The organism is Chryseobacterium sp. OV279, assembly GCF_900128945.1.
GTDB lineage: Bacteria > Bacteroidota > Bacteroidia > Flavobacteriales > Weeksellaceae > Chryseobacterium.
In genome coordinates, this window is sequence record NZ_FQUD01000002.1 from 57,672 (window position 1) to 115,342 (window position 57,671).

The window sequence follows — 57,671 nt, forward strand, 5'->3', positions numbered from 1 at the left end:
TCCAGTGTTTTCAGGAACCGGAGGTCATTATGGGTTTTATCCTGATAATCATTTTCGAAAAAACGCTGCAGCGTAACATGCGATATCGTATTTCCTATTTCAAATTTTTTTCCGCCTTTCAGTTCTTCAGCGTCAGATAATTCATCTTTTATAATTTCGGAAAGAATAATATAATGGCTTCTTTTCCATTCACTCACATTCCCCAAAACAGAATTCCTTACTTTCGAATGTTTTTCAACTTCTTCCCGTATCGAATTATATATCGTTTTCAATTTCCCTTGGTTTTAAATGAGTTTATCAAAAACACTGCCAAAATGTTAAAGCTTTTTTAAGATTTGTCCTGTTTTTGTTAATAATATCTACGTTTTTCCCACGAAGATGATGCATGGAGAAAACGCAGTATTTAGATTTTTATTGTTTAAACCGTTCATAGGCAGCTCTTTCCAGCATTTCCCTGTCATCCGGGTGTGCGATGCTGATCAGTTCCTGAGCTCTCTGACGGAGATTTTTACCATATAGATACGCGGTACCATATTCTGTCACGACATAGTGAATGTGTCCTCTTGTGGTCACCACTCCGGCGCCCTGTTTAAGAAAAGGAACTATTCTTGAGATGCCTTTTTTAGTTCTTGATGTGATCGCAATGATCGGTTTTCCGTCTTCGCTCAATGCAGCGCCTCTCATAAAGTCCATCTGACCACCGATTCCACTGTACTGCAAGGTTCCGATAGAATCTGCACAAACCTGTCCTGTAAGGTCAATTTCAATGGCTGAATTAATAGCGACCATCTTTTTGTTCCTCATGATATTGATCGGGAAGTTTACATCGCTTACATCTTTAAAATCAAAAACAGTATTATCATCTACATAGTCATAGAGTTTTCTGGTCCCGAAGCAGAAACTTGTGATGGTTTTATTATCATGGTAGCCTTTGTACTTATTGTTAATAACATCACTTTGAATCAGATCAATCACTCCATCACTCAACATTTCGGTGTGTACACCGAGGTCCTTGTGATTCGTTAAGCATTTCAAAACAGCATCAGGAATCGTTCCGATGCCCATTTGAAGCGTGGATCTGTCATCGATCAGTTCAGCTACATTTTTACCAACAAGCATTTCTACTTCACCAACTTTTGAACCATAGTCTACGGTTGGAAGTTCCTCTTCATGCCAGACTAACTTGTGTATTCTGCTGATATGGATCATTCCGTCTCCGTGGGTTCTCGGCATCAGAGGATTGACAATAGCTACAATAAGTTTTGCGGTATCTACGGCTGCTCTTGCGATGTCTACAGAGGTTCCCAACGTACAGAAACCGTGTTTGTCCGGTGGAGAAACGGTCACTAAAGCCACATCCAGCGGCAGTATATTTTTTCTGAATAGAATAGGGATCTCGCTTAAGAAAACGGGTACAAAATCTCCACGCTCTGAATTCACAGCATCCCTCACAGGAGTGGATACGAATAGAGAATTGACAAAGAAACTATTCTTGTATTCAGGTTTGGCAATTTCCACATTTCCCTGCTGGGTTATGGAAACCATTTCTACGTTTTCCAGACGGTGAGACTGTCTTGCCAGCTCGTCAATAAGATGATTCGGAGTACATGCACTCCCGTGAAAAAATACGCGGTTTCCGCTTTTTACAGTGTATATAGCTTCTTCTGCACTAATATAATTGTACATAATGAAATTTTTTTATGAATGATTTTTTTATTCCTGAGAACGGTCTTCCATGGTTTTGTCTGATTCTTCCAGCCATGAAGTTTTGTATGAAGGATCTTCCACTTTCAAAGCTTCTTCCGTAATTTTCAACGGACGGAACGGATCTACCATTACCGCATATTCTTCAGTGAATTTTTTACCGATACTTCTTTCCATAGCACCCGGGTGAGGTCCGTGAACGATGCCTCCTGGGTGTAAAGTAAAGTCCATAAGGTCGATGTGATTACGGCTCATGAAATCTCCTTCCGTGTAGAACAGAACCTCATCAGAATCAATGTTGGAGTGGTTGTAAGGAGCCGGAATAGCCATTGGGTGGTAGTCGTACATTCTTGCACAGAACGAGCACACTACGAAATTATGACCTTCAAAATTCTGATGTACCGGTGGCGGTTGGTGAATTCTTCCGGTGATCGGCTCAAAGTTTTTGATATTGAATTTATAAGGATAAAAATACCCATCCCATCCTACGACATCAAACGGATGTGTGGCGTAGATGAAATCTGTGATCTGGTTTTCTTTTTTTACTTTAATCAAAAATTCTCCTTTTTCATCTTTCGGCTCCTTGAAAACGGGTGCGATCATATCTCTTTCGCAGAATGGAGAATGTTCAAGAAGCTGTCCGAACTCGTTTCTGTAACGTTTCGGAGTATAGATAGGCGAGTGGCTTTCAAGGACAAAAAATACGGTGTCCTCTGAGTTCACTTCCACCTGATAAATGGTTCCTCTCGGAATAATAAGATAATCACCTGTAACAAATTCCAGGTCTCCTACAAAAGTTTTCAGAATTCCGGTTCCGTTGTGTACGTATAAAAGTTCGTCACATTCAGCATTTTTGTAGAAATAATCCATCGACTTTCTGGGTTTCGCCAGTCCCATTTTCAGGTCATTGTTCATCAGAAGGATCTTTCTGCTGTCCATGAAATCATCTTCCGGCGTTACATTCATTCCCTTAAACATTCTCGGAGCAATATTCTTTTCTACCGCAATTTTTGGTGTCACATCTTTCGGTTCCCCGATAGATTTGATCTGTGTAGGGCGGTGAGTATGATAAAGCAGCGATGAAATTCCGTGAAAACCTTCCGTTCCGAAAAGCTGTTCATAGTAAAATTTATCTTCCGGTGATTTGAAAATCGTATGTCTTTTTTGTGGGATGTTTCCCGCCTGATGATATCTCATAGTACTTTTATATCTAGTTTCTCAAATTTAATCATTTTTCGTGAATTGATTCTAACAACATTTGTCATGGTGTTTTGTAATTCAAAAATAATTGTTAGATTTGTCTAACAATTTTAATTTCATGAAGCGAATACTATTTTCTATTACTCTTTTATCCTCTTACTGTTTTTCTCAGGAGACCGACAGCCTGAGTTTACAATCCAAAATAAAACAGGACTCATCTGCCGTTTCAAAACCGAAAATCAAGATGAGTACTATTGATGATGTGGTCTTAACCGGAACGATAAAACCTTTCAGCAGGTCAAAAAGTCCTGTAGCGGTAGAGGTTTACAGCCAGAAATTTTTCCAAAAGAATCCTACACCAAGCATTTTTGAAGCGATTGCTATGGTGAATGGCGTAAAACCTCAGCTTAACTGTTCGGTATGCAACACGGGAGATATCCATATCAACGGCCTGGAAGGTCCTTATACGATGATCCTGATCGATGGAATGCCTATTGTAAGCTCACTTTCTACGGTGTACGGACTTAGCGGAATTCCTAACAGTCTTGTCGACAGAATTGAAGTGGTAAAAGGTCCGGCTTCTTCTATTTACGGATCTGAAGCGATGGGTGGAGTGATCAATATTATTACCAAAAATGCACTGACCGCACCGAAACTGAGCGTTGACATGATGACCAGCACCTGGAGTGAAAATAATCTTGATGTTTCAACGAAATTTAATATTGGGAAGAATGCAGCCTCTCTGTTAAGCTTAAATTATTTCAGTTTTAAGGAAAAGATAGACCAGAATAAAGACAATTTCACAGATTCAGCTTTGCAGAGCAGAGTTTCAGTTTTTAATAAGTGGAATTTTCAGCGAAAGGAAAACCGTCAGGCAAGTTTTGCTTTGAGGTACTTGTATGAAGACCGTTTTGGTGGAGAAATGCAGTGGGACAGATCTCACCGTGGCAGTGGTGATGTGTACGGTGAAAGTATTTATACCAACAGGGCAGAAGTTTTCGGGCTTTATCAATGGCCTTTGAAAGAATATATCGTTACCCAGTTCTCTTATAATTACCATGATCAGAATTCTTTTTATGGAAGCAATCCGTATGATGCCCTTCAGAAAGTAGCGTTTGCACAGACGTATTGGAGTAAAAAGCTTGGGAAGCATGACCTGACCGGAGGTGTGACTTTCAAAAGAACATTCTATGATGACAATACACCGGGAACTTTATCTTCAGACGGAATCACCAATGCACCGATGAAATCGCCGATCTGGGGAGCTTTTGTTCAGGATCAGTGGGAAATCAGTGATCAGCATACTTTACTGGTAGGTTACCGTTTTGATTATGACAAAATCCATCATGAAGTGCATTCACCGAGGTTTGCATGGAAATTTTCTCCGAATCCTTATCATACATTAAGGTTCAATTTCGGAACAGGATTCAGAGTGGTGAACCTGTTTACGGAAGATCACGCTGCACTGACCGGTTCCAGAGAAGTTCTAATTAAATCGGATTTAAAACCTGAAAAATCTGTCAACGGAAATTTAAACTACATCTGGAAAATTCCTGTGGGAAGCCGGATGATTCAGTTGGATGCTTCAGCCTTTTACACGTATTTCAGCAATAAGATTGTAGGAGATTTTGATACCGATCCGGATAAAATTATTTACGATAACCTTCATGGATACGGAATTTCCAGGGGAGCTTCGATGAATGTGGATTTCAGTTTCAGCTTTCCTTTGAGTGTCAATTTAGGAGTGACCTATCTCGACGTTTATCAGAAATTTGATGATAACAATAAAAAATCCCAGCAGCTACACGCCCCGAAATGGAGTGGAACCTACAATCTTTCGTACAAGTTCGCCAATGATTTGACTGTAGATTTCACAGGCCAATTCTACGGACCTATGAGGCTTCCTGTACTTCCGAATGACTACCGCCCGGAATACTCGCCGTTCTATTCTTTAGCGAATATTCAGGTTTCAAAAAGTTTCAAATCCGGTTTTGAGGTGTATTGCGGAATTAAAAACCTGTTCAATTTTACACCGAAAGATCCTTTGATGAGACCGTTTGACCCGTTTGATAAATATGCAGCCGATCCGATAAGCAACCCGAACCATTATACTTTTGACACCGCTTATGGCTACGCGCCGATGCAGAGAATCAGAGGTTTTCTGGGGGTAAAATATACTTTGAAATGAAAACTTTTATTTTATTTTTAATGTTAGTGCCCTGTTTTTATCTGTCTCAGATGAAGACAGGCACTTTTTCTGATCTTGAAACATCGATGAAAAAAGATCCGAAACCTGTTATCATCCATATGTACACAGACTGGTGCTCGGTCTGTAAAATGGAAAAGCATGCCTTAAATAAAGACCAGGCAACGGTTGATCTGATCAATGAGCATTTTTACATGGTCAATTTTGAAGCTGAAAAAACAAAAGAAAAAATAAAATTCCAGGGCCGTGAATTTGGGTATCTATCCAATGGAAACGCAGGAATTCACGAATTGGCGCTGGCTTTATCTAAAAATAAAAATCAGCCTGTTTATCCTTTGTGGATTGTCCTTGATAAGAATCAGAAACTGGTGTATTATCATGAAGGGCTATTGACCCCTGAAACCATGAAGCAGAAACTTCTGGAGATTTCTGCTTTGTAGTTTTTTGTTGGTGATCACAAAATTTTTATTCTAAGTTGGAAGAACGCAAAGGCGCAAGTTTTTTTTAAATTCGAATGTTTTAAGGCGCAAGGATTTTATCTTCGATAAAATTGAGTGCTGTTTATTTCACACCGAATTCCTAGCTGAAAATCTTTGATTTTCTTGCGCCTAAAAAATGTAGTAAATAAAGCCTTGCATTTTTGCGCCTTTGCGTTTATCCAACTCATAAAGTTTTATATTCCCGCAGATTGCACAGATGACACAGATTTTTAATTATTGTGAAATATTTAAACTGTGGAGCAATCTTTAAATCTTTAAATTCTTCAATTTTTAAATCTAAATTTCCGCATCAATCAAAACGGCGAGCTGAATACAAGGCTCCTCCGATCTGTTGCTCCACGCATGATTGGTCCCTCTCTGAATAACGATGTCTCCCGGTTTGAGAAGCGTTTCGCCTTCTTCCATGATTAAATAAAGTTCTCCCGAAAGGATAATAATATAATCCAGCGTTGGGGTTTGATGCATCATTGGATGGGGTTCTCCGGCTTTGATTTCAACACCGAGGTCTTTATCCGGTGGAATGACTACATAACGGAAATAGGTTCCGTTTTTGGGAGTCTGTGGAAATCCGGTGTTGGAGATTCGGGTTTCAAGATCCAATCCTGCCGGCATTTTCTGAGTGTTCCAGATATCTGAAATAATGAGTCCTGGAAGGTGTTCCACTGCATTTTCACTTTGCTGATCTTCTATAATGACTGATTTTCCGTCTTTGATTCCTGTTACGACGCGTCTGGGTATTGTGTTCATATATTAATGTTTCATGATCAGTTTATGACCTTGGGTCTGATTGTTTTTAAGAATGGTATGAGCTTTTAAAACCGTATCCAGAGAAAGATCTCCTACTGTTTTATAATTAGGAGCACTGATTTTTCCATTTTCAATAAGCGTTGAAATCTTCTCTAAATTTCCTTTGTAATACTGATAGTCTTTGTTCATACTGTAGGAATAGTTGGAAATATTCATGATCACGGTTCCTTTATTGAAAAGGGTTTCGTGGGCATCTTTCGAGATTAATGCGGTTACATCCACATAAGTACCGTTGATTTTCAAAACATCCGCCGTGATTTCAGACATATAGTTTCCCACAAGATCAATCCCGAAATCGAAAAGCTGACCATTATTGGCTTTTAAAAGACTGGCGGCAAGGTTTTCATCTTTATAATTGATGATCTGATGATTTTTAAGACCCAATCCGAGGAGTATTTGTCTATTTTCTTCACTGCCAACGGTCGCTGTAATGTTTTGGAATTGATTTGCTACTAAAAATTTAATAACAAAAGAACCGACTCCGCCTGTCGCACCTGTTACTAAGACGGTGTCATTTTCGTTTAGTTTTAAACGGTTGACGGTCTGTAAACCTGTAAGTCCAGCTGAAGGAATCGCCGCCGCCTGTTCGAAAGAAATACTTTTAGGTTTAAAGGCAACAATAGCTTCAGGAACTGCAATGAATTCAGCATAAGAACCATTACTTCCCATAGAGCCGCTTCCGCAGAATACTTCGTCTCCAATGTTGAACTGATAGACATCTGCTCCTTTTTCAACAACAATTCCCGACATTTCCCGGCCTAAAACGGGTGATTTAAGCAGTTTCCGTTCCAGCTCATTTTCGATCATCTGATAATCGATAGGATTAAAACCGCTGGCTTTAATTTGGATTAAAACCTCATGACTTTTCGGTGTAGGTTTTTCTATCTCAGCTTCTCCGAGCTGGAAATTTTCATTTAATATAATGGCTTTCATAAGAGTAATTTGATAGACAAATGTAAAAAGAGAATAGTTTATATTTGCTACCAGTTAACTATTGGTAACTAGTTACCTTAATGAAACTATTATGGCAAAAATCATAGAAAACGGAATAGAAAGAGAGGCCAACTGCACCGAAGAATTATTTGCAATGCGCGACAGTCTGGATGTTTTAGGAGGAAAATGGAAACTGATGATTATCCGGTATCTGACCAACAGAACCGATCAGCAGATTCATTTCAAAAAGTTGCAGCGGGGTATCACCGGAATCTCTGCCAAAATGCTCAGCAAAGAATTGAAAGAATTGGAAGTAAATCTTCTCATCACAAGAACCATTCAGGACACAAAACCTATCACGGTGGCTTATGCGGTCACAGAATATGGAAAATCAGTTTTCCCGGTGACGGAAACTCTGGTGAACTGGGGAATTATTCATCGGGAGAAGATCAAAGAGTCGATGAGTTGAATTGATTTAAAGATTTGGGGTCTACGACTATTTTTCAAAGAAGAGATCTGTGTCATCAGCGTGATCTGCGCGGAATTATTTGTCATTGCGAACCTTTAGGTGAAGCAATCTCAAATCTGTCTTTTTTCTGAGATTGCTTCGTCGCTATGCTCCTCGCAATGACTGTAAGTATTCAATTTTATCGGAGATAAAATCCTTGCGCCTTAAAACATTCGAATTAAAAAAAATCTTGCGCCATTGCGTTTTTACAACTTAGAAAAAATCATACGTCTCTTTACGATCCCCTACAATATATCTAAAAAATTATCTCTGTATAAGCTGAAAACAATGATTCACAACTACGGCAATGATCGCCAGTATTGCCGGTAATGCCTGTACGAAAAATATTCTTTTGGTCGCTGTAACAGTTCCATAAATTCCGGCAATCGCCACACAGCTCAGGAAAAATAAAGAGACGTTGGTTTGCCATTTCGGATCTTCAATCAGCAATGACCAGATCAGTCCTGCAGCAAGAAAACCATTATACAAGCCCTGATTGGCAGCCAGTCCTTTTGTCGGTTTAAACATTTCAGCCGGCAGTGCCGCTTTAAATACTTCCTTTCCTTTGGTTTCCCACGCGAACATTTCCATCCACAGGATATAAATATGTTCCAGCGCAACGATGGCGATGAGAATTTTAGCAACGAGTTCCATGATTTACGATTTTGTAATTGTAAAACTAAAAAAATAAAGTTAAGTTTGGGTATTCAATTGCAAAGATGGATACTTTCAAAGCGCATTTAAATAAATTTGTTACAGTCACCGATGAAGAATACGCTTCTATATTTTCTTTTTTTCAGGAAATAGAAGTGAAAAAAAAGCAGAGCCTGATGCTTAGTGGTGAGATCTGCAGATCGATGTATTTTGTTTCTGTGGGCTGTCTGAGAAAGTTTTTTGTGAATGAGAAAGGGGCAGAACAAACTACCGAGTTCGCTATAGAAAACTGGTGGATCACGGATACTTTCGCGTATGAAAGGCAAATGAAATCAGATTTCTGTATTCAGGCGGTAGAGCGTTCTACGGTTCTGGTTATTGATCTTCAGCAGCAGGAACTTTTACTACAGAAACATCCGATTATGGAAAGGTATTTCAGAATGATTTATCAAAGGGCTTATGCTGCTTCTGAGAGAAGAATCCGCTATCTATATGAAATGTCAAGAGAAGAACTGTACGTGCATTTCAGTACTTTGTATCCATGGTTTATTCAGAGGATTCCTCAATATCTGATCGCTTCTTTTTTAAATCTTACCCCGGAATATCTCAGTGAAATCAGGGCGAAATTACGTTCTTAAACCAGTTTAAGATTTTTACCAATTATAAGTCGGAGATTTGTCATGTTATTAAAAGCCAATATCATGACAGACAAAAACATTCAGTTTCCACAATTATTTTTAAGACTTGCCATTTCTGTAACCATGCTTTCCGCAGTGGCAGACCGGTTCGGTTTCTGGGGCAAAAATTCAGCCTGGGGAAACTGGGAGAACTTTGAAACTTACACCCGAAAACTTACTTTTTTTCTTCCCGAAGGTTTAAGTACGTTTTCAGCTTATACCGCGACATTTTTTGAAATACTTTTTCCACTGATGCTTCTTATAGGCTGGAAAACCAGGATTGGAGCTTACGGAGCGGGATTTCTTCTGTTGGTCTTTGCTTTGTCCATGACCATGGCATTAGGTGTTAAAGCTCCTTTGGATTACTCGGTCTGGGTAGGAAGTGCCGCAGCATTTTTACTGGCTGTTCAGCCAAAGTATTCTTTTAGTATAGATCATTTAACCAACAAAAATAAATAATATTATGAGCGCAAGATTAAATATTGCCACAGTAGATTCAGCTGCTTACAAAGCAATGATGGGATTGGAAGGATACCTTCAGACGATTTCATTAAACCACATTCAAAAGGAACTAATTAAAATCAGAGCTTCACAGATCAACAAATGTGCTTTCTGCCTTGATATGCACACTAAAGATGCTCTTAAATACGGAGAAACCACGCAGAGAATTTTCATTCTTGAAGGATGGAGAGAGGCCAAAGACTTTTTCACGGAAGAAGAACAGGTGCTTTTAGCGATGACGGAAGAAATTACTCTGATCAGCCAGAACGGACTTTCTGAAGAGACTTTCCAAAAGGCCAAACAGTATTTTGATGATGCAAAGATTGCACAAATCATTATGGCGATTGTCACCATCAATGCATGGAACAGAATTGCTGTAAGTACCCACTTACCTGTTGCCAAATAGTTTTCCGTTTAGAGTTATTGACTAAAAAAGAGCGCTTCAGTTGATGAAGTGCTCTTTTTTTATAAAAATTAGAAGAAATAAGTTTAATAAATAGCGACGGGATTAATATTCACTTGGGTAGATCCTACATATAAAGGTTGTCCCAGAACAAATAAAAACTCCCATACTTTATCTTTCACCAATGGACGGCTGTCGATCAGTTCCAGATTGTAAATTCCTTTTTTTGCCAGCATAAACTGATTGATTGGGAATTCTTCTTTAGATTTTGGGTTGGGATACACTTCTGAAGCCCAGGTATCTCCTCCGAAAGCGACGATTCCCTGCTCAGCAAGCCATTGCGCTGCCTCCATACCGATCCCCGGTTCTGTTTCTAAAAACTTTTGGTTGTCTTTACCAATCAGTTCCAACCATCCGGTATTGAAGAGTACAATATCTCCTTTTCTGAGGGTAATGTTCTGTTTCTTTAAAACGGCTTTAATATCTGCTGTTGTAAATTCTGTACCACCCGGAACGATAGCTTTTCCGTAATGAGCGGTCATATCTAAAACCACACCGCGGGTCACGAAAGGAGGGACTTTTTCTATGCCTAATTTCTTGACACCTTCTACCGTTACAAAATCAACTGCTTTATTTCCGTTATAGTAGATATTATCAATTCCGATGTGTCCGATGCCGTTAAGCTGAGTTCCAACGCCTGTCCATCCATTCACAAGTTCATCATTGAAGGTGAATTTATTGGGACCGATGCTCTTTCCGCCCTGTTCACCGGGTTGGATATTATACAGATTAAAACTTCTGTGTCTGAAAGCCGGCAGATTTTTGTCAATAGCAACTGCTAAAGGAAGTGTTTTCCCCTGCTTTACTAATCCTACGGCCTGTTTTACTACTTCTGCAGTTAATAGATTGGCGGCTCCTATTTCATCTTTAGCTCCATAAACAGATGGATACCAGGATTTATCATTGGGGTTAATACTGAGGTTTTGAGCTTTTATGTCGATGTTGCTGATGGCCAATAGAATGACCAACCCGAACATTCTGATCAGATTCTTTTTCATTTTTTTTATTGTATAGGGTGTAAAAGAGAGAAAATCAGTAAACCGTCCCAAAGAGAAAGTTTACTGATGATACAAGATTAAATTTCGCTTAGCGCTGTATTGATGAAATTCAATTCATCCTGAGAAAGATTTATTTCCATTGCCTTGGCATTATCAATGGCTTGCTGTGCATTTCTGGCTCCTGCCAAAACTACGGTAATAGCCGGCTGCAAGGTGGTCCATCTTAATACCAATTGTGAAAGGGAAGCCCCTTTTTCCTGAGCAATAGGTTCTATTTTGTCTAAGAAAGTTTTTACTTTACTTAAATCAAACTGTGAAAAATAACTGTTTCTGTGGTCATTGTCCTTTAATTTATCCTCCTTGAAATATTTACCGGTCAAAAGACCTCTTTCCATCGGACTGTAGACGATGATTCCTGAATTGTGTTCCAGAGCATACGGGACAAGATCGCTTTCAATAGCACGGTTCAGCATGCTGTATGAAACCTGATTGCTCGCCAAATGCAGTGTTCTGTTGGCTTCCTGCATTTGTGGAACGGTATAATTACTGACTCCGGCTGCAAGCACTTTTCCCTGCTGGATCAGAAGTTCCATGGCCTCCATGGTTTCGCAGATGGGTGTGGTGCCGTCCGGCCAGTGAAGCTGTAAAAGATCGATATAATCTGTTCCCAGTCTCTTTAAGCTTTCTTCCACTTCTTTGATGACATTGGCCTTTGAAGCATATTTGTAAACCGGAAGCGTTTTGCCTTCATCTTCTGCATCGAAGAAAAATTCACCTTTCCCGTTATTGCTGCCGTCCCATACCAAACCGAATTTGGTTAATAACTGAATTTTAGAACGGTCTTTTCCTTTAATGGCTTCCCCGATCATTTCCTCACTGAGTCCGAAACCGTAAAAAGGTGCCGTATCAATGGAAGTTACGCCGTGATCCAAAGAAGCATGAATTGAATTGATGGAATCCTGTTTTTCATTGCCGCCCCACATATTTCCTCCGATAGCAAAGGCTCCGTGAGTAATTGCAGACAGTTCCAGTTCCGTATTTCCTAATTTTCTGTATTCCATTTTTTTTGATTATTTATTTAAATTTTAAACTGCAAAGTATTTTGTTGGTGATCGCGAAGGCGCAAGTTTTTTTTCTAATTCGAATGCTTTAAGGCCAGGATTTTACCTGCGATAAAATTGAATACCGCTGTCATTGCGAGGAGCACAGCGACGAAGCAATCTCATCGTGGCCCTTGCTAAAAATCTTTGATTTTTTTTAAAACTTATTTAATCTTCCTGTTCACAAAGGATTTCAACTTCAAACAAATTAAGTGTTGAAAAAACTTTTGCAACTTTTGTGGTTTAAAAAAAGATTATTGATTAAGTTCTTTTGTGGTTATTTTTTGACCACGGATTTCACAGATTTTCACAGATGTTTATGTATATTATTGAGAATCAAAATCTCTGATTTTTAAAGAACTTATGTGATCTTGTAGTTCACAAAGGATTTCAACTTCAAATAACTTAAGTGTTGAAAAAACTTTTGTGTCTTTTGTGGTTTAAAAAAAGATTATTGATTAAGTTCTTTTGTGGTTATTTTTTGACCACGGATTTCACAGATTTTCACAGATGTTTGTGTATATTATTGAGAATCAAAATCTCCGATTTTTAAAGAACTTATGTGATCTTCTTATTCACAAAGTATTTTAACTTCAAACAACTTAAGTGTTAAAATACTTTTGTGACTTTTGTGGTTTAAAAAACTGATTATTGATTAAGTTCCTTTAAAATCGCCTCACCTACACTTTTTGCAGACTGAGGATTTTGTCCTGTAATCACTCTCTGGTCTGTCACCACATGGTTTTCCCAAAGCCCTGATTTTTCAAATTCTGCGCCTCTTTCTTTCAGTTTATCTTCCAGAAGAAAAGGAACGACATTGGTTAATTTGACTTCAGCTTCTTCCTCATTGGTGAAAGCATTGATCTTTTTGCCGTCTACCAGATACTTTCCGTTGTTCAGTTTGATATTGACCAAACCAGAAGGACCGTGACATACTGCTGCTACAATGCCGCCATTCTCATAAATTTTTGATGCAATACCGGCTAATTCTGTATTGTCAGCGAAATCCCACATCGCACCGTGACCTCCTGCGTAGAAGATAGCACTGTAATTGTCCGGTTTTACCTGAGAAGGCTGTAAAGAATGATCGATTTTATTTTTGTATTCTTTGTTTTCCCAGAACTCTTTGTTGACAGAATCTTTTAAATCAAATCCGTCTACCGGTGGCGTTCCACCTTTTGGGCTTACAAAATCAATTTCATATCCTGCTTTGTGCAGAACTTCCCATGGATGAGAAACTTCGCCCAGATAATATCCGGTATCTTCTCCCGTGTCCCCTTTTTTATCATGACTGGTCACGACGAATAAAATTTTCTTTTTCATACGTTGAGTTTTTTGATGTTGTGCCTGAACAAATCCTATTGTCAATAGGGTTACCAATAAAAATGCTAATTTTTTCATCTTAAAGAATATGGGTAGTATAAATTTGTGGTTTTTCCTGTAATTTTTCATCTACTATTGCTCCGAAAGCGTGAATGTATGGCTGCTGGTTATGCTGTGCCAGTCCTTCATCGCTTTTCCAGATTTCGTAGAATATAAACTGGTTTTTATCTTCGATTCCCTGGTGAAGGCTGTACAGTTCGCACGCGTCTTCTTTTCGGGTTTCTTTGACCATATTCTGAAGAACGTCCAGAACTTCAGTACGGTGTTCTTCTTTTGCTTTGATTATTGCTGTTAGATATATTTTCATAACTAAATAAATTGTTCAATAGATTGATATTGCGGCTTCCAGCCCAGTTCTGTTCTTGCTTTGTCCGCATTACACAGGCTGTTGGATGCAAATCCAAAATATCCGCCTGCCGGACCAAAAGTATTCACGGCTTCCTGTATACTCAGAGATTGCGCGGGTTGTAAATTATACTGTCTGCTGATATTTTCTGCCAGATTTCTGATCGTTGAAGATCCGTTTTCTGCATAATAAAGAGCGCCTGATTTTGCCTTTTCCAATGCGAGTACATACAAATCTGCCAGGTCTTCAATATGGAGATTTGACCATATGTTTTCACCTTTTCCAAAATAGGTTCCAAACCCTTTTTCTTTGGAGAAACTGATCAAAGCCGGAAGCTGTATGCTGTCCTTTTTCAGTCCCAGACCTTCTCCGTAAACCATTGTGGGTACAATCACAATACTTCTTATATCTTTTTTAGCAGACTGAAGAACATAGTTGTTGATCAATACCCTTGAAGCCATTTCCAGTCTTGGATGTAAAGGAATGTCTTCAGTATAAACAAAATCACTTTTTTCCCCATTTTCTTTTCCTCCAAAAATGGCAGAACCTGAAGTGAAAATAAATGTTTTGCCGGTCCCTTCCAGTGTATTGATAATGCTGTCCGCGGCATAGGCGTCATCAGCAGAATCTGCCGTGTGGATAATGGCATCAGCCTGGGAAATTGCAGCTTCCAAAACGGCTTCATCGTGGATATTCCCTATAATGGGTTCAATTCCCAATTGCTTCAGCTTTTCTGCCGAATCTTCATTACGGACAAGTCCTGATACACTGTAGTTTTTGTCTAATAACTTTCTGGCAACAGTACCACCGATATAACCGGTAATTCCTGTAATAAATATCCTTTTCATGTTAAGCTAACTGTGGTTTTAATTCCTGTGCAAAAACCTGTTCAAGGTGCTCTCTGTAAAGCTTCATGTCACGTTCTATATTGGCATTTTTCTCTACATCATGGAAGTGAAAACTTTCCATTTTTTCTAAGGAAACGAAGGCATTCATTCTATGGAAGCCAAATAAAGGTCCATTATCTACACTTGTTTCGTTGAAGAATTCTCCGGGAAGCGTAAAAGCTGTTTCAGGAGCATTCCAGCTGGTCGTCGCCATATATTTTCTTCCGCCAAGCATTCCTCCTGTTCCGTAATTGATTTCCGGGTTTTCAGCATTTCTTCCGTCACTCATGTAAATTCCTTTGGCATGTCCGGCGGTGAAAACATCATCAATATATTTTTTAAGACCGTTGGGAAGCTGGAACCACCAGATTGGAGTATGGTAGATGATAAAATCTGCCCATACAAATTTCTTTACCTCTTCATCCTTGTCGAAACCTTCTGAAACCTGAGTAGTCTTTACTTCTATATTTCCGAATTTCTCCAGTACTTCCAAAGTATTCTGAGCAATGGTATCGTTATATTTTCCTCCGGAATGTCCGAAATTCTGTCCTCCGTTAATGATCAATACTTTTTTCATTTTTTTATGATTGTTTAAATTTTATGATGCAAAGTTAGTTCGGGGTGTTGTATAATAAAAATAGCATGAATTATATCTAAGTATTAGAATACTGATAGTTTAAATTTTGTCATTCATGTGAAATGTCATACAGCTTATTGATTCCATTGTCCCGCGTGTCCAGTAAATTTGTTAGGATTAATAGAATGGATATGATACAGATTGCAGTTTTTAGTGATGTGCACGGAAATCTTCCTGCGTTGAATGCGGTGTTGGAGGATATAGAGAAAAGAGGAATTCAGCAGAAATTCTGTCTGGGAGATCTGGTAGATTTTGCTCCGTGGGGAAATGAAGTCACTGAAAAGATAAAGCATCTCAACATTCCCTGCCTGATGGGGAATCATGATGAAAGAATTGCTTTCAATATTCCCGTAGTTCCTTTATCAAAACATTCGAAGGAAGAAACAGAGGCCAGATTCATTGCTATTGATCACTCCAAACAGCATATTACGAAAGAGAATAAACAGTTTTTATCAACACTTCCTTTTCATTTAAAATTAAACTATAAAGTAGGGAAGACGCATTGGAATATTCAGCTTGTGCATTCAAGTCTGTCCAGCAATGATACGTATTTGTATGAATCTGAGAATGATGAGGTTTTTGCAGCTATGCTTAAGGAATCTCAATCCGATACCGTTGTCATGGGGCATACTCATTTGTCGTTTAAAAAATCTTTTGAAAATAATAAATGGGCCATAAACTGTGGTTCTGTAGGCCGTTCCAAGGAAGAGAACCGTTTAGCTTCTTACTTGGTTTTAACGATGAGCGAAGAACAAATTATTCCGGAAATTATACAGATCGCTTACCCGCTTGAAGAAACCGTCCGCGCCATAGAAGAGAGCGGAATTCCGAATTATTATGCTGATTTTTTAAGAAATGAAAAAGCTTTGGTGCTTTAAAATATTTTCCAAATTAAATTCAAATTATTGATTTTTAGCATTTTGTAAATAGTCGAACGTTGTTTTATAGAAAGCCGAACTCATTTTATCCGTTAAAATCAGTTCGACTTTTTTTATCCGGACCTTTCTGAAAATTTTCTGATTCATCTTTGCATCAGATTATTAAAATTTAGAAATCATGAAAAAAACAGCCCTGCTTATTCTTTTATTGTTATCAGTATTTTGTTTGGCACAAGCCGTAAAAGTTGACACTATCCTCACCCCCGAAATTGGAGGAATAAAACAAGCCATCGAAATTAAAACCGATGATTCCACTAAGCCGATACTTCTGTTTTTATCAGGAGGCCCGGGAAGTTCAATGATGAAAAATGCGGATTCTTTTACTCATATTTTAAAAAATAAATTCACCATTGTTCAGTGGGATCAGAGAGATGCCGGAAAAACACTGGCATTAAACCCTTCTCCGGTTCAGCCATCCGTTGAGCTCATGGGGAAAGACACCTATGAAGTGATCAATTTTCTTAGAAAGCAGCTCAAGCGGGAAAAAGTATACCTGCTGGGAAGTTCATGGGGAAATGCTTTAGGTTTTTACATTGTCAGAAATCATCCTGAACTTCTGCATGCTTATTTTGCAGTCAATCCTGTGATCAGTCAGCTGGCCAGTGAAAAGGAACTGCTTACGATTCTGAAAAATCATTTTAAAGAAGATCCTGTTGCCAGCAAAGAATTGGCGAGCGTGCATATTCCGTTTACGATAGATGAAGATCTGTTTTATCTTAGAAAATGGCTTTTTTATAAAGACGGTAAAAAGAATGTCACCAGTGATGATTTCAAAAAAGGTTTTCTTCAGTGGTCCAAAACATGGTCGCCAGCCTGGAATGAAGTCATGAAAATAGATTTACCGAAGACTTTAAAGAAAGTGAACTGTCCGATCTATTTTTTCGTCGGGAAAAACGATATCCAAACGTCTACCGCCATTACAAAAAAATATTTTGAGCAGGTAAAAGCACCTAAGAAAGATCTGTTTTTATTTGAAAACTCAGGACATCAGATCCATAAGGACGAGCCGGAACTGTTTCAAAATAGAATCATGAAAACAATTAGCGTATTAAATTCAAATTAAAGCGTAGAAACCATGAAAAAAACGATTCTTTTTACTGTATCATTTCTCTCAGTATTTTGTTTAGGACAAAAGTCAATCAAAGAAACCGTCAATCTGAAATCAATAGTTGATCATGCCGTGAATAAGATGGTTGAAAAACCAGTGATCAACGATGTCTCGATCGGAATTGTTTACCAGGGACAGGAATACATAGGGCATTATGGTGAATTGGAAAAAGGAAAATCCAACCTGCCGAATAATGAAACCATCTATGAGATCGGTTCCCTGAGTAAAACTTTAACCGGAACATTAGTAGCGAAAGCTGTTTTGGATAAAAAATTAAAGCTTGAAGACCCTGTTCAGAAATATTTATCTGAAGATTATCCTAACCTGGTTTTCAATGGTCATCCCGTTCTTATAAAGGATTTGGTGACTCACACAAGTGGCTTGCCTAAAATGCTGCCTTTGGAAGTGAATGCGGTACTGAATGATTTCACGAATGAAAAAGCACCTGAGAATACCAATAACATCTTGAAAAACTATAAACAAAAAGATTTTTTAAGAGACCTGCACACTGTAAAACTGGATGCAGTACCGGGACATAAATTTTCATATTCAAATGCCGGTATTGAACTTTTAAGTGCTGTTTTAGAAAAAGCCTATCATAAAAATTTTGAAGTTTTATTGAAAGAATATTTTGCTGATAACCTTCAAATGAAGCATACGAAGATTAATTTATCAAAAAAAGAAGAAGCCCATCTGGCCGTAGGATATCATTGTGATTATAATGCCATAGCTCCTCATTTAATGCCATCACTTTGGGGATCATCAGGTAACGTAAAAACAACGCTTCCGGACATGACGGAATACATAAAGTATCAGTTAAAAAATACTCCTGAAATAGCAGAATCGCATAAGCCTTTGGTTAAAATTGATGATACGTTCAGTTCAGGATATGCGTGGAGAGTCATTACGGATGAAAAATTGGGAACTTTGTATAAGCATCATGGCGGTGTTTTTCGTGCACAGTGCTTTATCTACATCATACCAAAATATAATCTTGGCGTTTTTATTATAACCAATCAAAGTGGCGTAAATACAGCAAAAGATATGCAGAGTGTACTCGATGAAATATTGGCAGGTTTATCATTATAATAATTATTGCATAACTTTGTATCAGAATATTAATGATTAAAGTTATGGTCAATCTAGAATGGTACCGCACTTTTAAAGCGATATACAAAACCGGAACACTCACGGGTGCTGCAGATTCCCTGTTTATTTCGCAGCCCGGAGTAAGTCTTCATTTAAGCTCACTGGAAGCTTATGTAGGCTATAAATTATTTGACAGAACCGGAAGGAAAATGATTCCTACCGAAAGAGGAAAAGTTTTATTCAATGCCGTTTCTGAGCCGATTGGCAGGCTGGAAGATGTGGAGAAGAATTTTCAGAAATCCACGGAAAAACTGACGCCGACGATCAGTGTGGGCATGTGCTTTGAAACATTTCAGACCACTCTGGAGCAGTATGTTTCTACGTTACCTTTTAACCTCATTATCAGTTTCGGACAGTATCCGGAAATGCTGGACCAGCTCGATAAGGGGATTTTGGATCTTATTATTACCCCAAAAAAAGGAGTTTCTCCCAATATTGAGCATGAAGCATTTTCTTCCGAACAGATTATTCTGGTAGGTGGAAAAAATGTAGATACGGAAAGTTTTCAGGAAGTCGTTCATACGAAAGGAACCGAACATATCGAGGAATGGCTGAAGCAGGAAAAATGGTACGGAACAACGGGAGATATGGAACATCTTTTTCAGTTCTGGATTATGAATTTTGGTCATAAACCCAACTTTCGTCCGAATTATATTGTTCCGAATTTAAACTCAATCATCCGTTGTCTGAAAGGCGGAACCGGACTGGCGGTGGTTCCCGATTTTCTATGTAAAAATGAAATAGAAAACGGAGATCTTAAACTGATCTGGGAAGGTGAGAAAAAATTGGAAAACACTTTGTATTTTGGTTGTAGGAAGAAAACCAATTATCAATCAGAGATTGATCATATCAAAGGATTATTCAGAAAGGTCATGAGCAAGAAGGATCATGTCGCGCAGCTGTAATCCGTTTTCATAAATAGGGAGTGGGTAATTTTCTAGAAAAAAGTTTTTACGCACTCCCATTTTTATAAAACCGTTCTTTTCATAGAATTTAATCTGCTGAAATCCTGTATCTGAGGTGCCTACGACTAAAGTGGTATAGTTGCTTTCTTTCGCAATTACTTTAGCCCGATCCATAAGAATACCGCCGATTCCCTGGCTTCTGTGGCTTTCAATAACGGCCATATTTTTAATTTCCAGTTCTGTGATGCTGTTTTGATACAAGGCCATCACAGCAACATCCTGAAGACCATCATCTAAAAGATAAATGTCAGAATCAAAAATGTACTGATCAATAGCATCAACTGTTTCATCCGCAAGCAGCAAAAGCTCATACGGAATACCTGAAACCGAATCTATTTTTCTAAGTGTAAATTTTTCCATTCTAAAGACTCATATGGATAATAGGATAATCTTTTCCTGAACCGTCTTTTTCCGATCTCCCGATCTGTTTGAAACCCATTTTCTCATAAAATCGTATGGCTTGGGGATTCTGTTCATTGACATCAACTTTAGTCAAACCCGTTGTCTTTTTCATAAACTCGTACAGCTTTTTGCCGTATCCTTTTCCCCGCATCTCATTATGGATAAAAAGCATTTCCAGATTGCCTTCTGCTACGGAAGCAAAACCTTCTGCCTGATCATTTTCTACCAGTAAATAAACTTGCAGATGAGGAAGATAATCTCTCGGAATAACTTCTTTAAAATAATTGAAATCCTCTTCAGCAAGGAAATCGTGGGTCGCGAGTACAGCAGATTCCCAGATCTCCATAATTCTTGGATAATCTTCTGCCTGTGCTAATCTGATTGAATGTGACATTGTTTGGATTTGCTGCAAAAATAGGGAAAATTAGATGTTAGAGGTTAGAAATTAGAAGTTAGAAATTGGGAACTCCGTTGAGGAGAGTTGATTTTGAAGAACAAGAATACAGAACAGTTAAAAACAAAAAATATCTGTTAACAGTCTCCCAATACTTTAAAAACAGTAAAAATGGTAAGTAAGAATCCCGATTTTTTGTCGCAAATTTGTTAGGCTATACATTAATATTAAAATTGAAATTTAAAAATTATGCAAAACAAAACATATACAGGGCAGCCTGTAGTGACCTTAAATAACGGGGTGGATATTCCGGCCTTAGGCTTTGGAGTTTGGCAGATGGAGAATCTGGAAGAATGTGAAAGAGCGGTAGTAAAAGCGATACAGACTGGATACAGAATGATCGATACGGCAGCCATTTACCAGAATGAAACGGCAGTAGGAAAGGCGGTGAAAGACAGCGGTGTGAGCAGAGATGACCTGTTTATCACTTCAAAAGTGTGGGTGCAGGATCATGGCTACGAACAGGCAAAAAAAGCGTTTCAAAGAACACTGGACAGACTTCAGATGGATTATCTGGACCTGTATCTGATCCACTGGCCTTACGGAGATTTCATCGGAACATGGAAAGCTTTGGAGGAATTATACAGTGAAGGGAAAATCAAAGCGATCGGGGTATGTAATTTTACGGTTGAAAAACTAGAGGAATTAAAAGCCAATTCAACAGTTGCTCCGGTGATCAACCAAATTGAACTTCACCCGGTTTTCCAGCAGAAAGAACTTCAGGTGTACAACAGAGAAAATAACATCATCACACAGCCGTGGAGCCCGCTTGGAAACGGAAATGCAGATCTTCTGAATAGCGCTGAATTAAAAGCAATCGCTGAGAAATACAATAAAACGGTGGCTCAGGTGATTTTAAGATGGCACCTTCAGGAAGGATTTGTGGTTATTCCAAAATCGGTGACACCATCCAGAATTGAAGAAAACTTTAATGTTTTTGATTTCGAACTGAGTGCAGATGAAATAAATACGGTTCGTTCTTTAGATACCGGAAAAAGACTGTTCTTCGATCCTAAAGATCCTGAATGGGAGGAAAAAATGCTAAATGTTGTAGCAGATATTTAAGCGCATAACTCAAAATTAATTGTCCCGCAGATCAAATGGATTATACAGATTTTAATAGAATCATGTGGCGTCAGTTTAATCTGCGGGATATTTTTTAATTTTAACTAAAAACTATGACGGCAACCCAATTCATAGAAAAGCTATCAACATTCAGAAATGAGAAAGAAATTGATAAGGTTCAAAAATTTTTCAAAGGAAATGATGGCGTTACAAAACATTTCGGGGTAAAATTTGGGGATGTTTTCACAACGGCTAAAGAATTTTCTTCGATGTCACTGGAGGAAATCAATATACTTTTGGATAATGATTTTTATGAAGTGAGAATGGGTGCGGTGAGCATCATGGATTTCCAGGCCGGAAATAAAAAAACGTCTGAAGAAAGGAAAAAAGAGCTTTTTGATCTGTATTTAAATCGCCACGACCGCTTGAATAACTGGGATTTCGTAGACCGGGCAGCGCGGAATATCATCGGTGAATATCTGATGGACAAACCTAGAACTATTCTCTACAAGCTGGCTGAATCTGAAAATCCATGGGAAAGAAGAACAGCGATAGTAAGCACTCACGCCTTTATTAGGAAAAATGATACTGAAGATACCTTTAAAATCGCTGAAATCCTTGTTCATGATCCTCATGAACTGGTCAATAAAGCAGTCGGAAGCTGGATCAGGGAAGCCGGAAAGAAAAATCCCAAAAGATTACTCAATTTTCTTAATCAATATGCAGAAACAATGCCCGCCGCTACATTTTCTTATGCTATAGAAAAGCTTGATCCGGAAACGAAAAAGCATTATAAAGAGCTCAGGAAAATGATAAGATAAACATCCTGTTTTTGTATTTATTTTTTATCAAAGAGATAAAATACTTGACTGATATCATGCTCATTTAAAGAAGGATTTCGTGAGTTTTTCGTAAATTTTAAATAAAATAATTCTTATGTTCTGGCCAGACACCATCAATAAAAGATTCAATATAAAATACCCTGTCATTCAGGCTCCGATGTTTGGAGTCAGTACTCCACAGATGACTGCCGCTGCTGCAAAAGCCGGAGCTCTTGGGTCGCTGGCATTGGCTGATCTTTCCCCTGAGAAATCTATTGAACTCATCAGGGAAACAAAAAAACTGACCGATCAACCTTTTGCTGCCAATATTTTTGTGCATAACATTCCAGAAATTACGGACAGTCTGAAAGAAAGATTTATCAAAGCCAAACAATTCATTACACAGCTGGCGAAGGAAAATAACATCGAGGTTACACTTCCTGATCTTGAAGATATTAAAGTAAAAAGCTACCATGAACAGGTAGATGCCATTATTGGGGAAGGCTGTAAAATACTAAGTTTTACTTTCGGAAATCTGGATGATCAAAGCATACAGAAACTGAAAGAAAATGGAGTGGTTCTTATCGGAACCTGTACTTCGTTGGAAGAAGCCTTAATTCTGGAGAAATCGGGCATTGATATGATCTGCGTCCAGGGAATTGAAGCCGGAGGACACAGAGGAACTTTCGATGCTGAGCATATCCCGATGATTGGAGGAATGTCCCTGTTTTCTGAGGTTTATGATCATGTAAAAGTCCCACTGATCTATGCCGGAGGAATTTACAACGGGAAGACTTTAAGAGCTGCCAGAGAGCTTGGAGCACAGGGATTTCAGGTAGGAAGTGTCCTGCTGGCATCGGAGGAGAGCAGTTTACAGCCGTTTGAAAAAGAACGGCTCAAAAATGCCATAGAAAAAGATATTATACTGACGAGAAGCTTTTCAGGGCGGTATGCAAGAGGAATTAAAAATAAGTTCATTGAAACACTGGAAAATTCAGATTACATTATGCCTTATCCTTATCAGAATAAATTGACGAATGAATTGCGCAGGGTTTCAAAAACTTTACACAATTCTGATTTTGTAGGTATCTGGGCAGGGCAGTCTATTCATAATTACAGCGGTCTTTCTACTGAAGAAATTTTGAAAAATCTTACCGAAGCAGCAGAAAAAGAATTCTGAATCGGGTAGACTGACATAAAATAAAAAATAAAATCCCTTCATCTGCATGAAAGGATTTTTTATTTATAGAGAAATTCAATAATATTTATTCATTATCAAATTATCATATCAACTCATCGTCACATCTACTTACTCAGATCCAAACCTCCGAAGTTCCCTGAACTCATCATCAGGAAAACACCGTCTGTTTTGTCCAGAGTTTCCCAATACGCATGAAGATCTTCAGCATTGGTGAATACCCTCAGTTTGTCATTTTTGAATTTTTCCTTAATGAATTCCGGAGAAATAGGCTCCATTCTTTTGATCTTTAAAGCATCTTCGGAATAGAAAACTATGGCTTCATCCAAACCATCCATTGCGTGGTCGTACTGTTCAAGAAAAACAGGATTTAAGCTGGAATACGTATGCAGTTCAAGGAAACCGTATTTCTTATCCTTTTTAAACTGCTCCTGGAATGCCTTTACCGTTGCTTTTACTTTGCTTGGTGCGTGGGCAAAATCTTTATATAAAGTTCCCTTGTCTTCTCTTTCTACTTTTTCAAGACGTTTTGATGCTCCTTTAAAGCTCATGATCGCTTCGTAGAAATCTTCATCCATGATTCCCAGCTGACGGCAGATATGTCTTGCTCCTTCCATATTCAGAAGGTTGTGAGCTCCAAAAACAGAAAGAGGAACATCGCCCATTTCAGTCTTTAAATAAACTTTTCCGTTGCTGATCTCATATTCAGGCGTTTTGTAAGGAATTTTTCTGAAATAGTTTTCAGCGGCTTCCACTACTTTTACAACTTCTGCATCTTCTTCATTGTACACCAAAACCCCGCCGGCAGTAATACTCGCCACGAATTTTCTAAACTGTTCAATATAATCGTCAAACGTTTTGAATACATTAATGTGATCCCACGCAATACCGCTCATTAAAGCAATATTCGGCTGGTACAGAAGGAATTTTGAACGCAGATCGATAGGAGAGGAAAGGTATTCATCGCCTTCCAGTACCATAAAGTCGTTGTCCTGCGTCAGTTTTACCATACAGTCGAAACCTTCCAGCTGCGCGCCCACCATAAAATCTACATCTTTCTGGTGGAAATTCAGGACGTGAAGGATCATCGACGTAATCGTTGTTTTTCCGTGGGATCCGGCGATTACGACCCTTGTTTTGTTTTTAGACTGTTCGTAAAGAAATTCAGGATAGGAGTAAATCTTTAAACCCAGTTCTTTCGCTCTTGCCAGCTCAGGATTGTCCTGATGGGCATGCATTCCAAGGATAACTGCATCTATGTCTGCCGTGATCTTTTCCGGGAACCAGCCCATTTCCGTAGGCAAAATTCCTTTATGGTCAAGTCTGGATTTTGAAGGCTCAAAAATAGCATCATCCGAACCTGTCACCTGATATCCTTTGTCTTTTAACGCAATAGCAAGATTATGCATGGCGCTTCCGCCGATGGCAATGAAGTGGGTTTTCAATTGTATTTACTGTTTTTTTACGTTGTTATTAATGATCTCCTGGAAAGCGTTCAGAATATTGTTCCAGTTCGTTGTAAAGTTCGGCATGATCATGCTTGCATCCGTTTTGCTGCCTTCATTCTGGCCCTTCTTGATGTTGATGGAAGTGCTTACATTGTCATACAGTTTTTTTCTGTCTTCCTGTATTCTTCTGAAATTATTCTGGGAAAGCACCTGATCCAGTTTCTTCAGATCTTCATCTGAAATTTTGAAATCCTGTTTTTGCTTTTTTCCTTGGCCTTCAAAAGAATAATGGGCACTGTTACCTTTGATCAGCAGATTTTCATACACGGGAGCAAGCCCTCCGCTTTTGGAATAGCTGATATCAAAATCCGAATATACTTTCTGACTGTTACACGAAACTAATACTATGACCGCGAATAAGATCCCTAATATTTTGTTCATAATTTTTTACTTACTTTAATTATTTGAATCCTTTTGTTCTAATTTTTTAGCTTTAAGTTCTTCATCATAATTGTGGAGTACATTGAAATCTTCTGTCTGCTCAATGGCAGTCATGATCTTCAATAAAATTTCAGGCGCTTTTTCATTGTCGTAATCAATGTCTAGAGGTGCTTTGAATTCCATGGTAGGTTTTACGCCTGTTACCTTTACACGGAGGCCTTTCTTGTCAAATGCCCTTCTGAAACCGTTGATCTTGATAGGGATCACGATCGGGCGCTGATTTTTAACCAGTTTGGCCGTTCCTCTTCGTCCCTGTGCAAAAGCAGATGTAGTACCCTGAGGGAAAGTAGCTACCCAGCCGTTGTCCAGAGCTTTCATAATATTATCAACTTCGGTAAGATCTACCATTCTGTTGACGTTTTTACCCTCTGCTCTCCAGGTTCTTTTTACTGTTACAGCACCGGCGATCTTGAAGATCTTCGGAAGAATCCCTTTATTCATGGTTTCTTCTGCTGCTACATAGTAAAAATCGATCTTTGGGTTAAGCAGATAGATCGGGTTTTTAATCGTATCCAGATAACCGTTGTTTACAGCACAGAATGCATGATACATTGCTGCTACATCTGCAAAGTAGGTCTGATGGTTACATACAAAAAGCACGTTGGAATCCGGAAGATCCACAAGGTGTTCCGTACCGGTTATCTTCAGTTTATTAAAGCCGTTGAACCTTCTGTAGGATACAATTCCTAAAATAAAAATGATAAACCTTTTTAAAAAATAAGGTGTTCCGAATGCATCGGTGAAAATATTTTTCTTCGCCATCTCTCAATTAAACACGGTAGTGCAAAGTTACATTTTTTTCAGCAACTGGCTAAACTCGCTCAATATCATTGCTGTAGCACCCCAGATAATATATCCGTTGAAATTAATGACTGGAACTTCATGCCCGGCAGCACCCGGAAGCGCCATTATTTCCGGATTATCCGGAAGACTTAAGAAAGAAGTGATAGGAAATTCTATAGTTTCTACCGCCTCACTCTGCTGAAGAACGAAAAGCGGATTCTTTTTAGTGTACGAAATATAGGGATAGACGTAAAAATTACTTGGCGGGATGTAGATCGGGGACATTTCCCTGATCACTCTGATGTAATGCTTGTCTATACCGATCTCTTCGGAAGTTTCACGGACTGCGGTTTCAGCAAAGTCTCTGTCCATTTCCTCGCGTTTTCCGCCAGGTAAGGAGATTTGTCCGCTGTGTCTGTCATGTTCGTTGATGGTTCTTTGGATCAGGGGGAAATACCACTCATTGTCTTTGAGGTATAATACAATATTTACCGCTGCAAATTTTGGGTTTTTAGCCAGTATTTCATCGTAGGTAAATACCGGGCGGGAAGGCAGTGAAAATACCCCGTGAGCATGTATTCCGGGCAGTTCTACATTCGTAATTTTTCTCAATAAATCTTTTCCAAAACTTTCCATAGCTCAAATTTAGCAATATATACTGAAGAAAAGAATAGGCGTTAACATTAATTAACCATTCAGAAAGATTTAAATTTTAAAAATTCAAAGATTTAAAAATTCAGGGTTGAGAAAATGATTATTTTTTTTATTTCATAAAATTAGAGTTATTTTATATATTGATGTGGAAATCACGGTGATAGCGTACCGTATTTTTACGTAACTGAAACACGTTACGAGGAGAAAACGGTAAACAGTTACAACCGGAACGGTAAACAGTGATTTTTAAAATTTACACTTTAGCAGTGGTTTCTCGCTTGGGTTAAGCGTATACCTTTGTCATACTATTAACCAATTAATTTTACCAAAATGAAAAACTTTATCACAGGTGTATGTACACTAATGGCCATGAGTTTCAGCTTCGCACAATCAAACATTGATCTTACTGCCCAGATTGGAAACTTGAACGTTGCTACTGTTAGCCAGACAGGGCTTTTAAACATCAACTCTTTAACACAGGATGGAAACCGTAATACGGCAGATATCGATCAGGTAGGTGTTCTGAATATTAATACGGCTGAAAGTATCGGAAACAGAAACTCAATAGACGTAGACCAAGCCGGGATAGGTAATACCAATGATGTAAGCCAGACAGGAAACAGAAACTCTGCAACAACCTGGCAGTTGGGAGCATTAAACTCCACAGAACAGACTCAGATCGGAAGAAGAAATGAAACCTCTTCTTTACAGCTGGGAGTAGGAAACGCAGTAGTACAATATCAGGATGGAAGAAGAAATGATGCTTCTGCTATTCAGTTAGGTAACGGAAATGATGCTTATCAGATTCAGCTTGGAAGAAGAAATGATGCAAGCGGTCTTCAGGTAGGTAACGATAATCTTTTAGTGCAATATCAGGATGGTAATGATAACAGTGCAACACACGATCAGGGAGGTAACAACAATATTGCTGCTTCAGTTCAGGTAGGTGATGACAACACTGCTTTAGGTGTTCAGATTGGAAACGCTAACCAATTGTACCAAGTTCAGTTAGGAGATTCCAATACAGCGATTGATGTTCAGATGGGTAACAATAACTTTACCTGGGTAGCTCAAAGTGGAGATTCTCATATTCATGTAGGAACTCAGATGGGTAACGGAAACTCAATGATCGTTAACCAATCCAACTAGTTCATGTACTGTAATCAAGCATAAAAGGAGAGGCTGCGGTTTTCTCCTTTTTTAAGCTTTTAATGATAAACATACCCGGAAACCGTGATTTTATATTTGTACCTGCTGGGTGTGTTTTTCCAAATACTCTATTCATGTACCTTTATTAAAAATTAAGACCATGTTGAAACTCGGGTGGGGTGCCTTTACACTTTTCGCAGGACTGTTTGTGCAGGCACAGCAGGTAGACTGGGATAAGCTCAACAGCAGTACGGTTCTTGATCTTATGGCAAGACAGCAGACAGAACAGGGGCTTTACGGCTCCAGCGTTCTCCAGATAGGAGATAACAATAGCGCGGAACTTTCTCTTAATGCTAAAACTAATATTGCCATTCAGCAACTGGGAGACTTCAATACACTTTTTTTCATTAATTCATTTACAAATCAAGAAACCAAAACTGCCGTTACCGCTCAGGGAAATAACAATATTATTGATATTACCGGAAGCAACAGCATCTCAGACGGAATGCAGATCAGTGTAAAAGGTGACAACAAAACCATTTTCATGAGAAATTATTAAAACACACATGATGAAATTTTTATATTCCTTAAATCTGTGCACTTTATTTATCTTCCTGTCTGCGACGGTTGATGGGCAGGAAGATAAAAAAGTGAACGCAAGGATTGAAAAAAGCATCCTCGAAAATCAGATTAATCTCAAAGCCGTTGTTACCAATAATACTGCCGTATACAAAGAGCTGAATTATCTTTTGATTTCCATTAAAAAAGGAAATGCCGGCAATCTCTCCAATAATCAGCAAAGTGGTAAATTTTCGATCAATCCCAATGAAGTAAAAGTTTTATCTGAGATCAATGTGAATCTTGAACCGAAAGATGCGCTGAAAGCTTTCCTCTACGTAAAAGATGAGGAAACCCAGAAAATGATCGCGAAAGACAGTCTTGAAATCAATACCGATCTGTTCAAAAAGAAAACAGCCAAGGTAGAAGAAGATGCCGTCTTTGAATTGAAAGGGCTCACCATTGACGAAACCAAAACAAAGGTCGGGAAAGACTTTTATGATCTTTTTTATATGCAGTACAGCCAGATTCCTGATAAAAGCAGTGGTGCAGTGACCATTTCCGAACTTCCTCTCCGCGGGACCAGTGGCCAGATCAACATCCAGATTGATGACAAAGTGATTTACAGTTTTATGACCAACCCAAGCGAAGATTACCTGAAAGAACAGCTGGCAGCCAGCTTGAAATATATCAAAGAATTTAATGCAAAGAAAAACCTCATTAAAAATGAATTCATCTACTAAAAACGTCCGCCATGAAAACTTTTATCATTATTTTGACCTTTATTGCGGGTATTTTCTCCGGAAAATCTCAGCAGCTCGTTTATAAGCCCATCAATCCGGCATTCGGAGGAGATACGTTTAATTATCAGTGGCTTTTAAGTTCAGCAAATGCCCAAAATCAGTTTGATGAAAAAGATGATTACAGCAGTTTGCTCGATAACGTTAATTCTCTAGACAGTTTCAGCCAGAGCCTCAACAGGCAGGTGCTGAGCGAGCTGTCCAGAAAATTGTTTGAAGATCAGTTCGGGGAGGGCAGCCTGAAGCCCGGGAATTATCTTTTCGGTTCGCTTTATCTGCAGATTACCACTACAGCCCAGGGACTTTTGATCAATATTTTGGATACCAGTTCAGGTGATCAGTCCGAGATCGTCATTCCAAAATAAAAAATAACTAAAAACCAGACTTACCATGAGAACTTACACTTACACCAGAATTTTTTTCTGTACGTTCCTGCTGTGCATAATGCAGGCCTGCAGTTCGATACTGGGTCTTCCTTCCGATCCTGAAAGATCCACTATGGGAGAGCTTACTCCCTCTACCGCGGAATTGAAAAACCTTCCGCTTCCCAAAGAAAAAATCGTCATCGGCGTCTACAAATTCAGAGACCAGACCGGCCAGTATAAACCGTCTGAAAACGGAAACAACTGGAGTACGGCTGTTCCGCAGGGAACTACCACCATTCTGATCAAAGCACTGGAAGACAGCCGGTGGTTTATCCCCATTGAAAGGGAAAATATCGCCAATCTTTTAAACGAAAGACAGATCATCCGGTCCACCAGACAGGAATACAATAAAGAAGCTGATAAAAACAGCCAATCCCTTCCGCCACTTCTTTACGCAGGAATTCTTCTCGAAGGCGGCGTGATCTCTTATGACAGCAATGTCATGACCGGAGGCCTCGGTGCGAGATACTTCGGAATAGGCGCTTCTACACAATACCGCCAGGACAGAATCACCATTTATCTGCGCGCTGTTTCCACGCTGAACGGTGAAATTCTAAAAACCGTTTATATTTCCAAAACCATTCTTTCTACCAGCGTCAACGGAAGCTTTTTCAGATATATTGATACGGAAAGACTTTTGGAAGCTGAAATAGGGCTTACTCAAAATGAACCGGTGCAGCTTGCTGTAACCGAAGCCATCGAAAAAGCGGTAAGATCCTTAATCGTCGAAGGGATCAGGGATAAGATATGGGGAAAAGCATCTGAGAATTTAACTGGTTATCAGTCTTTAATCAATGGTTATAACAAAGAACAGGAAGAGAATGTAGGCAGAACGGTTGGTAATAAGTTTCCGGAAAATTACAGACAGAAAATGTCCGTTTTTGCGAATGTGGAAGCTCAGAAAATCAAAGATGACTACGTAAATCCTAAAATGAATGCAGGTGGAAAACTGGGAATGAAATACTTTGTAAGTCCCAATTTCAATATTGAAACCAGCGTTGGTTATTTCACTTTAGAGAATAAAAATATTATTAAAAGAAGCTATATAGTTCCCGAGCTTAATCTGGAGTTTCTTTTGTTCCCAAAATACAGATTCAGTCCTTATGTTTATGGCGGCGCGGGAGCTATGTTTTCAAAATACAAACCTCAGTACAAGGGGCAGATTGGCGGCGGACTGGAATATATGATCGGGAATAATACCGCAATCCGGGCCTCCTCGCAGTATGATATCGGTTTTAAAGATAACTGGGAAGGTTTGGTCAATGGAAAAAGAAAAGACCAGGCACTCCGCTTTGCACTTGGAATCAATTTTTACCTTGGAAACAAATAAAAACATGAACTATGAAAACTTTAATCAAAATACTCAGCATATTCATCCTTACTTTTTGTCTGTTTTCATGCAGCGAAGATCTTGTAGACCAGGCTCAGACAGGAATATTGAAAGGAAAAGTTGTAAAAAGAGGGACCAATGTGCCTATTCCCAATGTGAAAATTTTTACAGCACCCACTACACAGACGGTTTTCAGCGGGACAGACGGTACATTCGAAATTGCTGCCATGCCGCTTGGAAATTATTCTGTGAAAGCAGAACTGTCCGGCTATATTACCACTTTTCAGGGTGTTAATATGCAAACCCAAAACCAGGTAGTCACCGTGGTTTTTGAAATGGACGATGATGAATCACTTAATTCTCCTCCTTCCGCACCGCAGCTGCTAAGTCCGGTAGACAATGCGGTGAACCAGCCTTTGAACGTCGAACTGACGTGGACTGCTACAGATCCTGATACGGCTGATGTTTTAAAATATAGTTTAACAATTAAAAATAACCTCGATACTCATGTGATTCAGGTTAATGATTTGACGGTGAAGCATTATTCGCTTTCAAATTTGAAGTTTGGTGTTAGTTACTTCTGGCAGGTGTCTGTTTCGGACGGCATTCACCCGCCAGTTTTAAGTTCCGTCAGTAAATTTACCACCAATACGGTTCCGGCCAACCGTTACCATTATGTACAGAAACAGAACGGTAATTTCGTCATCATGTCTACGGACGGACAGGGAAACAGTTTTCAACTGACCAATTCGTCTTACAACAGCTGGAGGCCGAGAAAAAATAACAATGCAGGACTGATTGCATTTCTGCGGACCGAAGGCGGAAGTACCCATATTTACACGGTAAACCCAGACGGATCCAATCCTTTTAAAGTGACCACAGTACCAGCAGCTGGTTTTAATAATTATGAAATGGATTTTGCATGGAGCACCAATGGCCAGGAAATTCTCTATTCCAATTTTAATAAATTATACAGAATCAATAAAGACGGAAGCGGCCTTACACTGGTATACACAACGCCGGACGGCAGCATGATCTCCGAATGTGACTGGAGCTACGACGGCAGCAGAGTCGCCGTAAAAACGAATGATTTTAATGGTTACAATACAAAAATCTACATCATTGATATGACAGGAAATGTTTTGAAAACTATTCTGACAGGATCAGCAGGAGCCTCAGGGGGACTCAATTTCTCGGTAGATGGACAAATGCTTGTATACACAAGAGATCTGTCAGGATACCTGGATGGCAGCGGCAATTACCGCCAGCTCGATTCCCATATTTTCATCTATAATATAACGACTGACACCGTATATGACATTTCTGCTGAAAGCGAAAAACCACTAGGAACCAACGATCTTGATCCAAGGTTCTCTCCAAACAATGCCCAGATTATCTTTATGAACACCTCCAACGACAATATCTCTCAGAAAAATGTAATGGCTATTGATCTCAACAGTACCATGACCGATCTTTCGAGAGCGTCTCTCTTCAGTAACGGGGAAATGCCGGATTATGAGTAGTTTGAGTTTGAGAGTTTGAGTGTTTTAGAGTAAGAGAGTTGCTGGTTGACAGTTGACTGTTACTCGTAATTTAAATATTATACTTTAATAGTTTTAAGCTTGATATATCTGGGAATACTGAATGAAGGGCAGGTATCTGGTGGCTGAGGTTCCCGAAGCCACCAGTACTATAATACCAATGTCTGGAATCTGATGTCTGGAATCTGGTATCTAAAGATTTTCTGATTCACTATTCACTTACGAAGCAAAATTCACCATTGCCTTCGTTTCAGCTCCAAAAAAAATCCAAACCTTCGGTTTGGATTTTTTTTGGAGCTGAAACGAAATGGTTTTCATCAATCAATAATGTGGTTTTCTAAGGCATATTTTACAATTCCTACGGAATTTTTTGCGTTTAATTTGAGGAGAATTCTTTTGCGGTGGGTTTCTACAGTATTGATACTGATAAAAAGTTTTTCAGAAATATCTTTGCTGCTGAAGCCGTCGCAAATCAGTTTAAGGATCTCCATTTCTCTGCGTGTGAGAGGTTCTTTGATGTGAGGATTGGGTTTTCCTTCCTCACTGCTGATAAAGTTGATCATTCTTTCTTTTGCGTTGTCACAAATGTAGATCTCATTCAAGAGCAGCGCATTGATGGATTTCAGGAATTCATCGTATCTGCTGTTTTTGTCAAGATAGCTCTTTATTCCTTTGTTAAAAAGCTTCCGGATGTCAATCATATCATAACTATTGCCTATGACAATAATCTTGATTTTTTTGTCTTTTGAGGTAATGTCTTCTACTAGTCTGAAAATATCGGTAAGCATCAGCATATTGGAGCTTATGACGAGGATTTCAGGAGGATCTTCTTTTAATTGTTCAAATAAGGGTTCATAAGAATTACAAATGTCAATCGTGTTAAAAATTTTGCTCTGTGAGAGCAGTTTTGATAAACCTTCTGTATATAGCAATGGCTCATCAAAAATGGTTAATCTCGGTTTCATCATGGTTAGTTTTGTTTATATAAAAATATAAAAAAAACTTTACATTTTACATAAAAATAACAATTAATTGTAATTTTTTATACAATAAATGATTGTAAAATTGAAATTTTATTGATTATTTGATAAATAATTCTCCTGTTGTGGAGTTTTGGATATGAATTTTAGAGTTATTATAGTTAAGATGTTGTATTAGTGGATGTTTTGGTGGTATTTAATCTAAAATAAAAATTATTTAACTAACACGGTAGGGATATGTTTCACCGGAAAATTCACCGAACGGGCAATAAAACAAAACTGACCTGCTTTATGATGCAGCTCTTTCGCTTTTTCAATCATGGATTCTTCCGTAATAGTGATCGTAGGGTGTAAGGTAACTGATGTGAAATTTCCACTGCCATCAGCTGTTTCAGTCATAATTCCGGTAGCTTCGTCCGTGTAATCGGTGACAATAATACCTTCTTCAGAACAGAAATGCAGATACCAGAGCATATGACAGGACGAAAGGGAAGAAAGAAACATATCTTCCGGATTGTGTTTGGTTTTATCTCCACGGAAGGCGGGATCAGAAGAGCCATCAATAACGGCTTTATTTTCAATATGGATGGTATGGCTCCTTTCGTAGTTTCTGTAGCTGCTGGTGCCTGTTCCTTTGTTTCCTGTCCATTGAATGGTTGCTTTGTAGTGGTGTTCTTTGCTCATTCTTTAATTTTTTGTTTAAGTTGAAAAATAAAAAAGGTATTTACTAAAATTAAGTAAATACCTTTTCATATGGTTAAAAAGAGTTTATAAATTAAAATTAATTCTTTATAAGTTTTTTTGTAGTTGTTGTTCCGTTTTCGAATGTGATTTTTGCGAGGTAAGTTCCTTTTAATAATTCTGAAAGATTGGTATTGTTATCTTTTAAAATTTTCACAATTTTTCCATTAATAGAATAAATTTCTATTTTACTTACTTTTTCTTTTGTGCTGAAAACTAAGTTTTGTTTAACAGGATTCTCAAATGAAATAGAGGAGATATTTGTTTTTGTATCATTTGAAACAGATAATGTAGAAGTATTCAACGTAAATTTTAAAATATTATTTGCGCCTTTTGTAGTAATAATACTATTGTCGTTAATAATCATTTCACCAATAAAATTTGGTGTTCCTGTTGTTTCAGAATAATAATTAAAGATAGGATCAACAGCTCCGGTTGATGTAATTTTAGAAATAAAAAATGTTTCACCCATCGATCCGGTTAATCCGGAAATATAATAATTCCCATTTTTTTCGGTAATTATGGACGATAATGCCATTACGTTGAAAGGGAAGGAATTGCTATCAAACACAAAAGTATTATCGTGATCTCCGTTGGGTTTTATTCTAAAGATTTCATTATTTATATTTGAACATACAATATTGTTATTACTATCCATAAAAGCAGAACCAGCACCTCCCGGATCTGATGTAAAAGCTAAAATACCATTATTTCCGAAACTCGTAAGAGCTTGTCCGTTATTGTCATATTTTTCTAAAGCACCATACGTATATGCGTTTGTATTATTGTGATTGCTGATAAAGCTAATAATGTTGGATTGATTATCTAAGAATATAAAATTTCCAGGAGTATTGAAAGAACCATTATTTCCAAAAGTGGTGTCAATACTTCCGTTGCTGTTTAATCGGTAAATGCTTTTATAATGAATATATGGTCCAGCATCGGATGTTGCTTGTCCGTAAACTATTATTTTATCATTTTGAAGATAAAAGCCATAACCTACACTGTTGAAATCTGTTCCGATGTTTTCAATTTTAGCAATTCCATTTATTCCAAATGTTGTATCGAGTAGTCCGTTTGGAAGTAATCTCACAATAGCAGATCCATTAGTATAAAAACACATGACGAGAATTTTACCGTCTGTTTGTTTTTTTAGCTCACTTTGTACGGCACTGAAATAATTACTAATTATTGTCTCTCCGTTATTTCCGAAAGAAGTATCAACTGTTCCGTTAGCATTAAGTTTAGATATAGCACATTCAGGGCCTGCCAGCGAGGGATTGTCTTTTGCGTAAGTAAAATAAATGCTGTTATCTGAATTTTGAACAATTCTTGTCTCATAGTAATTAGCACTTGTGAGAGTATATTTTCCGTTTGAAGCAAAAGAATTGTCGTATGATAGAATTTGCCCAAAAGCAGCCTGTGCCGCAAGAAGCAGTACAAGAAATAATTTTTTTGTCATTGTGTACGTGTGTTTTAAGATTGCAAATATAACAAAAAACCTCCAGCATAGAGCCGGAGGTTTAAATTTTGTCTTAATTAGAAAATTCTATCAATTCTTCTTTCTTCGAATTGTAAATTTTATATTCTAAATATTTAAAAGAATCTCTTGGGATGATGGTTACCCATTTTTTGTATTTAATGAACCATTTCATCTGGATACTTTTGATGCCTTTGGTAAGGTAGGCTTCCACGAAAGGGTGTACATGCAGGAAAATCTTTCCTTTCTCTTTCTGCAGGATGCTTCTGAGAGTTTCACCCATTCTTTCCACGATTACGATCGGAGCTGTGATTTCTCCGTCTTTGTTCGGGTTTTCTTCTTTGGTTTCAATCTGTTTTTCCGGGCGGTTTCTTTGTCTGGTGATCTGAATCAGTCCAAACTTGCTCGGAGGAAGAATTTTGTGGCGGGCTTTGTCGCGCTTCATTTCTTCTTTCAGGTGTTCGTAGAGATCCCTTCTGTGGTCGGGATTCTGCATATCGATGAAGTCGATTACAATGATGCCTCCCATATCCCGGAGACGAAGCTGTCTGGCGATTTCGGTGGCTGCCATTTTGTTCACTTTCAGAGCGTGTTCTTTGTTTACGGCGGTTCCGGTAGTGATATTGTTTCCGGAGTTGACGTCAACGACGTGAAGAGCTTCTGTGTGTTCAATAACGAGATAGGCACCTTTTGAACTTGGAATATTAACGTGTTTACCAAAACTCTGTTTGAGCTGTTTTTCAACGTTGTAATATTCGAGAAGAGGAATGTGGGAATTGTAAAACTGAACAATATTCTTTTTTTCAGGGGCTATGACCTCTACATAGTTGGTCATTTCGTCTACCATTTGCTCATCGTCACAGATGATGCTTACGAAATCCTGGTTGAAATTGTCCCTTAAAATAGCTGAAGCTTTGTCTTCTTCGCTTAAAACTCTGGCCGGAACCTTACTTTTCTGAATGTTTTTGAATGTAGTTTCCCATTTCTGGATCAGCTGATTCATATCATTGTGAAGGTCTGCTACTTTTTTTCCTTCCGCTACTGTTCTTATGATGACGCCAAAACCTTCTGGTTTGATGCTGTCGATAAGGGTTTTCAGTCTTTCTTTTTCCTCAGTGGTTCTGATTTTTTTGGAAATGGAAACTTTGTTGTCGAAAGGGATCAGGACCAGAAAACGGCCTGTCAAAGAAACCTGGGTAGAGATCCTGGGACCTTTTGTAGAAATGGGTTCTTTGGTGATCTGAAGCAGAACGAGATCGTCTTTGGCAATGACTTTATCTACGGTTCCGTTTTTGTCTATTTCGGGTTGTATCTCGAAATTTTTTAAGCTTGAAGTGCTCTGTTTTTTAGAAATAGTGTCTTTTAAAAACTTTCTGTAGGTAAGATACTGTGGTCCCAGATCCTGATAATGCAGGAAAGCATCCTTATCGTACCCGATATTTACGAATGCTGCATTCAGGTTAGGGGCCAGTTTTTTTACTCTTCCTACAAACAGATCTCCAACTATAAATTCGCTTTTGTCCTCTTGCTCATGAAGTTCACATAGTCTTCCGTCTTCCAGCAGTGCAATCTTTGTAAGATCATCTTCATGCGAAACTATTAGTTCTTTCTTCATTTTGTTATAAGATAAAAATTATTAAGATTATAGGGAACTGGCGTATTTTTTAGCAAATAAATAATATTAAATATAAGAATTTTGAATGAAAATGCTCTATCTTTTTAAAAATATCTGCAAAAGCCCATGTTTGCCCCGGAATCTTATAGTTGCAAACAAAAATATAGTCGGTGAAGTTTAAATAATTAAAAACACCAACTATATTATTATATTGTAAATCTCGAGAAAAAGAGATTATTTTTTCTTATGTCTGTTCGCTCTTCTTCTTTTCTTTCTCTTGTGAGTTGCAACCTTGTGTCTTTTTCTTTTCTTTCCGCTTGGCATAATTTTAATTTTTTAGTAACTAGTTAATATTCAGTTAATGTTTTATTTTACTGCGACTTTAGTTTTTACTTTCTCTACAAAAGATTTTGAAGGTTTGAAAGCAGGAATGTTATGAGCAGGAATCTCAATTGCAGTGTTCTTAGAAATATTTCTTCCTGTTTTAGCAGCTCTTGTTTTAATGATAAAAGATCCAAAACCTCTCAGATAAACGTTATCCCCATTATACATAGAAGTCCTGATCTCCTGCATAAAAGCTTCTACAACTTTCTGTGTTTCATTCTTTTCTGTTCCCAACTTATTTGAGATGGTGTTTACCAATTCTGCCTTTGTCATTTCCTTTTTTAATTTTAAATTTTAGGTGTGCAAATTTAGTTAAAAAAATTGAATACTAGCAAATTAGTGGCAAAATATTTTTGTTTAAAGAGTTGGAGTTTTCTTGTTTACCCCATATTAATATTACATTAAATCTCTCTACATGCTGGAATTGTAGTAGCCGTTTTCTACGCAGAACCTGATGAGATGCAGTTTTGTTTTAAGTCCCAGTTTTTCCGTCAACCTGTTGATATACGTGTCGATGGTACGTGTACTGAGGTTCAGTTTTTCTGCAATTTCTTTGTTGCTGTAACCTTCGTAGCAGAATTTCATCAGCTGGATTTCGGTAGGATTGAGCTCTTCCTGGCCCTTTTTCTGCCTTTCCATATAGTTTTGCACAGCAAGTGGCTGCTGCTCCCACTCCTTGGAATATTTCTCATAATCGAAGCTATCTGAAGCAATGCTGCCTTTGATGAGATCTTTGATGATTGTGCTCTTTTTTTCGCAGTAATAAACGTTGGGGATTTTCGAAAGGATTTCGGCCATATCTTCCTGATAGGTACTGGAATAAGTAACGATAGGCGTTTCCGTATTGTTTTTGCGGATGTATTTAATGGCTTCTATACCGCTTAAGACGGGCATAAACAGTTCTATGATAAACACGTCTTCCTGTCTCCTGTAAATCCTGTTCACAAGCTCATGGCCGTTGTTACAGTCATTCAGAAGCATATAGAAGGGATTTTCCATGAGCGTTTTAATCATGATCTTCTTAAAGTAGAAGTCACTGTCAGCTATAGAAAACCTTACTGTGTTTGATAATAATTTACTCACTTTTAATATCGATTTGGTATAAGATATTTAAAATTCAGAGGCCTAATTTAGGAAAAACTTATGAAAGTGGAAATTAAACTTAGGTTAATTAGGGTTTTCCCGAAAACCACATGGGGAAAATACGTATTGTACATAAAATTTTTTTTTTATATTTTCACAGGCCAAACAAATCGCAAATATATGTCTTCTAACAGGGAAAAAAAATTAAACAAATCTGACGTCAGGGTAGGCATTTGGAAGTTTATTCTATCTTTCGCCATTCTGTCGGTAGTATCTTTTCTGTGTTTATTTCTCTTTTTTAAAAGCTACAGCATACAACGAGAAGGAATCACCAGAGAAGCAGAGGCTTATAAAGAACTGATGCGCCGTGGTGACGTTCTTAGAGATCATGTAGAAAATATCTATGAGAAAATGAATCAGCTTAATCAAGGGCAGGTAAAAAGTGAAGCCTTCCTTAAAACCAGCATTATGGATGATGTGGCGGACGCAAGAAATGCTATGGGCAAAGACAGTGCCGATAATTTTAAACATTATGCGGTTCTGATGAAGCAGATAGGACCAATGCTGAGTTTAAAGAGCAATATTCTTGAAGTTGAATACAATAAAAAGATGATTGTCAGAGATCTTGATGATTGTTCACAGAAAATGAAAAATGCCAATAAGGAACTTAAAAAGGATCCTACAAGACATTTTACAGGGCCTAAAGGAAGATAATTAAGAAAAAAAGAAAACTTATGCAGGGACATATTACATTATCCAAAAAAGAAAGGCATTATCAGTTTCTTTATTTAATACTGATGCTTTTAGCCGCTATCATATTCCTTGGGGTCATCTTTTTAAAAGGATTTGAATCCCCATTTTCAGACGAAGATGTCAGAGGAATTGAGAGTATTGAACAGAAAAAAGCGTTCGAAAGCCAACAGAAGCTCTTACAGCCTCTGATGGACAGTGCCTATATAAGAATCAGCAGAATCAGAGATAAATCTCCGGAGCCTTTTGTGGAAGATAATATCATCAGTGATATCAATGGTCTTGCTAGTTATTTTCGTGGTAATGATGTTGTAGATATCCGTAAGGATGCCTATCCGCAAATCGCGAAATTCTACAAAATGTATTTTGACGACAAAAAGATTATTTCTACAACCACAGAAGATGTAAAAAGATTTGAAAAGGAGGTTGAAGATTGCAGAATTGGTTTTAAAAATAAGCAGAGCTATATTAATGAAAGAGAAAATGCCAGAAGGGAAAGAACTCAATAATCAAAGAAATAAGCATTAAAGGAATAAAACACATCACAATCACTTAACTATGAATTATTTTCAAAAAAACAAAAAGAACATTATCATCGGTGTTATCGCAACGCTGCTCATCGCGGCCCTCGTTGCGTTATGGCTGCAGAAAAAAGTCATCCATTCTGCCGATGATATTGTAGGAATCGTAAACCCCACCTCACTATCAGTAGGAGACACCCTGTTATTTGAGGACAAAACCCAGTTTGCTAAAACCAAAAGGTGGAATTTTGGAGACGGTACAACCTCTGACAAAAGCACAGGGATCCACTTTTACAACAAACCGGGGTATTATCTGATAAGTCTGATCATCGATAACAAGTATACCAAAACCTTCCCGGTAATGGTATCCTCAAGGCCGCAGAAGGTAAAAGATTCGATAAAGAACATTACGCTGATCGAAGCTCAGTCAGAAGCCAGACAATATGAAAATGTACAGTTCCGTGCTGTTTCAGATGCAACACGTTTTGCATGGAAATTCGGAGAAACAGGAGATACAGATTCTAAAGAAAAGCTGGCCTTCTATTCCTACAAAAAACCTGGGGAATACCGTGTGACATTGTTCACAGAGGAAAGCGAGGAGCCTATTTATCACACCATCAGAATCATTCCTGCCTATAATTCTTTAGAAGAGGAGGAGGTACCTGTAGAAGATTCTTATAAATTGATTGACGACGATTTCAAATACCACCTGCAGCAGATTGCCAACGGGAACAGTTTTAATGTGCATTACAACTACCTGTTGAATAAGTATCTGTGTAACAATGAAAATACAGTGGTAAAAGTAAGCGACAGTAAAGCCAATAATTTCTACATGTACTGTGCGGGACTTCAGTTTGATAAAAACGTAGTAATCCAGAGTGTAAAAGTAAACTTTGACGACAGGCAGAGCTGTGTAACAAAAGTTGACATCAACCAAAGCAAATAATAGGATCCGGATTTCCGGACACACCAATCATTAAAATAAAATAGGATGAAAAATAAATTTCCTCTAGCAGCATATTACATAGGATTATCGGTATTAATAACGAGCTGTCAGGTGAAGCTGCCGTCTAAAAGAACGCCAGAGCCATCAAAATACGGACAGGTAGACAATTCTCCGGTAGTGAACGGATACCCGAAAAAAGCCACTCCCTGGATCGTGATCTCAGACCGGTCAAGAAATACGGCCTATCTCGATAAAAGCGACGAAAAGTCATACAAAGAAGTGAAGTTCCTTGAGCCTTTAATGGTTCTTAAAAATAGAGACGGAATGGTGAAAGTAGCGGAATATATTCCGGATGCTTTAATGAAAAAAATTTCGTCTAAATCTATTAAAACCTACGGGTGGATTCCGGAATCTGAACTTCTTTTATGGAACAGTTCTTTAAAAAGTGAAAAGACGGGATATCCGGTAAGGGTAGCCGTAGTTCCGAATAACAGTGAAGTCATCCGAAGCGCAGAAAGATATTACAAAAATGACTCTATCATGGTGTTCAACTCACCAAGTCTTATAGAGGCTGCCAATGTCAAAATTCCAAACGGCCAGATGGTGTACGTCTACAAACAGGCGGAAAATAATAAACGTTTTCTGGTAGGTAAAAAACCTTCCATTGATATGGACAGTATCAGCACCAGTCTTTACGGGTGGGTAGATTCCAATGTGATCTCTGCTTGGGGTGAACGTTCTGCAATAAAAGTGAAAAATGACACAAAAGTTACCGAGTCTTCTTTAGGAATCCATGAAGGATATCCAGGGGCAGCAGATTCAGAAAGCAGAACAGCTATTCTTCTTACGGATACCCACAAGAGAACACCTCTCGAGAACATCTATCCTGTAAGCCTTGCTTTGAATGAGGCTCCCACACCGGATTCCAAAACAAAATATTTTACCAACATCTTAGACTACAGCAAAAACTATATTTTCAATGTTCTGGGTGAGGAAATTTATTTTGACCGTTACAGGGAAATTACGGAAAGAAATAAAAATATCAACATCGTTTTCGCCCTGGATGTAAGTGCTCCCAATACACCTTATGCCCCTATCGTAAAATCTTTGCTTCAGGATTTGCAGCTTAGATTCGAAAAGCCGTCTTATTTCAATGACGTCAAATATGGTGTTGTATTGTATAAAAATAATCCATGCGGAGAAAATGTTCTGGTTTCCAATTTAAACAGGGATTACAGTAAAATCACCACATTTATTACCGACAGAACCAATGAAATGAACTGTGCGAGCAATAGCGGATACCAGCCGGTAGGAGAAGCGCTTACTGCCGCAGGAAACCTTCTTTCAAACGTTCCGGACGAAACCAATATTGTAGTTACTGTAGGGACCTCTGCCAACCAGAGTGGAAATATGTATAGCGTAATCAGTTCCCTTACACAGGCACAGGCCAGACTGATCATGTTCCAAACCAGTGCAAGATCAGCCGATACGTACAATGATTTTGTATTGATGGCTGAAAATGTAGTGACCAACACCGCAAAAAACATTGCTGAACTTAAAAAACAGAAGATCATCAACCAAAACGATGTTCTTACTAAAAATAACTTTAGCCTTATAGAAGGTGACGCAGGATTCTTCTCCCTTGATTATCCAAAACAGAGTATGTCTCAGGGATTTGTAATTTTCCCTAAAAAAGGTGACGTTGCAACACCTGGTTACCTGAAAAAATCAGTAGACAGTCTTATTGCACAGGTTACTCTGGACAATCAAACGATTGACAAATCGCTTAATGAATATTTCCATTCTTCAGTAGGAGCGGGAAGAACAGATGTAGACCTGAAATACAAATATCTGTTCCCTGGTCTTACCAATCCGGTTCCTGCAGGAATTGCAGCGCAGCTGATCAACTACGGAAATCCATTCCTGGTAAAAGGATATATCCCTAAAGAGTTGAAAGAGGTTAAACCGAATATTGAGAAAGGGATTCTTATTTCTGAAACAGAGTATGACAACCTGAAGAATTTCTACACAGAAGTTCATCTTAAGACGCAACCTGAAAGAGCAGACTTTAACCAGGCTACAGCAATTAAAGAGTATATCAGGATTCTTAAAAAGTATAATCCTACTTTAACATTCCTTGATAAATCTGAACTGTATGAGAAACCAATGTCTTATGCAGTAGGATTAAGTACAGGGTTTGATAATTCTGAAGAAGAGCTGATGTCAAAATACAAGCTTAAAGGCTGGAAGAAATCGAAAATCGTTTTAAAAGAAACGGTAAGAAAGTATTTCAAGGATTATAAATTACTGGCAGAGAGAATGCTTTCCCACAGAAACAATCCTGCAGTGAAAATCCAGCAGAACGGACAAACATTCTATTGGCTAAATGAATACTTTATGCCAACCACTCAGATTATTGAAGAGCCGGAATACACAAAGCATTAATCAATCACTAATTTGATGATATCAAAAGCAGGAGTTTTTACTTCTGCTTTTTTTTGTTTGTGAGAAGATAGAGTCAAGATTTAAGAACCGGAAACCAAGATTTTAGATATCAGACACCAGATTTCAGACATTAGACTTTTAAAGATTGAAATTGAGGGGGGAAGTGTTAATGCTGAATTTTTGCTTCGCAAGTGAATCGTGAATTTAAGAAACAAGAGCCAAGAATCAAGATTTTAGACATCAGATTTCAGATATGTTTCGGGATGCGAGTTCCGGGTTCCGAGATTCGAACCAGCAACTAACAACTAACAACTCTCTTACTCTCAAACCCTCAAACTCGAACCTAATAACTACCAAAAAATCTTAAACACTAAAGATTTTTGATCCTTCAACCCGGTATCTCCAAACCTCGCATCTCGTCTTCCCAAATCCTACCTATTTCTCAATGAAGTGTAAAATGTCTTTGTTTTCATTGAAAAACAGATACTTGTAAAGTCCCTTCCCATAATATTTTTGAAAGATTATTAAATCCATAGTCGTAGAATTACTACAAGAAATCGTAGAACTACTACAAAATATGAGATTTCTATTCAAATCCTTTTGGAATAGAAATAAGGGTTCTATATTTGTTAAACAATCACACCACATCACAAAATATTAATAACGGTTAAAATTTACCTAACATGGCGGGAAATTCAAGAGGAATCTTAAAATTCAATGGCGGAGAAGGGCAGAAATTATTGAAACTGAATTACAGTGTATCCAGATCTACAGACGTTTCAGGACGTGTGGCATCAGATCCTTCCAATGCACAGATTAAAATTACAGTTGAAGCTACTGAAAAATCTGACATTCTGGAAAGTTTGCTGAACGGAAAGTATAAACCTACCACTGGAGAAGTAACCTTTAACAAATCTCATGAAGAAGGAACACTGATCACTCTGAACTGGAAAAACGGTTATGTAGTCCAGCATCAGGTAAGTTTCGATGCCATAGACGAAAACAGCATGCTGATCAGTTTCGTTGTAAGTGCAGAAACTATTGACTACGGCAACTCCGAATTTAACGGATTATGGCCATCTAATTAAGACACACTATTACACATCAACATTCATAGAAAAAGACTGTCCCTTAAAAGGCAGTCTTTTTTGCCTAAAGAACTTTATCTGATGTATTTAAATTGAAAGCAAAGATTGTTTTGGTAGGTGTCCAAACAATAGAAACAGATAATCCCAAGGTAATCCCGTATAGAAAAATGGTAAGCTGAAATAAAAACACAACCAAAAAAACTTATTACATCTCTAATCAAAGAATTAACTATCTTTAAGCCTACATTCATTTTGTATAAAAAAGATATATTTGTACAAATGTATCTTTTGACAGATAACACCAAATCATCTGATAAAAACTAAAAAGAACACAGACATATTAATATTAGAAAAATTATAAATGGGAGTACTAGTAACCAACGAGACAGTAAAGCAGCTATTTCATATTGCTCAGTCGATAGCGAAGGAAAATTATAATGCAACCTACGGCGGGCCACATATTTTACAGGCCTTAATGCATAAAGATATCGGCCTTAATGAATTCCTGAAAAGTATTGATAAAGATCCCGGCTATTTTTATGAGTGGGCAGATGTCCGCATTGAAGACTATCCAAAAACAGCCCATCTTCCGGATGAGGTACGTGCGGATGAAGCTGTAGATACCCTTACTGAAGAAGCAGACGATATCCGTCTGAAACTGGGACTGGATGAGATTACCCCGATCTGTATCCTTACCGCTATTGTAAAACCTCAGGTGGTCTTTTCGCTGCAGCAGCTGAAATCACTTCCGCTGAGAGAACATGAAATTTTCAATTTATATAGAAAAGATACCCCTTTCGCTGTATCCGAAGATGGTGATTTTGCTTCACTTTTCTCTAACGGATCAGATTTCACAGATTCATCGTTTCCTTCCATTAAAAGCTATTGTGTAGACAGAACGGCACAGGCCAGAAAAGGAGATCTTGAAAATATTATAGGAAGAGATAAGGAGCTTAGGATGCTTGTGGAAATCCTTTGCAGAAGAAGCAAACCGAATGTCATCATCATCGGTGAACCGGGTGTCGGAAAAACAGCCCTGGTGGAAGGTTTTGCTACCGAAATCACCAAAGGAAATGTTCCTGAAATGCTTAAAAATGCAACCCTTCTTGAACTGGACACAGGAGCATTATTAGCCGGAACTTCTTACAAAGGTGAAATTGAAGACCGTTTGAAAAAAGTCATCAATGAATGCAAGAAAATTGAAAAAGCAGTTCTTTTCATTGACGAAATTCATACCCTTTTAGATCCGAAAGGAAGCATCGGAAACGTAGCCAATCTTCTTAAGCCTGAACTGGCGAGAGGCGAGATTACCGTAATCGGAGCTACCACACAGGAAGAATACAGAAAAATCATCGAGCCGGAACAGGCTTTCAACCGTCGTTTCGAGGTCTTAACCGTGAATGAACCGGATGAGCAGACTTGTGTAAAAATGATTGATGTTCTTCTTGATGGCTATAAAAAACACCACGGCATCGAAGTGGAAAAAACTTCTATTCCTGAATGTGTACGTTTAGCAAAAAGATATGCAAAAGGTAAAAAACTGCCGGATGCAGCCATTGACTTGTTAGACAGAACCATGGCCGCGATCAAAATGCTGGATGAACTTTCAGAAAAAGAACTCGCAAGCTGGAAAGAAACCTATGAAACCATTTTAAAAGAAGAATTTACCGATACTAAGGATCAGGCTAATGAACTGATCTGGAACTATAATCTGCTGAGAGATAAAATAAGTCCGATTCTTTGGGGATCATTAAGCGAGCAGCCGGTTATTGACAATTCCATGCCGGTGGACCAGATCCATAAAATCATTGATGATACTTACGTAGAGCTTTTACAGCATGCCGCTAAAAAAAGAGAAAAAGTAGACCGTCTGGAACTGGCAGCAGTGATGGCGGCAAAAACCAATATTCCAATCGGGAAAATCCAGGCTCAGGAAAAAGAAAAGCTTCTGAACATGGAATCTATGCTATTGAACAGAGTTGTAGGGCAGGATCATGCCTTAAAAATTCTTTCAGATGCCATTGTTGAAAACCGAAGCGGATTGAACAAACCGGGACAGCCTATCGGGTCATTCTTCCTTCTGGGACCTACCGGAACCGGGAAAACCGAGCTGGCAAAATCTATGGCAGAGCTTCTTTTCAATGATGAGAAAGCGATGGTTCGTTTTGATATGTCCGAATTCAAAGAAGAACATTCCGCTGCATTATTGTACGGAGCGCCTCCGGGATATGTAGGATATGAAGAAGGAGGAATGTTGGTGAATAAAATCAGACAGCAGCCGTATACCGTTGTTTTATTTGATGAAATTGAAAAAGCCCACCATTCTGTTTTTGATGTATTCTTACAGATCATGGATGAAGGAAAAGTACATGATAAACTGGGCAAAGAAGGAGACTTCAGTAATGCCATTATATTATTTACTTCAAATATCGGAAGCGAAGAAATCGTAAAACAGTTTGAAGAAGGAAAAGTTCCGGAATCATCTTCACTGATGCAGATCATGTCCAATTCCGGTAGATTCAGACCAGAATTTTTAGCGAGGATTACAGAGATTATTCCTTTTGCACCGATCACGGAATCTATTGCAGAAAGAATCTTCAATATCCAGCTTAAATCCCTTCATACTTCACTTACGAGATTGGGAATGGCCTTGAAAATTTCAGACGAGGCTGTGAAAAATCTTGCCTTAGGAGGATTCAGCAGCAAGTACGGAGCAAGACAGATTTCCGGTGTGATCCGCGCTCAGCTGGCAAGACCGATTTCTAAAATGATCGTAAGAGAAGAAGTGAAATCCGGCCAGACCATCCATGTAGACTGGAATAATGAAGAAGATAAGTTGAGCTGGAAAGTAGAAGATTAACCATAAAACATGGAAAGCTGGTGGGTTGATGAACTGATCAGCTTTCTTTATGATAACCATTAAGGAATTAAAATGAAAACTGTATTCAAAAATATCATTACAGGACTGATGCTCGCAGGGACTTTTGTCATGGTGAACGGACAGTTTCTCGCCGCCTCCGATACTTCGGAAGCCAGCGTGAGAAAATACAAGAACATCATCAATGGCAATAAAGAAGTCGTTGAGTTCATCGAACATGCATTGGTAGAAAAGGGTGTACCGAAACACTTGAGGAATCTGGCTTTAATAGAATCCCATTTTAACAGAAATATTACCTCAGGAGCCGGAGCAGTGGGAATGTGGCAGTTTATGACCGCGCACGCCAACCAGTACGGCCTTACAGAACAGGAACGCACCGATGTATATAAAAGCACTAAAACCGCCGCAATTTCCCTGGCGAATCTTTATAAAAAATACGGAGACTGGATTACCGTTGTAGCCGCTTACAACTGTGGTGAAGGAAATATTGCCAAAGCTATGCAGGCTGCGAACTCTACTCAGTATCATGTTTTTTCCCAATATCTTCCGGGAGAAACCATCAATCATGTAAAAAAATACCTGAATGCGTGCTATGCAACCGGTGAATTGGAAAGTGTTTTAAACAATTATAATTCTTCACGACTGAATAAAGTTTTCTTTACAGAAGCGGGAGGAAATAGAAATAACGGGGTGTCTCTTCAGGAAACCGAAATCAATGCAGGATTTAATCTGGATGTGATTGCCCGTGAACTGAATGTACAACTGAATGAAATCCTTGCCTGGAATCCGGGAATTGTGGAAGAACTTCAGAAAAAAGGGGAAAGTCAGCTTTTTCTTCCTACCGATCTTATGCCGGATTTTCTGCTGAAAAAAAATAAAATTCTTTTCCGTTCCATAAAAGAAGGAGGAAAAGCTCAGCAATAAGTTCTACTGCTGTAGAAAAATGTAATAACCGTCTTCTTATGGCGGTTTTTTTATGCCTAGTATTGTTTTATTTAACCATGTCAAGGTTCAAAATCTTGACATGGTTAAGGGCTATAAATTGTCTTTAATTTGTCTTAAAAATCCTTAATATTTCTCCTTTAAGTGTAAAAAAATAAGTAAAACAGGTTTTTGTGTGTTGTTTTAACTATTTTAAATTCAATTAATTAAATGGTGTGCTTAAATCTATTGTCGTAGAATTACTACATCAAATCGTAGAATTACTACAAATTTTTAAATTTATATCCAAAAGCTTTTTTTTCAAAATACGTCGTTATATATTTGCTCTGTAATCAATCACCAAATCACAAAATATTAACAGTTAAAATTTACAAATCATGGCAGCAAATTCAAGAGGAATCTTAAAATTCAACGGAGGAGAAGAGCAAAAATTATTAAAGCTTAACTACAGCGTTTCAAGATCTACAGATGTATCAGGACGTGTAGCATCAGATCCTTCCAATGCACTGATCAAAGTAACAGTAGAAGCTACTGAAAAATCTGACATCTTAGAAAGCTTATTGAACGGAAAGTACAAGCCTACAACAGGTGAAGTCACTTTCAACAAGTCTCATGAAGAAGGTACCCTGACTACTCTGAAGTGGGAAAACGGATACGTAATTCAGCACGAAGTAGACTTCGATGCAGTAGACGAAAACAGTATGCTGATCAGTTTCGTAATCAGTGCTGAGGTTATTACGCTTGGTAACTCTGAGTACAGAGGAATGTGGCCTTCATCTGGTCATTAATTTGAACAATCATCTTAGTAAAAATAAATTGGTGCAGGATAGTGTATTCGTAAGAATATGCTATTCTGTTTTTGCCGTTTTTGGAGTATTATATCCAAAATACTGATGCCGGCGAAGTTCTTATATCAAAAGTTAATTCATATAAGAACGGAGAAACTGCCTTCCAGTGCTGTATGCTTCCGGAAGTTATTCAAAATTACTATATAGTTTAAGCAAAAAAAACACACACTATGTTTAAGGATGATCAATCGATAAAAGTAAAAGGCCCGAAAAGCAGTATCAAAGATACAGCGGTAACACAACAGGTGAAGAATGCTGAAGATATTGCTGTCCAGAAAGTAGAAGACAAACTTCAGAAAGCTGACGAGGCCGTAAAAAAATCAGCAAAAAAAGCACAGGAAATATATTCGGGAGCAGCACAGAGCTCTGGAATGTTCATGAACCAGACTTTGGTTCCGAATAATCCTTCCGTTACTGAAAGCAAAGTATGGTCAAAACAGCCTACTTCAAAAATACACAATGCCCAGGCTATTCCCGAAAGCATTATCGCCGGAATTAACCGTGTGGTGAAGCTTGATGTTGTGATAGAAGGTCAGGTGATTAATCATTTTAAGCACTTTAAGCTCGTACAGAGCGCTTCCAGACACCATGAATTCAGTTTGACACTTCCTCACGACAGTTTGGGTAGTGCAGAAAATCATAATCTTCAGGAAGCACAGAACTTTTTAGGAAAGAGAATTACAGTCGTATTTAAATATAAAGATATTGAACAGGGACCTGAACGGAATTTTGTGGGCGTCATTACAGAAGTAGGATTCAGTCAGGAAAAAGGAAACCTGGGAAATATCGTTCTTACAGGCTTCAGTCCGACAGTTCTGTTGGATGCGGCACCTCATATTCAAAGCTTCGGAGGCGGACAGGAGGTAAGCTTGAACAGCATTGCGGATCATGTGATAAGAGAAGGTTTAGGACAGAATAAGTTCGATTTCCGGGTAGATGCCCAGCATGGAAATGTTCCTTACAGTTCTCAATACGAAGAAACCCACTATAACTATCTGGCGAGAATTGCTGAAGCCTATGGTGAGCAGTTTTATTATGACGGTGAAGTGTTGCATTTCGGAAAGCTTCCGCCACAGGAAAAACCTGTTAAACTTACGTATGGTAGTAGTGTAAGCGATATTGCCATTAAAATGAAAGCTCAGCATGTCAGTCCTAGTTTTTATGGCTACAACAGCAGTAAAAATGAGAAGCTGATCACCGGAAATTCAAAAATCAGTCATACGTCTGATATTGCGAAACGGGCTTATGACATATCAGAAAAAACCTTTAAAACCCCTTCTTTGAGAGTGGCGCCTATCAAGGCAACATCCTTTATGGATATCGATGCTTCTCAGAAAGGAACAGCGGGAAGTAAGGCATCAGAGGTTTTCATCACCTCAGGATCTACAACGGTTCCATTTCTGTATCCGGGATGTACCGCAGACATCGAGATGCGTAAAGCAGATACCAACGATACGTCTTATTTTACCAAATTAATGATCATTGGCGTTACCCATGAGGTAGATGCAAGAGGTTATTACGACGGAACTTTTGAAGCTATTGCAGCAGATACTGGATTTATTCCACGTCGGGAGTTTGAAAACCCAAAAGCAGAGGCTCAATTCGCCAAAGTTGTTTCCAATACAGACCCTTTGAATCAGGGAAGAGTGAAAGTGCAGTTTGACTGGCAGAGCGGACAGGATACCACAGAATTTATCCGTGTGATGTCTCCTGATGCCGGAAGCAGCGATAAAGTCAATAAAAACCGTGGTTTTATGTCAGTTCCCGAAGTGGAAGATCAGGTGATCATCAATTTTGTTCACCAACATCCCGACCGTCCTTTTGTGATGGGAGGCATGTTCCATGGAAATATTGGGGCTGGTGGCGGTGCCGGGAATAATGTGATGAGTTTTAGCGGCAGAAGCGGCGCAGAACTTAAATATGATAACGGAGCCGGATCTATGAACCTTAAGGATCAAGGAGGGGCGAATATGTTTTTTGATGGAGCTGGAAATGTCATTCATAATGCAAATAATGATAGTACCAAAACCGTTGGAAACAATAAAACAGATAAGGTAGGAAACAATAAGAAGCTGGAAGTAGGCTGTGAACATATTGCCGATGTAGGGAATAAGCATAAAGTAGCTGTAGGGGGAGAAAACAGTGTATTCACTATGGACAATACCGGAACCATTGACCTTACCGGAATAAAACAGGTAAAACTGAAAGTGGGAAGCAGTGAAATTATCATTACGGAAACGAAAATTACTATAACAAGTACTGAAGTGGAGATCAAAGGATCAGGTTCGGCGAAAGCAATATTCAAAGGCACTACAACTGTTACCGGAGATTCAGTAGATATAAATTAAGAATGGGATTTACAAAATACGAAATACGAAGAGGAGATACACTGGAATCTATTGCAGAAAGCAATAAATTGACTGTTGGAGAAGTAATAGATTTCCATAATCTTCATTGTGGAACAACCAATTTTATTATTGGAAATAAACTTCCCATTCATTTACAATATCTGTTTTTAGAAGAAAAAAGTGACGAGGAAAAAGAGAAGGCTTTGGCAGATGCGGAAGCAAGAGAGTATGAGCAAAAGGTGAGATACAGGTGCGAACAGTTTAACACAACAAAATTAGAAGACAGAATATCGTTCCATTGTAATACAAAGAAAGAATATACTGTCGAAAGAAACCTGTTGGAGGGGAGAGCTAAGATAAAGCTTAAGGAATATCTGTATAAAATAAATCCTGAAAACCTGTCTCTGGCAATAAAAGCTGTAAAGGAGCTTGAGTTTGATAAGGAAAACGTTATTTTCGATTTAAATAAAGACAATACCATAAAAGAGGTTGCCAACTTTTCTGAGATTAAAGAAAAATGGGAGCGTTTTAAGCCAAAATTAGCCTCTTCAGAATTTTATAGACAGGTGGAAAAAATCAATTCCAAGGCTGCAGAGGACATCATTAAAGGAGGCGGATTAGAGTTTGAGAGTGAAGCGAATTTAAGGAAGACCTATGATAAATCACTTCTATACCATGTATTATTTAATGACTACGATGCCCATAAAAAGAGAAAGAAAAATGATATTTTAAAATTTAACTCCCAGATATTCGTTAATATTCCGGTTGAACTCGAACTACAGCATTCCATTATAAAGGAAGATGATTATTTTGTAGAATACAGAACAGTGGGAACTTTGTTAAAGGATAAAATTGATCATTCTGTGTTGGAAGATCAGTACAATAAATTTTATAAACCTATTATAGAATATGGTTTTACTGAATATAATTATGATTATCGGATCAGAAGAATGATTGATAAGAAAACAGGAGTTATTGTCAATGCATCTGCCTTGATGAAAGAAGAAGTGAAAAATAATTATCAGTTTATTACTCAGTTTGATTTAAAACAAATTGAATATTAAAAACAAATCTTGATCATCAGAAAGGAAAATTTTCAAAACAGTTATTGGTGTTCAGTCATCACTAAACGTCTATCAACTCAAATGAAAAAACGGAGAATTCAAAAATTTTAAAATCGTTTTAAATGATTATATATGAAAAAAGAATTTTATTTAAAAAATGTAATACCGTTTAATCCAATGTATGCTTATCTCTTAGCGATCCCTTGTATTTTACTTTGGGGTGGAGTATATTATTACTTTTTAGGTGTAAATTTTAAACTTTCATTTATGATGATTTTCGGTCTATTATGTTTTATAACAATGTATTTCGCTATGAAACTTATATCTGCAGATATAACATTGAAATTTGACAAAGATCATTTATATATCATAAGAAACAACAATAAAGAGGAGAAATATTTCAAATCTGATATTAAAGGTTTTTATTCATATAATTATAACACCTCTCAAAAAAGATCAGCTTTAAAACTAGAATTACAGCTTAATAATGATAGAAAAATATTTATTGATAGCATTGAGGGAATGGATGTTAGTATTTTGATAAACATAGTCAAAACATTACAGAGTGAACTTAATTTTGAAATAATTGAGAAGAATAGATTTAATAATAGATTTTGGTATTCCACAAAATAAAAATGCAATATTATGAGTGCTTCATACATACCTAAAGACGTATATGCTATCTGTACATTTCAGACAGATTCAGAGCCCAGACAATTCATTGATACAAGAAGTAGCCCAACTGTATTTTACGGGCAAGATATGAAAAGGCCATTGCTTACAGTTGCGGACAGAAATATTAGAGATAAGGAATTTCCTTGTAAAAATCCTAAAAATGCAATGTGGAGTTTTTTATGTTTTGGAGCAGGAATATTAGTGGGACTTGCCTTGTTATCAAATCCTGTGGGATGGGTTATTGCTATAGGAATAGGGGTAGCAGCAATAAGCGTTGCTGCAGGCGTTTATCAATCTACAAAAATAAATCATATGTGTACTGGTTCATTGGAAAATGGCAGCTGGAAAATAGAACATATGACTGTGAGATTTGACCAAAAGAATGCGATTACTCAAAACTCTATGCTTTCATGTGATGCAGGAGGAATACTTACTCCTATTTTTAGCTATGCCGTAGCTAAGAAATATGCGCAACAGATTGATAGTAATAATAGTAAAGAAATAGGATTTAATGCTTTTGCTTCTTTTTTCGGTGGTGCGGGCCTCGCTATTTTCGCAGGTGAAGCTTTTATGGCAGCTGGGATTGGGGGGTTAGGAAAAGTTGCATTATGGATGGGAGGAACCATGTTGGCAATGAATGAATTAACTTATCAGGAAAGAGAAGCGATCAGAAATAATTCTCTGGAAGACAATACCCATTATCAGGATATGAATGAAAAAGTTGATGAAAATAGCAGAATACCAGGCTATATTAAAGATCCTTTAAATGCAACTCCCGGCGATCTTGCCAGTCCTGATATTTTAGAGCTTAATGAAAAAGGAGGATTAGCCAGTAGAGATGGAAAGACACCTATTTTTTTTAATGGAAAATGGTATGTTCAGGATTGGCAAAAAAATCTTATAGAAATAAAACAAGGAACAGTATTAGCTAGGGATTTGTCAGCACTGGATGGGGTCAATTCAAGGGAAGTATGGAAAACACCGGAAGGAAAAGCGATTGTGGAGAATATCCGAAATGGGAAATATTCCGAATCACTGGTGCAAACTGCAAAAGATGGATTAGGAAGAGTTCGTCCTAGAAATCTCCCTAATTTAGCAAGAAACCTCCCTGCGTTAAAATTGCAAAACATTAAAAACATTGGAAAACTTGGCGTTAAAGGAGGTGGATTTATTGGGTTCTTTTTCCCTTTTATTGCAACCGGTTTTTCGGAAGATTCTAGAAAAGCTTTAGCCAATGCAATGGCGGAAGATGCCGGAAACGGAATCAATGTCTTTGCGAATCATGGATAATTAGGTTCTCCCATCTTTTGATTTCTTGGAGAAGACACATATAAATACAAATAGACCTGAAAAGGTCTTTTTGTATTATACATAATAACAATAAAATGATCTGAAGAATATTTCCGTAAGGGACATCCTTCAAAATTTCTCTATGAAAAAAAAATCTTTACATTTAAAAATGTTCTGCCCTACCATACAATCTGGACGGTTTTTGTGATCATTCCATGTCTGTTTTTATATGCATCTTTGTATTATTTCTTATTCAAAGGTGGTTTTAGGCTTTCTTTGGTGAGTATTTTTACATTGTTTTATTTCGGGACCTGCTATCTGATTTTAAAAGCGATTTCTGTCCAGGTAAAAATTTGGTTTAATGATCAATATCTCTTTATACAAAAAGGAAACAGGAAGCAGAAAAAATATCTTAAAGCTGATATTAAAGGATTTTATTCATACAATTATGAAACAAAGTCACCCATATTGCAAAATTCAAAGGTCTATTTTAGATTTTGTCTGAAAAACAGTCAGGATATTTTTATTAAAGACGTTGAATACAGAAGCCTATATGAAGAAGAAAAAGGTGAGAATCTTAAAATATTTCTAAAGGAAGCTCAAAAAGAATTAAATTTTGTAAGAATAAGAAAGAGGAATTTTCAAAGCAGTTACTGGTATTCAAATCAGGAGAATGATAGTTGATGAGCATTTCATTTATTCAGCAAAATTAGCCATTAACGCTTCCCAACTTCAGCCTCAATCTTAGCCTTGTATTTTATGTCTGAAATCTCATATTATTTCCCTTAATGGTGTGAAATTATAATCTTTGTTAAGCTTGAAAAAATAATTGAATCCATTAGCAATAAGCATTTTAAGCATTATGTTAACTCAAAAGTCGTAGAATTACTACATCAAATCGTAGAATTACTACAATATCTGAGATTTGTATCTAAAAACTTTTTCCTAGCCCATATCGGGTCTATCTTTGCTCTGTAATCAATCACTATTCACACAATATATAACAATTAAATTCACCAATCATGGCAGCAAATTCAAGAGGAATCTTAAAATTCAACGGAGGAGAAGGTCAAAAATTATTAAAGCTTAATTATAGCGTATCAAGATCTACAGACGTTTCAGGACGTGTAGCATCAGACCCTTCTAATGCTCTTATCAAAGTAACAGTAGAAGCTACTGAAAAATCTGATATCTTAGAAAGTTTATTGAACGGAAAATACAAGCCTACAAAAGGTGAAGTTACTTTCAATAAATCTCACGAAGAAGGTACTTTAACTACCCTGAACTGGGAAAACGGATATGTAATCCAGCACGAAGTAGACTTCGACGCAGTTGACAGCAACAGTATGCTGATCAGCTTCGTAATCAGCGCAGAGGTTATTACTTTAGGAAACTCTGAGTACCGCGGAATGTGGCCAGGAGGTCAATAATGAATAGACCCAAGTCTTTTAAAAAAAATAACATCAGAACAGAGCAGCAGAAATGTTGTTCTGTTTTTTTATGCTATTGTTACTGGTGGCTGAGTCACTCGAAGCCACCTGGCAGTTGTCTTGATTACCCCCAGCCAGCAACTTCCTCTCACATCCAAACACTCTACAACCCTCAACCCTCCGACTCTCAAACCCGCACCGCGCACCCCGAAACTCATCACTCATAATTTATAACTCATCACTCCTAAAAATATTCCTATTTTCTTATATTTGTTCATTATAGATATTATGGACGCAACACAAGATAAAAGACTCTTTCTCATCGATGCTTATGCAATGATCTTTAGAGGATATTACGCATTGATCAGGAATCCGAGACTTACCAGTACAGGACTGGATACTTCTGCTATTTTCGGTTTTACCAATTCTTTGATCGAACTGATCAGAAGGGAAAAGCCATCTCACCTGGCAGTTGTTTTTGATGTAGGGCAGGCAAGCGTTAGAACGGATGATTATTCAGAATACAAAGCCAACAGAAGTGAGACTCCTGAAGCCATCAAAATTGCAATTCCATATATTCACAGAATCCTGCAGGCTATGCACATTCCCATCCTGGGAGTGGAAGGATATGAAGCGGATGATGTTATAGGAACCATTGCCTGTAAAGCAGAAAAAGAAGGCTATACCACGTTCATGGTAACGCCGGATAAAGATTTTGCCCAGTTGGTTACCGATAAGATCAAGATTTATAAACCGGGTTTAAAAGGCGGTGATATAGAAATCCTTGGAGTAGACGAAGTAAAAGCAAAATACGAGATTGAAGATCCTAAGCAGGTGATTGATTTCCTTGCGATGATGGGAGATGCCGTAGATAATATTCCGGGACTGGATGGAGTAGGAGAGAAAACGGCGATGAAATTCCTTAAAGAATTTGGAAATATAGAAACCCTGTTGCAGAATACAGATAAGCTGAAAGGAAAGCTGAAAGAAAAAGTGGAAGCTTCTGCAGAACGCGGAATTTTATCTAAAAAATTAGCAACCATTATCTGTGATGCACCTGTAGAATTTCATCAGGAGCAGTATGATCTTGATACGCCAGATTTTGAAAAAGTAAAAGAAGTTTTTGAAGAAATTGAATTCCGTAGATTATACGAAAATCTTTACAGAGCCTTTGCTTCTGCACCTATAGAAACAGCGGTAGTACGTGAAGTTGAGGTGAAACAGATTGCTGAAGCAACCCAAGTGAAAGGGCAGGCCATGCAGCTTGATCTTTTTGCGAATTTTGAAGAACTGGATCAGGCAACGTCTACCAAATCCAGCATAGATCACAATGACCATCTGTATCAGTTTGTAGATAACCCGAAAGCACA

Annotated in this window: 57 protein-coding genes (2 of these 57 cut by a window edge); 33 read left to right on the top strand and 24 right to left on the bottom strand. The window is 38.0% G+C overall.

The window, feature by feature from the left end:
- The 3 genes from BUA72_RS08240 to BUA72_RS08250 form a co-directional block, all read right to left on the bottom strand.
- Positions 1-272, bottom strand: partial view of a hypothetical protein gene (locus BUA72_RS08240; protein WP_072922565.1) — the start only. Its footprint begins 523 nt before the window's first position; only the first 272 of its 795 coding nucleotides appear in the window; it begins with the start codon at positions 270-272; the stop codon falls past the left edge of the window.
- Positions 273-411: 139 nt separating this feature from the next.
- The gene (locus tag BUA72_RS08245; protein WP_034728578.1) at positions 412-1,686 is read right to left on the bottom strand and encodes an acetyl-CoA hydrolase/transferase family protein; all 1,275 of its coding nucleotides are present in this window, start codon (positions 1,684-1,686) and stop codon (positions 412-414) included.
- Positions 1,687-1,713: 27 nt separating this feature from the next.
- A complete protein-coding gene (locus tag BUA72_RS08250) occupies positions 1,714-2,901 on the bottom strand; it encodes a homogentisate 1,2-dioxygenase (protein WP_034728577.1) in 1,188 nt (395 codons plus the stop codon).
- Between the two features lie 121 nt (positions 2,902-3,022).
- On the opposite strand from BUA72_RS08250, the gene BUA72_RS08255 reads away from it, so the two are divergent.
- Both BUA72_RS08255 and BUA72_RS08260 read left to right on the top strand, forming a co-directional pair.
- Positions 3,023-5,092 (top strand): TonB-dependent receptor plug domain-containing protein, encoded by a 2,070-nt coding sequence (locus tag BUA72_RS08255; protein ID WP_072922566.1) that lies wholly within the window; start codon positions 3,023-3,025, stop codon positions 5,090-5,092.
- Positions 5,089-5,550, top strand: coding sequence for a thioredoxin family protein (locus BUA72_RS08260; protein WP_072922567.1), 462 nt, complete (start codon positions 5,089-5,091; stop codon positions 5,548-5,550). Before BUA72_RS08255 ends, BUA72_RS08260 begins: the two co-directional genes overlap by 4 nt.
- A 336-nt stretch (positions 5,551-5,886) precedes the next feature.
- Here BUA72_RS08260 and BUA72_RS08265 read toward each other — a convergent pair whose 3' ends face one another.
- Positions 5,887-6,357, bottom strand: coding sequence for a cupin domain-containing protein (locus BUA72_RS08265; RefSeq protein WP_072922568.1), 471 nt, complete (start codon positions 6,355-6,357; stop codon positions 5,887-5,889).
- A 3-nt stretch (positions 6,358-6,360) separates the two neighbouring features.
- A complete protein-coding gene (locus BUA72_RS08270) occupies positions 6,361-7,350 on the bottom strand; it encodes a quinone oxidoreductase family protein (protein ID WP_072922569.1) in 990 nt (329 codons plus the stop codon).
- 91 nt (positions 7,351-7,441) lie between these two features.
- Here BUA72_RS08270 and BUA72_RS08275 point away from each other — a divergent pair, with 91 nt between their 5' ends.
- Entirely contained in the window at positions 7,442-7,819 is a 378-nt protein-coding gene (locus tag BUA72_RS08275) for a winged helix-turn-helix transcriptional regulator (protein ID WP_034728572.1), read from the top strand.
- A gap of 303 nt (positions 7,820-8,122) precedes the next feature.
- Here the strand turns inward: BUA72_RS08275 and BUA72_RS08280 are convergent, their stop codons facing one another.
- The gene (locus tag BUA72_RS08280; RefSeq protein WP_072922570.1) at positions 8,123-8,512 is read right to left on the bottom strand and encodes a DUF1304 domain-containing protein; all 390 of its coding nucleotides are present in this window, start codon (positions 8,510-8,512) and stop codon (positions 8,123-8,125) included.
- Positions 8,513-8,577: 65 nt separating this feature from the next.
- Here BUA72_RS08280 and BUA72_RS08285 point away from each other — a divergent pair, with 65 nt between their 5' ends.
- From BUA72_RS08285 to BUA72_RS08295, 3 genes are all read left to right on the top strand, one after another.
- Entirely contained in the window at positions 8,578-9,150 is a 573-nt protein-coding gene (locus BUA72_RS08285) for a Crp/Fnr family transcriptional regulator (protein ID WP_034728567.1), read from the top strand.
- 63 nt (positions 9,151-9,213) lie between these two features.
- Positions 9,214-9,648, top strand: coding sequence for a DoxX family protein (locus BUA72_RS08290; RefSeq protein WP_072923135.1), 435 nt, complete (start codon positions 9,214-9,216; stop codon positions 9,646-9,648).
- 4 nt (positions 9,649-9,652) lie between these two features.
- Positions 9,653-10,096 carry a carboxymuconolactone decarboxylase family protein gene (locus BUA72_RS08295; protein ID WP_047455128.1) on the top strand — a complete coding sequence of 148 codons (444 nt, stop codon included), beginning with the start codon at positions 9,653-9,655 and terminating at the stop codon, positions 10,094-10,096.
- An 83-nt stretch (positions 10,097-10,179) separates the two neighbouring features.
- Here the strand turns inward: BUA72_RS08295 and BUA72_RS08300 are convergent, their stop codons facing one another.
- The 6 genes from BUA72_RS08300 to BUA72_RS08325 form a co-directional block, all read right to left on the bottom strand.
- Positions 10,180-11,151: a cyclase family protein gene (locus BUA72_RS08300; RefSeq protein ID WP_083544158.1), complete on the bottom strand. Its 972-nt coding sequence runs from the start codon at positions 11,149-11,151 to the stop codon at positions 10,180-10,182.
- Between the two features lie 77 nt (positions 11,152-11,228).
- Entirely contained in the window at positions 11,229-12,212 is a 984-nt protein-coding gene (locus BUA72_RS08305) for an aldo/keto reductase (protein ID WP_047455132.1), read from the bottom strand.
- A 687-nt stretch (positions 12,213-12,899) separates the two neighbouring features.
- Positions 12,900-13,574: a type 1 glutamine amidotransferase domain-containing protein gene (locus tag BUA72_RS08310; RefSeq protein ID WP_072922571.1), complete on the bottom strand. Its 675-nt coding sequence runs from the start codon at positions 13,572-13,574 to the stop codon at positions 12,900-12,902.
- 79 nt (positions 13,575-13,653) lie between these two features.
- Positions 13,654-13,941: a putative quinol monooxygenase gene (locus BUA72_RS08315; RefSeq protein ID WP_072922572.1), complete on the bottom strand. Its 288-nt coding sequence runs from the start codon at positions 13,939-13,941 to the stop codon at positions 13,654-13,656.
- A 2-nt stretch (positions 13,942-13,943) separates the two neighbouring features.
- Positions 13,944-14,828 (bottom strand): NAD-dependent epimerase/dehydratase family protein, encoded by an 885-nt coding sequence (locus BUA72_RS08320; RefSeq protein ID WP_072922573.1) that lies wholly within the window; start codon positions 14,826-14,828, stop codon positions 13,944-13,946.
- A 1-nt stretch (position 14,829) separates the two neighbouring features.
- Positions 14,830-15,444, bottom strand: coding sequence for an NAD(P)H-dependent oxidoreductase (locus BUA72_RS08325; RefSeq protein WP_072922574.1), 615 nt, complete (start codon positions 15,442-15,444; stop codon positions 14,830-14,832).
- 191 nt (positions 15,445-15,635) lie between these two features.
- On the opposite strand from BUA72_RS08325, the gene BUA72_RS08330 reads away from it, so the two are divergent.
- From BUA72_RS08330 to BUA72_RS08345, 4 genes are all read left to right on the top strand, one after another.
- Entirely contained in the window at positions 15,636-16,382 is a 747-nt protein-coding gene (locus BUA72_RS08330) for a metallophosphoesterase family protein (protein ID WP_072923136.1), read from the top strand.
- Between the two features lie 178 nt (positions 16,383-16,560).
- Positions 16,561-17,505 (top strand): alpha/beta fold hydrolase, encoded by a 945-nt coding sequence (locus BUA72_RS08335; protein WP_083544159.1) that lies wholly within the window; start codon positions 16,561-16,563, stop codon positions 17,503-17,505.
- A 12-nt stretch (positions 17,506-17,517) separates the two neighbouring features.
- Positions 17,518-18,639 (top strand): serine hydrolase domain-containing protein, encoded by a 1,122-nt coding sequence (locus BUA72_RS08340; RefSeq protein ID WP_072922576.1) that lies wholly within the window; start codon positions 17,518-17,520, stop codon positions 18,637-18,639.
- Between the two features lie 44 nt (positions 18,640-18,683).
- The gene (locus BUA72_RS08345) at positions 18,684-19,604 is read left to right on the top strand and encodes a LysR family transcriptional regulator (protein WP_072923137.1); all 921 of its coding nucleotides are present in this window, start codon (positions 18,684-18,686) and stop codon (positions 19,602-19,604) included.
- On the opposite strand, the gene BUA72_RS08350 is transcribed toward BUA72_RS08345, so the two are convergent.
- Both BUA72_RS08350 and BUA72_RS08355 read right to left on the bottom strand, forming a co-directional pair.
- A complete protein-coding gene (locus BUA72_RS08350) occupies positions 19,557-20,024 on the bottom strand; it encodes a GNAT family N-acetyltransferase (RefSeq protein ID WP_072922577.1) in 468 nt (155 codons plus the stop codon). The genes BUA72_RS08345 and BUA72_RS08350 overlap by 48 nt on opposite strands.
- 1 nt (position 20,025) lies before the next feature.
- Complete coding sequence (locus BUA72_RS08355) at positions 20,026-20,460, bottom strand: GNAT family N-acetyltransferase (RefSeq protein ID WP_072922578.1); 435 nt, start codon at positions 20,458-20,460, stop codon at positions 20,026-20,028.
- A gap of 249 nt (positions 20,461-20,709) precedes the next feature.
- Between BUA72_RS08355 and BUA72_RS08360 the strand changes: the two genes are divergently transcribed.
- The 3 genes from BUA72_RS08360 (at position 20,710) to BUA72_RS08370 (ending at position 23,586) form a co-directional block, all read left to right on the top strand.
- Complete coding sequence (locus tag BUA72_RS08360; RefSeq protein WP_072922579.1) at positions 20,710-21,585, top strand: aldo/keto reductase; 876 nt, start codon at positions 20,710-20,712, stop codon at positions 21,583-21,585.
- 113 nt (positions 21,586-21,698) lie between these two features.
- Positions 21,699-22,406, top strand: coding sequence for a DNA alkylation repair protein (locus tag BUA72_RS08365; protein ID WP_072922580.1), 708 nt, complete (start codon positions 21,699-21,701; stop codon positions 22,404-22,406).
- A 115-nt stretch (positions 22,407-22,521) separates the two neighbouring features.
- Entirely contained in the window at positions 22,522-23,586 is a 1,065-nt protein-coding gene (locus tag BUA72_RS08370; protein WP_072922581.1) for an NAD(P)H-dependent flavin oxidoreductase, read from the top strand.
- A 125-nt stretch (positions 23,587-23,711) separates the two neighbouring features.
- Here the strand turns inward: BUA72_RS08370 and BUA72_RS08375 are convergent, their stop codons facing one another.
- Genes BUA72_RS08375 through BUA72_RS08390 form a run of 4 tightly spaced genes read right to left on the bottom strand, consistent with a single transcriptional unit; the run spans position 23,712 to position 26,972 of the window.
- On the bottom strand, positions 23,712-25,049 hold the full coding sequence (locus BUA72_RS08375) for a UDP-N-acetylmuramate--L-alanine ligase (RefSeq protein ID WP_072922582.1): 1,338 nt from the start codon (positions 25,047-25,049) through the stop codon (positions 23,712-23,714).
- Positions 25,050-25,055: 6 nt separating this feature from the next.
- The gene (locus BUA72_RS08380; protein ID WP_072922583.1) at positions 25,056-25,493 is read right to left on the bottom strand and encodes a hypothetical protein; all 438 of its coding nucleotides are present in this window, start codon (positions 25,491-25,493) and stop codon (positions 25,056-25,058) included.
- A gap of 15 nt (positions 25,494-25,508) precedes the next feature.
- On the bottom strand, positions 25,509-26,315 hold the full coding sequence (locus tag BUA72_RS08385; RefSeq protein WP_047455161.1) for a lysophospholipid acyltransferase family protein: 807 nt from the start codon (positions 26,313-26,315) through the stop codon (positions 25,509-25,511).
- A gap of 27 nt (positions 26,316-26,342) precedes the next feature.
- On the bottom strand, positions 26,343-26,972 hold the full coding sequence (locus BUA72_RS08390) for an NUDIX hydrolase (RefSeq protein WP_047455163.1): 630 nt from the start codon (positions 26,970-26,972) through the stop codon (positions 26,343-26,345).
- A 348-nt stretch (positions 26,973-27,320) separates the two neighbouring features.
- Between BUA72_RS08390 and BUA72_RS08395 the strand changes: the two genes are divergently transcribed.
- The 6 genes from BUA72_RS08395 to BUA72_RS08420 all read left to right on the top strand — a co-directional run bounded on the left by BUA72_RS08395 (position 27,321) and on the right by BUA72_RS08420 (position 32,775).
- Positions 27,321-28,139: a hypothetical protein gene (locus BUA72_RS08395; protein WP_072922584.1), complete on the top strand. Its 819-nt coding sequence runs from the start codon at positions 27,321-27,323 to the stop codon at positions 28,137-28,139.
- A 160-nt stretch (positions 28,140-28,299) separates the two neighbouring features.
- The gene (locus tag BUA72_RS08400) at positions 28,300-28,698 is read left to right on the top strand and encodes a hypothetical protein (RefSeq protein WP_072922585.1); all 399 of its coding nucleotides are present in this window, start codon (positions 28,300-28,302) and stop codon (positions 28,696-28,698) included.
- Between the two features lie 7 nt (positions 28,699-28,705).
- Positions 28,706-29,440 carry a curli production assembly/transport protein CsgE gene (locus BUA72_RS08405; RefSeq protein WP_228407850.1) on the top strand — a complete coding sequence of 245 codons (735 nt, stop codon included), beginning with the start codon at positions 28,706-28,708 and terminating at the stop codon, positions 29,438-29,440.
- 11 nt (positions 29,441-29,451) lie between these two features.
- Positions 29,452-29,862 (top strand): curli production assembly/transport component CsgF, encoded by a 411-nt coding sequence (locus BUA72_RS08410; RefSeq protein WP_034728526.1) that lies wholly within the window; start codon positions 29,452-29,454, stop codon positions 29,860-29,862.
- Positions 29,863-29,887: 25 nt separating this feature from the next.
- Entirely contained in the window at positions 29,888-31,252 is a 1,365-nt protein-coding gene (locus tag BUA72_RS08415; protein ID WP_072922586.1) for a CsgG/HfaB family protein, read from the top strand.
- An 11-nt stretch (positions 31,253-31,263) separates the two neighbouring features.
- The gene (locus tag BUA72_RS08420) at positions 31,264-32,775 is read left to right on the top strand and encodes a carboxypeptidase-like regulatory domain-containing protein (protein WP_072922587.1); all 1,512 of its coding nucleotides are present in this window, start codon (positions 31,264-31,266) and stop codon (positions 32,773-32,775) included.
- 335 nt (positions 32,776-33,110) lie between these two features.
- Here the strand turns inward: BUA72_RS08420 and BUA72_RS08425 are convergent, their stop codons facing one another.
- From BUA72_RS08425 to BUA72_RS08450, 6 genes are all read right to left on the bottom strand, one after another.
- Entirely contained in the window at positions 33,111-33,761 is a 651-nt protein-coding gene (locus BUA72_RS08425; protein ID WP_228384056.1) for a response regulator transcription factor, read from the bottom strand.
- 225 nt (positions 33,762-33,986) lie between these two features.
- Positions 33,987-34,457: an OsmC family protein gene (locus tag BUA72_RS08430; protein ID WP_072922588.1), complete on the bottom strand. Its 471-nt coding sequence runs from the start codon at positions 34,455-34,457 to the stop codon at positions 33,987-33,989.
- A 97-nt stretch (positions 34,458-34,554) separates the two neighbouring features.
- Positions 34,555-35,976, bottom strand: a complete 1,422-nt coding sequence (locus BUA72_RS08435; protein WP_072922589.1) for a T9SS type A sorting domain-containing protein — start codon at positions 35,974-35,976, stop codon at positions 34,555-34,557.
- A 73-nt stretch (positions 35,977-36,049) separates the two neighbouring features.
- Positions 36,050-37,609 carry an Rne/Rng family ribonuclease gene (locus tag BUA72_RS08440; protein ID WP_072922590.1) on the bottom strand — a complete coding sequence of 520 codons (1,560 nt, stop codon included), beginning with the start codon at positions 37,607-37,609 and terminating at the stop codon, positions 36,050-36,052.
- 366 nt (positions 37,610-37,975) lie between these two features.
- Positions 37,976-38,266: an HU family DNA-binding protein gene (locus tag BUA72_RS08445; protein ID WP_002984212.1), complete on the bottom strand. Its 291-nt coding sequence runs from the start codon at positions 38,264-38,266 to the stop codon at positions 37,976-37,978.
- A 138-nt stretch (positions 38,267-38,404) separates the two neighbouring features.
- Positions 38,405-38,992 (bottom strand): response regulator transcription factor, encoded by a 588-nt coding sequence (locus BUA72_RS08450; RefSeq protein WP_262484398.1) that lies wholly within the window; start codon positions 38,990-38,992, stop codon positions 38,405-38,407.
- A 264-nt stretch (positions 38,993-39,256) separates the two neighbouring features.
- Here BUA72_RS08450 and tssO point away from each other — a divergent pair, with 264 nt between their 5' ends.
- From tssO to polA, 14 genes are all read left to right on the top strand, one after another.
- Positions 39,257-39,790: a type VI secretion system TssO gene (gene tssO / locus BUA72_RS08455; protein WP_047455180.1), complete on the top strand. Its 534-nt coding sequence runs from the start codon at positions 39,257-39,259 to the stop codon at positions 39,788-39,790.
- A 20-nt stretch (positions 39,791-39,810) separates the two neighbouring features.
- Positions 39,811-40,335, top strand: coding sequence for a type VI secretion system transmembrane protein TssO (locus tag BUA72_RS08460; RefSeq protein ID WP_047455182.1), 525 nt, complete (start codon positions 39,811-39,813; stop codon positions 40,333-40,335).
- Between the two features lie 49 nt (positions 40,336-40,384).
- On the top strand, positions 40,385-41,293 hold the full coding sequence (locus BUA72_RS08465) for a PKD domain-containing protein (protein ID WP_047455184.1): 909 nt from the start codon (positions 40,385-40,387) through the stop codon (positions 41,291-41,293).
- Between the two features lie 45 nt (positions 41,294-41,338).
- Positions 41,339-43,738 carry a type VI secretion system protein TssR domain-containing protein gene (gene tssR, locus BUA72_RS08470; protein ID WP_047455187.1) on the top strand — a complete coding sequence of 800 codons (2,400 nt, stop codon included), beginning with the start codon at positions 41,339-41,341 and terminating at the stop codon, positions 43,736-43,738.
- A gap of 683 nt (positions 43,739-44,421) precedes the next feature.
- The gene (gene tssD, locus BUA72_RS08475; RefSeq protein WP_034728501.1) at positions 44,422-44,826 is read left to right on the top strand and encodes a type VI secretion system tube protein TssD; all 405 of its coding nucleotides are present in this window, start codon (positions 44,422-44,424) and stop codon (positions 44,824-44,826) included.
- Positions 44,827-45,187: 361 nt separating this feature from the next.
- Positions 45,188-47,686: an ATP-dependent Clp protease ATP-binding subunit gene (locus tag BUA72_RS08480; protein WP_072922591.1), complete on the top strand. Its 2,499-nt coding sequence runs from the start codon at positions 45,188-45,190 to the stop codon at positions 47,684-47,686.
- Between the two features lie 72 nt (positions 47,687-47,758).
- The gene (locus BUA72_RS08485; RefSeq protein WP_047455191.1) at positions 47,759-48,628 is read left to right on the top strand and encodes a lytic transglycosylase domain-containing protein; all 870 of its coding nucleotides are present in this window, start codon (positions 47,759-47,761) and stop codon (positions 48,626-48,628) included.
- A 395-nt stretch (positions 48,629-49,023) separates the two neighbouring features.
- A complete protein-coding gene (tssD, locus tag BUA72_RS08490) occupies positions 49,024-49,434 on the top strand; it encodes a type VI secretion system tube protein TssD (protein ID WP_175548869.1) in 411 nt (136 codons plus the stop codon).
- A gap of 230 nt (positions 49,435-49,664) precedes the next feature.
- Positions 49,665-51,842, top strand: coding sequence for a type VI secretion system Vgr family protein (locus tag BUA72_RS08495; RefSeq protein WP_072922592.1), 2,178 nt, complete (start codon positions 49,665-49,667; stop codon positions 51,840-51,842).
- Positions 51,843-51,844: 2 nt separating this feature from the next.
- On the top strand, positions 51,845-52,906 hold the full coding sequence (locus tag BUA72_RS08500; RefSeq protein ID WP_072922593.1) for a LysM peptidoglycan-binding domain-containing protein: 1,062 nt from the start codon (positions 51,845-51,847) through the stop codon (positions 52,904-52,906).
- A gap of 132 nt (positions 52,907-53,038) precedes the next feature.
- Positions 53,039-53,539: a hypothetical protein gene (locus BUA72_RS08505; RefSeq protein WP_072922594.1), complete on the top strand. Its 501-nt coding sequence runs from the start codon at positions 53,039-53,041 to the stop codon at positions 53,537-53,539.
- Positions 53,540-53,551: 12 nt separating this feature from the next.
- Positions 53,552-54,871 carry a hypothetical protein gene (locus tag BUA72_RS08510; protein ID WP_072922595.1) on the top strand — a complete coding sequence of 440 codons (1,320 nt, stop codon included), beginning with the start codon at positions 53,552-53,554 and terminating at the stop codon, positions 54,869-54,871.
- A 1,022-nt stretch (positions 54,872-55,893) separates the two neighbouring features.
- Complete coding sequence (gene tssD / locus BUA72_RS08520; protein WP_175548870.1) at positions 55,894-56,301, top strand: type VI secretion system tube protein TssD; 408 nt, start codon at positions 55,894-55,896, stop codon at positions 56,299-56,301.
- Positions 56,302-56,589: 288 nt separating this feature from the next.
- Positions 56,590-57,671: the beginning of a DNA polymerase I gene (polA, locus tag BUA72_RS08530; protein WP_072922598.1), read on the top strand. It continues 1,753 nt past the right edge of the window; 1,082 of the gene's 2,835 nt are visible here — the first part of the coding sequence; its start codon is at positions 56,590-56,592; its stop codon lies off the right edge, out of view.

Bases quoted from the DNA above. Each gene is read 5' to 3' on its own strand.
- BUA72_RS08245 (WP_034728578.1), bottom strand. From the start codon at position 1,686: ATGTACAATTATATTAGTGCAGAAGAAGCTATATACACTGTAAAAAGC.
- BUA72_RS08250 (WP_034728577.1), bottom strand. From the start codon at position 2,901: ATGAGATATCATCAGGCGGGAAACATCCCACAAAAAAGACATACGATT.
- BUA72_RS08255 (WP_072922566.1), top strand. From the start codon at position 3,023: ATGAAGCGAATACTATTTTCTATTACTCTTTTATCCTCTTACTGTTTT.
- BUA72_RS08260 (WP_072922567.1), top strand. From the start codon at position 5,089: ATGAAAACTTTTATTTTATTTTTAATGTTAGTGCCCTGTTTTTATCTG.
- BUA72_RS08265 (WP_072922568.1), bottom strand. From the start codon at position 6,357: ATGAACACAATACCCAGACGCGTCGTAACAGGAATCAAAGACGGAAAA.
- BUA72_RS08270 (WP_072922569.1), bottom strand. From the start codon at position 7,350: ATGAAAGCCATTATATTAAATGAAAATTTCCAGCTCGGAGAAGCTGAG.
- BUA72_RS08275 (WP_034728572.1), top strand. From the start codon at position 7,442: ATGGCAAAAATCATAGAAAACGGAATAGAAAGAGAGGCCAACTGCACC.
- BUA72_RS08280 (WP_072922570.1), bottom strand. From the start codon at position 8,512: ATGGAACTCGTTGCTAAAATTCTCATCGCCATCGTTGCGCTGGAACAT.
- BUA72_RS08285 (WP_034728567.1), top strand. From the start codon at position 8,578: ATGGATACTTTCAAAGCGCATTTAAATAAATTTGTTACAGTCACCGAT.
- BUA72_RS08290 (WP_072923135.1), top strand. From the start codon at position 9,214: ATGACAGACAAAAACATTCAGTTTCCACAATTATTTTTAAGACTTGCC.
- BUA72_RS08295 (WP_047455128.1), top strand. From the start codon at position 9,653: ATGAGCGCAAGATTAAATATTGCCACAGTAGATTCAGCTGCTTACAAA.
- BUA72_RS08300 (WP_083544158.1), bottom strand. From the start codon at position 11,151: ATGAAAAAGAATCTGATCAGAATGTTCGGGTTGGTCATTCTATTGGCC.
- BUA72_RS08305 (WP_047455132.1), bottom strand. From the start codon at position 12,212: ATGGAATACAGAAAATTAGGAAATACGGAACTGGAACTGTCTGCAATT.
- BUA72_RS08310 (WP_072922571.1), bottom strand. From the start codon at position 13,574: ATGAAAAAGAAAATTTTATTCGTCGTGACCAGTCATGATAAAAAAGGG.
- BUA72_RS08315 (WP_072922572.1), bottom strand. From the start codon at position 13,941: ATGAAAATATATCTAACAGCAATAATCAAAGCAAAAGAAGAACACCGT.
- BUA72_RS08320 (WP_072922573.1), bottom strand. From the start codon at position 14,828: ATGAAAAGGATATTTATTACAGGAATTACCGGTTATATCGGTGGTACT.
- BUA72_RS08325 (WP_072922574.1), bottom strand. From the start codon at position 15,444: ATGAAAAAAGTATTGATCATTAACGGAGGACAGAATTTCGGACATTCC.
- BUA72_RS08330 (WP_072923136.1), top strand. From the start codon at position 15,636: ATGATACAGATTGCAGTTTTTAGTGATGTGCACGGAAATCTTCCTGCG.
- BUA72_RS08335 (WP_083544159.1), top strand. From the start codon at position 16,561: ATGAAAAAAACAGCCCTGCTTATTCTTTTATTGTTATCAGTATTTTGT.
- BUA72_RS08340 (WP_072922576.1), top strand. From the start codon at position 17,518: ATGAAAAAAACGATTCTTTTTACTGTATCATTTCTCTCAGTATTTTGT.
- BUA72_RS08345 (WP_072923137.1), top strand. From the start codon at position 18,684: ATGGTCAATCTAGAATGGTACCGCACTTTTAAAGCGATATACAAAACC.
- BUA72_RS08350 (WP_072922577.1), bottom strand. From the start codon at position 20,024: ATGGAAAAATTTACACTTAGAAAAATAGATTCGGTTTCAGGTATTCCG.
- BUA72_RS08355 (WP_072922578.1), bottom strand. From the start codon at position 20,460: ATGTCACATTCAATCAGATTAGCACAGGCAGAAGATTATCCAAGAATT.
- BUA72_RS08360 (WP_072922579.1), top strand. From the start codon at position 20,710: ATGCAAAACAAAACATATACAGGGCAGCCTGTAGTGACCTTAAATAAC.
- BUA72_RS08365 (WP_072922580.1), top strand. From the start codon at position 21,699: ATGACGGCAACCCAATTCATAGAAAAGCTATCAACATTCAGAAATGAG.
- BUA72_RS08370 (WP_072922581.1), top strand. From the start codon at position 22,522: ATGTTCTGGCCAGACACCATCAATAAAAGATTCAATATAAAATACCCT.
- BUA72_RS08380 (WP_072922583.1), bottom strand. From the start codon at position 25,493: ATGAACAAAATATTAGGGATCTTATTCGCGGTCATAGTATTAGTTTCG.
- BUA72_RS08385 (WP_047455161.1), bottom strand. From the start codon at position 26,315: ATGGCGAAGAAAAATATTTTCACCGATGCATTCGGAACACCTTATTTT.
- BUA72_RS08390 (WP_047455163.1), bottom strand. From the start codon at position 26,972: ATGGAAAGTTTTGGAAAAGATTTATTGAGAAAAATTACGAATGTAGAA.
- BUA72_RS08395 (WP_072922584.1), top strand. From the start codon at position 27,321: ATGAAAAACTTTATCACAGGTGTATGTACACTAATGGCCATGAGTTTC.
- BUA72_RS08400 (WP_072922585.1), top strand. From the start codon at position 28,300: ATGTTGAAACTCGGGTGGGGTGCCTTTACACTTTTCGCAGGACTGTTT.
- BUA72_RS08405 (WP_228407850.1), top strand. From the start codon at position 28,706: ATGATGAAATTTTTATATTCCTTAAATCTGTGCACTTTATTTATCTTC.
- BUA72_RS08410 (WP_034728526.1), top strand. From the start codon at position 29,452: ATGAAAACTTTTATCATTATTTTGACCTTTATTGCGGGTATTTTCTCC.
- BUA72_RS08415 (WP_072922586.1), top strand. From the start codon at position 29,888: ATGAGAACTTACACTTACACCAGAATTTTTTTCTGTACGTTCCTGCTG.
- BUA72_RS08420 (WP_072922587.1), top strand. From the start codon at position 31,264: ATGAAAACTTTAATCAAAATACTCAGCATATTCATCCTTACTTTTTGT.
- BUA72_RS08425 (WP_228384056.1), bottom strand. From the start codon at position 33,761: ATGATGAAACCGAGATTAACCATTTTTGATGAGCCATTGCTATATACA.
- BUA72_RS08430 (WP_072922588.1), bottom strand. From the start codon at position 34,457: ATGAGCAAAGAACACCACTACAAAGCAACCATTCAATGGACAGGAAAC.
- BUA72_RS08435 (WP_072922589.1), bottom strand. From the start codon at position 35,976: ATGACAAAAAAATTATTTCTTGTACTGCTTCTTGCGGCACAGGCTGCT.
- BUA72_RS08440 (WP_072922590.1), bottom strand. From the start codon at position 37,609: ATGAAGAAAGAACTAATAGTTTCGCATGAAGATGATCTTACAAAGATT.
- BUA72_RS08445 (WP_002984212.1), bottom strand. From the start codon at position 38,266: ATGACAAAGGCAGAATTGGTAAACACCATCTCAAATAAGTTGGGAACA.
- BUA72_RS08450 (WP_262484398.1), bottom strand. From the start codon at position 38,992: ATGGAAAATCCCTTCTATATGCTTCTGAATGACTGTAACAACGGCCAT.
- tssO (WP_047455180.1), top strand. From the start codon at position 39,257: ATGTCTTCTAACAGGGAAAAAAAATTAAACAAATCTGACGTCAGGGTA.
- BUA72_RS08460 (WP_047455182.1), top strand. From the start codon at position 39,811: ATGCAGGGACATATTACATTATCCAAAAAAGAAAGGCATTATCAGTTT.
- BUA72_RS08465 (WP_047455184.1), top strand. From the start codon at position 40,385: ATGAATTATTTTCAAAAAAACAAAAAGAACATTATCATCGGTGTTATC.
- tssR (WP_047455187.1), top strand. From the start codon at position 41,339: ATGAAAAATAAATTTCCTCTAGCAGCATATTACATAGGATTATCGGTA.
- tssD (WP_034728501.1), top strand. From the start codon at position 44,422: ATGGCGGGAAATTCAAGAGGAATCTTAAAATTCAATGGCGGAGAAGGG.
- BUA72_RS08480 (WP_072922591.1), top strand. From the start codon at position 45,188: ATGGGAGTACTAGTAACCAACGAGACAGTAAAGCAGCTATTTCATATT.
- BUA72_RS08485 (WP_047455191.1), top strand. From the start codon at position 47,759: ATGAAAACTGTATTCAAAAATATCATTACAGGACTGATGCTCGCAGGG.
- tssD (WP_175548869.1), top strand. From the start codon at position 49,024: ATGGCAGCAAATTCAAGAGGAATCTTAAAATTCAACGGAGGAGAAGAG.
- BUA72_RS08495 (WP_072922592.1), top strand. From the start codon at position 49,665: ATGTTTAAGGATGATCAATCGATAAAAGTAAAAGGCCCGAAAAGCAGT.
- BUA72_RS08500 (WP_072922593.1), top strand. From the start codon at position 51,845: ATGGGATTTACAAAATACGAAATACGAAGAGGAGATACACTGGAATCT.
- BUA72_RS08505 (WP_072922594.1), top strand. From the start codon at position 53,039: ATGAAAAAAGAATTTTATTTAAAAAATGTAATACCGTTTAATCCAATG.
- BUA72_RS08510 (WP_072922595.1), top strand. From the start codon at position 53,552: ATGAGTGCTTCATACATACCTAAAGACGTATATGCTATCTGTACATTT.
- tssD (WP_175548870.1), top strand. From the start codon at position 55,894: ATGGCAGCAAATTCAAGAGGAATCTTAAAATTCAACGGAGGAGAAGGT.